Annotated in this window: 46 protein-coding genes (1 of these 46 running past the window's edge); 14 read left to right on the forward strand and 32 right to left on the reverse strand. The window is 60.5% G+C overall.

What is annotated here, in order from left to right:
• Window positions 1–483: 483 nt before the first annotated feature.
• The 8 genes from FJ404_04515 to FJ404_04550 form a co-directional block, all read right to left on the reverse strand.
• On the reverse strand, window positions 484–1,179 hold the full coding sequence (locus tag FJ404_04515) for a DUF374 domain-containing protein (GenBank protein MBM3822150.1): 696 nt from the start codon (window positions 1,177–1,179) through the stop codon (window positions 484–486).
• Between the two features lies 1 nt (window position 1,180).
• Window positions 1,181–1,786, reverse strand: coding sequence for a Holliday junction branch migration protein RuvA (gene ruvA, locus FJ404_04520; GenBank protein MBM3822151.1), 606 nt, complete (start codon window positions 1,784–1,786; stop codon window positions 1,181–1,183).
• A 12-nt stretch (window positions 1,787–1,798) separates the two neighbouring features.
• The gene (ruvC, locus tag FJ404_04525) at window positions 1,799–2,419 is read right to left on the reverse strand and encodes a crossover junction endodeoxyribonuclease RuvC (GenBank protein ID MBM3822152.1); all 621 of its coding nucleotides are present in this window, start codon (window positions 2,417–2,419) and stop codon (window positions 1,799–1,801) included.
• 173 nt (window positions 2,420–2,592) lie between these two features.
• Entirely contained in the window at window positions 2,593–3,357 is a 765-nt protein-coding gene (locus FJ404_04530) for a glucose 1-dehydrogenase (protein ID MBM3822153.1), read from the reverse strand.
• A 47-nt stretch (window positions 3,358–3,404) separates the two neighbouring features.
• On the reverse strand, window positions 3,405–5,489 hold the full coding sequence (locus FJ404_04535) for a prepilin peptidase (GenBank protein ID MBM3822154.1): 2,085 nt from the start codon (window positions 5,487–5,489) through the stop codon (window positions 3,405–3,407).
• Window positions 5,408–7,564, reverse strand: coding sequence for a hypothetical protein (locus FJ404_04540; GenBank protein MBM3822155.1), 2,157 nt, complete (start codon window positions 7,562–7,564; stop codon window positions 5,408–5,410). The genes FJ404_04535 and FJ404_04540 overlap by 82 nt, the downstream gene beginning before the upstream one ends.
• Window positions 7,565–7,580: 16 nt before the next feature.
• Window positions 7,581–9,485: an HlyD family efflux transporter periplasmic adaptor subunit gene (locus FJ404_04545; protein ID MBM3822156.1), complete on the reverse strand. Its 1,905-nt coding sequence runs from the start codon at window positions 9,483–9,485 to the stop codon at window positions 7,581–7,583.
• Window positions 9,486–9,487: 2 nt separating this feature from the next.
• Window positions 9,488–10,276: an efflux RND transporter periplasmic adaptor subunit gene (locus FJ404_04550; GenBank protein ID MBM3822157.1), complete on the reverse strand. Its 789-nt coding sequence runs from the start codon at window positions 10,274–10,276 to the stop codon at window positions 9,488–9,490.
• A gap of 93 nt (window positions 10,277–10,369) precedes the next feature.
• Here FJ404_04550 and FJ404_04555 point away from each other — a divergent pair, with 93 nt between their 5' ends.
• Window positions 10,370–10,729, forward strand: coding sequence for a hypothetical protein (locus tag FJ404_04555; GenBank protein MBM3822158.1), 360 nt, complete (start codon window positions 10,370–10,372; stop codon window positions 10,727–10,729).
• Window positions 10,730–10,786: 57 nt separating this feature from the next.
• A complete protein-coding gene (locus FJ404_04560) occupies window positions 10,787–13,675 on the forward strand; it encodes a hypothetical protein (protein ID MBM3822159.1) in 2,889 nt (962 codons plus the stop codon).
• A 25-nt stretch (window positions 13,676–13,700) separates the two neighbouring features.
• Here FJ404_04560 and FJ404_04565 read toward each other — a convergent pair whose 3' ends face one another.
• Window positions 13,701–15,218, reverse strand: a complete 1,518-nt coding sequence (locus tag FJ404_04565; GenBank protein ID MBM3822160.1) for an MBL fold metallo-hydrolase — start codon at window positions 15,216–15,218, stop codon at window positions 13,701–13,703.
• Here FJ404_04565 and FJ404_04570 point away from each other — a divergent pair.
• The gene (locus FJ404_04570) at window positions 14,787–17,405 is read left to right on the forward strand and encodes a hypothetical protein (GenBank protein ID MBM3822161.1); all 2,619 of its coding nucleotides are present in this window, start codon (window positions 14,787–14,789) and stop codon (window positions 17,403–17,405) included. The two genes, FJ404_04565 and FJ404_04570, sit on opposite strands and share 432 nt — an antisense overlap.
• Before the next feature lie 42 nt (window positions 17,406–17,447).
• Here FJ404_04570 and FJ404_04575 read toward each other — a convergent pair whose 3' ends face one another.
• The 12 genes from FJ404_04575 to aceE form a co-directional block, all read right to left on the reverse strand.
• A complete protein-coding gene (locus FJ404_04575) occupies window positions 17,448–17,840 on the reverse strand; it encodes a hypothetical protein (GenBank protein ID MBM3822162.1) in 393 nt (130 codons plus the stop codon).
• Window positions 17,841–17,902: 62 nt separating this feature from the next.
• Window positions 17,903–18,823: a LamG domain-containing protein gene (locus FJ404_04580; protein MBM3822163.1), complete on the reverse strand. Its 921-nt coding sequence runs from the start codon at window positions 18,821–18,823 to the stop codon at window positions 17,903–17,905.
• A gap of 204 nt (window positions 18,824–19,027) precedes the next feature.
• Window positions 19,028–19,618: a signal peptidase I gene (gene lepB, locus FJ404_04585; GenBank protein ID MBM3822164.1), complete on the reverse strand. Its 591-nt coding sequence runs from the start codon at window positions 19,616–19,618 to the stop codon at window positions 19,028–19,030.
• Window positions 19,597–20,784, reverse strand: a complete 1,188-nt coding sequence (gene lepB, locus FJ404_04590) for a signal peptidase I (protein MBM3822165.1) — start codon at window positions 20,782–20,784, stop codon at window positions 19,597–19,599. Before lepB (FJ404_04590) ends, lepB (FJ404_04585) begins: the two co-directional genes overlap by 22 nt.
• Window positions 20,785–20,807: 23 nt before the next feature.
• Entirely contained in the window at window positions 20,808–22,598 is a 1,791-nt protein-coding gene (gene lepA, locus FJ404_04595) for an elongation factor 4 (protein MBM3822166.1), read from the reverse strand.
• Between the two features lie 51 nt (window positions 22,599–22,649).
• Window positions 22,650–24,062, reverse strand: coding sequence for a phosphoglucomutase/phosphomannomutase family protein (locus FJ404_04600; protein ID MBM3822167.1), 1,413 nt, complete (start codon window positions 24,060–24,062; stop codon window positions 22,650–22,652).
• Between the two features lie 21 nt (window positions 24,063–24,083).
• A complete protein-coding gene (gene rpe, locus FJ404_04605; GenBank protein MBM3822168.1) occupies window positions 24,084–24,767 on the reverse strand; it encodes a ribulose-phosphate 3-epimerase in 684 nt (227 codons plus the stop codon).
• A 112-nt stretch (window positions 24,768–24,879) separates the two neighbouring features.
• Window positions 24,880–26,862, reverse strand: coding sequence for an ATP-dependent zinc metalloprotease FtsH (gene hflB / locus FJ404_04610; GenBank protein ID MBM3822169.1), 1,983 nt, complete (start codon window positions 26,860–26,862; stop codon window positions 24,880–24,882).
• Between the two features lie 81 nt (window positions 26,863–26,943).
• Window positions 26,944–28,365, reverse strand: coding sequence for a tRNA lysidine(34) synthetase TilS (tilS, locus tag FJ404_04615; GenBank protein MBM3822170.1), 1,422 nt, complete (start codon window positions 28,363–28,365; stop codon window positions 26,944–26,946).
• A gap of 171 nt (window positions 28,366–28,536) precedes the next feature.
• Window positions 28,537–29,955: a dihydrolipoyl dehydrogenase gene (gene lpdA, locus FJ404_04620; GenBank protein MBM3822171.1), complete on the reverse strand. Its 1,419-nt coding sequence runs from the start codon at window positions 29,953–29,955 to the stop codon at window positions 28,537–28,539.
• 38 nt (window positions 29,956–29,993) lie between these two features.
• Window positions 29,994–31,286 (reverse strand): branched-chain alpha-keto acid dehydrogenase subunit E2, encoded by a 1,293-nt coding sequence (locus FJ404_04625; GenBank protein ID MBM3822172.1) that lies wholly within the window; start codon window positions 31,284–31,286, stop codon window positions 29,994–29,996.
• Window positions 31,287–31,325: 39 nt separating this feature from the next.
• On the reverse strand, window positions 31,326–34,037 hold the full coding sequence (gene aceE / locus FJ404_04630; GenBank protein ID MBM3822173.1) for a pyruvate dehydrogenase (acetyl-transferring), homodimeric type: 2,712 nt from the start codon (window positions 34,035–34,037) through the stop codon (window positions 31,326–31,328).
• On the opposite strand from aceE, the gene FJ404_04635 reads away from it, so the two are divergent.
• The 3 genes from FJ404_04635 to FJ404_04645 all read left to right on the forward strand — a co-directional run bounded on the left by FJ404_04635 (window position 33,874) and on the right by FJ404_04645 (window position 38,509).
• Window positions 33,874–34,842, forward strand: coding sequence for a lipoate--protein ligase family protein (locus FJ404_04635; GenBank protein ID MBM3822174.1), 969 nt, complete (start codon window positions 33,874–33,876; stop codon window positions 34,840–34,842). The two genes, aceE and FJ404_04635, sit on opposite strands and share 164 nt — an antisense overlap.
• Before the next feature lie 388 nt (window positions 34,843–35,230).
• Window positions 35,231–37,000: an insulinase family protein gene (locus FJ404_04640; GenBank protein ID MBM3822175.1), complete on the forward strand. Its 1,770-nt coding sequence runs from the start codon at window positions 35,231–35,233 to the stop codon at window positions 36,998–37,000.
• A gap of 12 nt (window positions 37,001–37,012) precedes the next feature.
• Entirely contained in the window at window positions 37,013–38,509 is a 1,497-nt protein-coding gene (locus FJ404_04645) for an insulinase family protein (GenBank protein MBM3822176.1), read from the forward strand.
• 293 nt (window positions 38,510–38,802) lie between these two features.
• Here the strand turns inward: FJ404_04645 and FJ404_04650 are convergent, their stop codons facing one another.
• Entirely contained in the window at window positions 38,803–39,495 is a 693-nt protein-coding gene (locus FJ404_04650) for a hypothetical protein (protein ID MBM3822177.1), read from the reverse strand.
• Window positions 39,496–39,682: 187 nt separating this feature from the next.
• Between FJ404_04650 and FJ404_04655 the strand changes: the two genes are divergently transcribed.
• Entirely contained in the window at window positions 39,683–40,081 is a 399-nt protein-coding gene (locus FJ404_04655; GenBank protein ID MBM3822178.1) for a hypothetical protein, read from the forward strand.
• Here the strand turns inward: FJ404_04655 and FJ404_04660 are convergent.
• The 3 genes from FJ404_04660 to rimO all read right to left on the reverse strand — a co-directional run bounded on the left by FJ404_04660 (window position 40,053) and on the right by rimO (window position 42,893).
• Window positions 40,053–40,586: a phosphatidylglycerophosphatase A gene (locus FJ404_04660; GenBank protein ID MBM3822179.1), complete on the reverse strand. Its 534-nt coding sequence runs from the start codon at window positions 40,584–40,586 to the stop codon at window positions 40,053–40,055. The two genes, FJ404_04655 and FJ404_04660, sit on opposite strands and share 29 nt — an antisense overlap.
• 67 nt (window positions 40,587–40,653) lie before the next feature.
• Window positions 40,654–41,244, reverse strand: a complete 591-nt coding sequence (pgsA, locus tag FJ404_04665; GenBank protein MBM3822180.1) for a CDP-diacylglycerol--glycerol-3-phosphate 3-phosphatidyltransferase — start codon at window positions 41,242–41,244, stop codon at window positions 40,654–40,656.
• Window positions 41,241–42,893, reverse strand: a complete 1,653-nt coding sequence (rimO, locus tag FJ404_04670) for a 30S ribosomal protein S12 methylthiotransferase RimO (GenBank protein ID MBM3822181.1) — start codon at window positions 42,891–42,893, stop codon at window positions 41,241–41,243. The genes pgsA and rimO overlap by 4 nt, the downstream gene beginning before the upstream one ends.
• A gap of 111 nt (window positions 42,894–43,004) precedes the next feature.
• On the opposite strand from rimO, the gene FJ404_04675 reads away from it, so the two are divergent.
• From FJ404_04675 to trmB, 3 genes are read left to right on the forward strand one after another with little or no spacing between them, the layout of a single operon-like run.
• Window positions 43,005–43,226, forward strand: a complete 222-nt coding sequence (locus FJ404_04675) for a hypothetical protein (protein ID MBM3822182.1) — start codon at window positions 43,005–43,007, stop codon at window positions 43,224–43,226.
• Window positions 43,223–44,437, forward strand: coding sequence for a hypothetical protein (locus FJ404_04680; GenBank protein ID MBM3822183.1), 1,215 nt, complete (start codon window positions 43,223–43,225; stop codon window positions 44,435–44,437). Before FJ404_04675 ends, FJ404_04680 begins: the two co-directional genes overlap by 4 nt.
• Window positions 44,434–45,039, forward strand: a complete 606-nt coding sequence (gene trmB / locus FJ404_04685) for a tRNA (guanosine(46)-N7)-methyltransferase TrmB (protein MBM3822184.1) — start codon at window positions 44,434–44,436, stop codon at window positions 45,037–45,039. Before FJ404_04680 ends, trmB begins: the two co-directional genes overlap by 4 nt.
• A gap of 243 nt (window positions 45,040–45,282) precedes the next feature.
• Here the strand turns inward: trmB and katG are convergent, their stop codons facing one another.
• Entirely contained in the window at window positions 45,283–47,484 is a 2,202-nt protein-coding gene (katG, locus tag FJ404_04690) for a catalase/peroxidase HPI (protein MBM3822185.1), read from the reverse strand.
• 149 nt (window positions 47,485–47,633) lie between these two features.
• On the opposite strand from katG, the gene FJ404_04695 reads away from it, so the two are divergent.
• Both FJ404_04695 and FJ404_04700 read left to right on the forward strand, forming a co-directional pair.
• A complete protein-coding gene (locus tag FJ404_04695) occupies window positions 47,634–49,313 on the forward strand; it encodes a hypothetical protein (protein MBM3822186.1) in 1,680 nt (559 codons plus the stop codon).
• A gap of 25 nt (window positions 49,314–49,338) precedes the next feature.
• Entirely contained in the window at window positions 49,339–50,262 is a 924-nt protein-coding gene (locus FJ404_04700) for an RNA pseudouridine synthase (GenBank protein ID MBM3822187.1), read from the forward strand.
• Here the strand turns inward: FJ404_04700 and FJ404_04705 are convergent.
• From FJ404_04705 to FJ404_04725, 5 genes are all read right to left on the reverse strand, one after another.
• A complete protein-coding gene (locus FJ404_04705) occupies window positions 50,197–50,970 on the reverse strand; it encodes a hypothetical protein (GenBank protein ID MBM3822188.1) in 774 nt (257 codons plus the stop codon). The two genes, FJ404_04700 and FJ404_04705, sit on opposite strands and share 66 nt — an antisense overlap.
• Window positions 50,882–51,736, reverse strand: a complete 855-nt coding sequence (gene pssA, locus FJ404_04710; GenBank protein MBM3822189.1) for a CDP-diacylglycerol--serine O-phosphatidyltransferase — start codon at window positions 51,734–51,736, stop codon at window positions 50,882–50,884. Before pssA ends, FJ404_04705 begins: the two co-directional genes overlap by 89 nt.
• Window positions 51,737–51,753: 17 nt before the next feature.
• Window positions 51,754–52,431 (reverse strand): phosphatidylserine decarboxylase family protein, encoded by a 678-nt coding sequence (locus tag FJ404_04715; GenBank protein MBM3822190.1) that lies wholly within the window; start codon window positions 52,429–52,431, stop codon window positions 51,754–51,756.
• A gap of 143 nt (window positions 52,432–52,574) precedes the next feature.
• A complete protein-coding gene (locus FJ404_04720) occupies window positions 52,575–54,032 on the reverse strand; it encodes an adenosylhomocysteinase (protein ID MBM3822191.1) in 1,458 nt (485 codons plus the stop codon).
• A 41-nt stretch (window positions 54,033–54,073) separates the two neighbouring features.
• Window positions 54,074–55,261, reverse strand: a complete 1,188-nt coding sequence (locus FJ404_04725) for a methionine adenosyltransferase (protein MBM3822192.1) — start codon at window positions 55,259–55,261, stop codon at window positions 54,074–54,076.
• A gap of 99 nt (window positions 55,262–55,360) precedes the next feature.
• On the opposite strand from FJ404_04725, the gene FJ404_04730 reads away from it, so the two are divergent.
• Window positions 55,361–56,302: a metalloregulator ArsR/SmtB family transcription factor gene (locus FJ404_04730; protein MBM3822193.1), complete on the forward strand. Its 942-nt coding sequence runs from the start codon at window positions 55,361–55,363 to the stop codon at window positions 56,300–56,302.
• 47 nt (window positions 56,303–56,349) lie between these two features.
• Here the strand turns inward: FJ404_04730 and FJ404_04735 are convergent, their stop codons facing one another.
• Window positions 56,350–56,832: a MogA/MoaB family molybdenum cofactor biosynthesis protein gene (locus FJ404_04735; protein MBM3822194.1), complete on the reverse strand. Its 483-nt coding sequence runs from the start codon at window positions 56,830–56,832 to the stop codon at window positions 56,350–56,352.
• Between the two features lie 205 nt (window positions 56,833–57,037).
• Here FJ404_04735 and FJ404_04740 point away from each other — a divergent pair, with 205 nt between their 5' ends.
• Window positions 57,038–57,671, forward strand: partial view of a prepilin-type N-terminal cleavage/methylation domain-containing protein gene (locus FJ404_04740; GenBank protein MBM3822195.1) — the 5' portion only. The gene runs 74 nt beyond the window's last position; the window shows 634 of its 708 coding nt (coding positions 1–634); the start codon lies at window positions 57,038–57,040; the stop codon falls past the right edge of the window.

Raw genomic sequence — 57,671 nt, forward strand, 5'->3', positions numbered from 1 at the left:
CGATCTCGAAACCGTGAGACACTTGCTGGCCCGCGACCCTTCGCTGGCACGCTGTCAACACGCTTATCGCAAACCGCTTTACTTCGCCGTGCGGGAAAACCAGCTCGAAGTCGCCGCCTGCCTCCTCGACCTGGATCCCGACCCCGTCGGACTCGCCGTCAACGACAGCCTGTAAGACATTGCGCGGGATCGCGGCTACGCCGAGATGGAACATCTGTTGGAGACCAAGCTCGCGGAGCGGCGAACGATGAGCGGCGAATAAATATTCTTTGCCTGACGAGACTCAAACGCGCTCCTACCGCAGCCAGGCCGGCAGGTGATCTTCGCACCTTGGTCGAGATTCGGCCTGACTTTCGAACGATCGATATCGGGCCTCGTCGAGGATCGGCTTGTGGGTTCGAACGAATGCGTCAAAATCGCTGCCGCATCACCCTGGCATGGCTGTCCCGATGCGATCCGGCAACCTCACGCTGAGGTCCAACTCTAATCCCGCGTGATTCGATTCAGCTTCTCTTCCAATTCCACCCTCTTTTCCTCGCGCGCAGCTTCGGTCGCGTCCCGTGCCACCCGCACCGGTTCCTCCACCCTGATGGTACAGTTGGAAAAAGGCAGGGGTATCTGAAAGCGATCCCAGCTTCTTAAACATATTTTCCAGCCAAGCTCGTAGGAGACAGGCAGGATGGGCAGCCCCGTGATCTGGCCCAAGGCTACCGCGCCAGTTTGCGCCCGATAGCGCGGACCCCGCGGGCCATCAGGCGTCAGCGCCAGGTCGAGTCCCGCCTCCGCGCTGGACTTCAATTCCAACATGGCCTGGGGTCCTCTTCGGCTCGAGGAGCCTCGCGCTGAAACCACGCCGAACCATTCCAAAAGCCGCGCCATCATCGCTCCGTCTTTGCTGGCGCTCACCATGGCGGCAAGCTGGCGCCCCCTGCGCCGAGGAATGAACAATCGCCGGTACAACTCCATGCACAAGGCCAGCCGATTGTGCCAAACGCAAAAAATCAACGTCTCTCCCCCGTGTCGATCCAGAATCCCTGAAGGATCATCAATCCTCACCCTCAACGTCATCCCGACCAATCGAATCAAGACGAAGATCGCAAAGGCCGCCGCGCGCTTCCTCATCGTCAAACGATGCGGCGCCCCGGTCTCCGCCCTTCGCGTCCTCGAGGAAGCCTCCATGTCACGCGCTCTTCTTCAAACACGCGCGGACCAACTGCTCCACGGTCGCGGAGGACCCGAGCATGGCGAGGGCCGCCTTCACAGCCTCGTGCGCCTCAGCCTGCTTCAATCCCAATGCCACCAGCGCCGACACCGCATCGGACGTCTTCTGCGCTTCCGGCCCGGCGGATCGCGCCTCACTCGAAGCTTCCCAAGCCCCGGCCTCGCCAATCTTATCCCTCAATTCCACAACCATCCGCTCGGCGGTCTTTTTGCCCACGCCGGAAATTTGCGAAAGAGACTTCACGTCGCCTTTGGCCACCGCGCCCCGAAACGCCACCACATTCATGCCGCTCAGAATATTCAGAGCGATTTTCGGCCCAATGCCGCTCACGGTGTGGATCAAGAGGCGGAAAAGATGTCGCTCCGACTCCGTCATGAACCCATAGAGCTGATGCGCGTCCTCCCGAATCGAGAGATGCGTGAGGATGCGCACCGGCTGACCCGGAGCGGGCAACCGGTCAAAGGAGGACAACGGGATCAGCAGCTCGTAGCCCACGCCCGCGACGTCCACCGTCACCTGCGTGGGGATGGAATCAACCAAAGTGCCCTTGAGAAACGTGATCATGCCTGCTTCCGACTACAAGTTCTTGGGGGGCGCCAATCCGTGCCGCCGCTGCTCTTGCGCGAAGACCAGCGCCAGGGCCAGCGCGTCCGCCGCATCACTCTCGGGTGGCTCGGCCAATGCCAGCATGCGTTGCACCATCCGCGCCACGGCGGGCTTGCCGGCTGCCCCGTAACCCACGATCGCCTGCTTCAATCGGCGCGGGGCGATCTCAAAAATCTCCAGGCCGGCGCAAGCCGCTGCCGCGAGAGACGCGCCGCGAGCCTCGCCCATGATCAAGGTGGTCTGATGATTCTGCGCGAAATACAACCCTTCCACCACACACACGGTCGGATGATGCGCTCTTATCGCGCTGCTGATCTCCTCGTGAATCTTCGCTAGACAGCGCGATCGCTTCCAGCCGCGGTCACACCGTACCACCCCATGAGCCATCCATGTGCATCCCTGCCTGGCCACCCGCACGACCCCAAAGCCTGTGCCACGCAAGGAAGGATCCAATCCCAACAACACCGCTCCGCTCACCGTGCTCGCCACCATCGCGACCGATCCATCATTCCCCGCCTTCGCCCGACCCGGCGGGCACCGGCCCGAAACCCGTGCCTGCATCTCGGCAAATTGCTTCAAGGATACACCCATGAGAGATCAAAATGTGGCAGCCGTACCCCGGAATGTCGAGAGCGCCGCCGCGCTCGATGAATCCTCCGGGGCATCCGCAAGTCGTCGGGGCGCGCCGTTCACGGCGCTGCCGCGCGCATCACTGACAACCTGTCGATGCACTGCGAATCCTCCGGCGCAAACCGCCAACCACCTCAACCCGCGCTCCAGCCCCCATCGATTTGCAGAGCCGATCCGGTCACAAATGCGGCCTCGTCACTCGCGAGATACAAAGCCGCCGCTGCAATTTCATCCGGCCTGCCCATGCGGCCCATCGGCTGGGATGAAGTCATCTCCTCGTACGCCTTCCGGGGGTCCGGATACTCTTTGAGCCTGGCGGTCACGAACGGCGTTTCCACCCGCCCGGGACAAATGCAATTGACCCGCACTCCCTCCCGCGCGTGATCCAGCGCCAGGCACTTGGTCAGCCCTACCACCGCAAACTTCGTGGTGCAATAGGCCAGCCGGTCTCGAATTCCCACCAAGCCTCCAATCGAAGCCAGATTCACGATCGAACCGCTGCCCCGCTCGATCATGCCCGGCAAGAATACTTTGGTCACGTTGAAGATCCCCCTGACATTCACGGCGTAAAGCCGGTCCAAATCCGCCCCTGTCGTCCCCGCCATCGTGCCCACATGCCCCACCCCGGCATTGTTCACCAGAATATCCAGTCGTCCGGATCGCGCCCGCACCGCTGCCGCCGCGGCTTCACAAGAGTTTTCCGAAACCACATCCAGGGGCCAAAACTCGGCGCGCCCACCGGACGCGGTCAACGTTTCGCAGATCGACCTGCCGGAAGCCTCATCTCGATCCGTCACCCACACGCAGGCACCCTCTTTGGCAAAACGTTCGGCGATCGCCGCGCCAATGCCCGATCCCGCGCCCGTGACGAGCGCGATTTTGTTCAGGAGTCTTGTCATATGAAATGAGTCCAGTTCTTTCAACGCGAGCCCGGATCAAGCCGGTCTCATCGCTCCGTCGGCGCCGACGCCCCGACCGGCGGCCCGGCAAATGAAAGCGAATCATCCAGCCACTGATCGGTTCGCAAAATTTGTTTCCGCTGCCGGAAGGCGAATTGGACAGCGCGGGCCTGAGCCCTTCTCACCGCCCATCCCGCGATCTGCGCCGCGCGCGGCCAGCCCGAACGCAAAGCTTGCCGGACCCATCCCACCACGGTTTCTGGCAAGTGGCGAGTCAACAACTCATCCTCCGCACTGACGTAGGCTTGCGCGCTGCCGGGATCACCCTGGCGCCCCGCCCGCCCAAACAATTGCCGGTCCACCCGCCCAGATTCGTGCCGTTCCGTGGCGATCACGTGCAAGCCCCCCTCTTGCGCAACGCCCGGTCCCAATTTGATGTCCGTGCCCCGGCCCGCCATGTTCGTCGCAATCGTCACCCGCCCAAGCTGCCCGGCTTCGCTGACGATCGCCGCCTCCTCCTGATGCCGGACGGCGTTGAGCAGGCCATAGGGTATATGCAGGGCCGAAAGACGCTCCGCCAACCGCTCACTCGCAGCCACGTTCCGCGTGCCAATCAGGATGGGTCGCCCGCTCGATGAAAGCTTCCGAATGTCCCCCACAATGGCATCCCACTTGGAACACGAGTCCGCAAAATAGCGATCCGGATGCTGAACCCGCACGCAGGGCCGGTTGGACGGAATTCGCAACACGGGCAGCCGATAAACATGCCATAGCTCCGAAGCGGATTCCGAGGCCGTTCCGGTCATGCCTCCCAATCGGTGAAACAGCCGGAAAAACCGCTGGAAACTCATCCTGGCGATCGTTTCAGAAGGATCCGTCAAGCCTAGCCCCTCCTTCGCTTCCACCGCCTGATGCAATCCTTGCCGCCAGGATCTTCCGGGCATCGGACGCCCGGTAAATTCATCAACGATGATCAAACGTCCGTCAGCCACCACGTACTGCTTGTCTCGGAGAAAGAATTCGCGGGCGGACAACGCCTGCCGCACCCACTCTTCGCGGCGATGCATGCCGCGCCAAAAGCCGTTCAAGCTGAAACTGCGGGCCGAAATCTTCTCCCGGCCCGCCTCCGTGAGTTCAATCTCGCGATAGCGCGGATCCACTCGATAGTCCTCACCAAGCTCCATGGATTCCGCCATGTCCCGCGCCGTTTCCACCGCGTCGCGGAGGTCCGCGTTTTCCCGTGGCGCCGAGATGATCAACGGAGTCACGGCCTCGTCGATCAACAAGCTGTCCGCTTCGTCCACCAAGGCCGTGTGCAGTCCGCGCAGGACCAGTCCGTCGTCTCCCTTGCCGCCCGTCTTCATCCGCCGGATTAACGTTCGCTCCGGAGCATCCACCGTTCCCACCCGCATGCGATCGCGGAGGAAATCGGCGAGCAATTCCTTGCTCGTGGTGTAGGTCACATCGCACGCATGGCCAACCCGCCGTTCCTGGGCCCCAAGATCCGCCGTGACCACTCCGGAACTCACGCCGCAAAACGCGTGCAGCGGTCGCAGCCAATCCCGGTCGCGCCGGACCAAGTAGTCATTGACCGTGACCACATGACATGGACGACCCGCCCAGCCCGCCAGGACCGCGGCGATGCCCGCGGTCAGTGTCTTCCCTTCGCCGGTGGCCATTTCCGCGAGACAACCCTGATGCAATGCAAACACGCCCAGAATCTGAACCGGGAACGGATGCAGACCGAGTTGCCGCCTCGAGGCTTCACGCAGGGCAGCCACGGCTCGAGGGAGCGCATTTTCGGATGGACGACCGCCACGCCGGACCGCGCTGGCCAAATCGCGCAATTGCTCCTGGAGTTTCTCGTCACCCATGGCCGCAAACTCCGGTTCCATCGCCAGCACACGCTCCGTGGAATTCCACAAATCACGCAGCACTTGTTCCCGCCGGGCATGGCGCCCGAGCGCCGCATGCACCACCGCGTCCAACCCCTGGTGCAGTCTCCCGGGCCGGCGATAACCCAGCCGCCGATAAACTTGCGAAGGGGTGTTCAAAGCTGATACCGGCGCTGCAGCAACTGCCGAAACCAACGGCTGAATCTCGGCAGCAAGGGCTCGGGTTTGAGAGCGAATCGTACTTTTCCAGAACGCCCGTGGAGCAACACCGCGTGCGCCGCCGCTTCCACCGGGGCTCTCACCTCGAAGAACGGCTCCACCGTCTTCAGTCCGCTGGGATCATCCGGTGCAATTGGAACGTCTCCACCGCCCGCCCAGCCCAAGGCCTGCGAGGGCAATCGCTGCTTCTCCGCCGGCACGATCCTCAACGCGCCAAGCTTCATGTTCAACCCCGCTTGACCGTGCATCCTCAATTCAGCGCCTCGCATGGACTCCGCGAACAACCGGTCTGCGTCGTCCTGCGCCACCGTCGAAACAAAATCATAACTCTGATCATCCAATACCAAACCGCAAACTGTCCCCCGTGCCAGCCATCGGCCCGCCCATTCCTGTAGGTGCGGCGCCACCCATACACCTTCATGAGCCGCGGTCACCACAAGCGACCGCCGGTCCCGCTCCAGCCGATCGAGCCGCTGTTGGGCGGAAATAAGGCGGCTTTGCAAGGGCTTGACATCCGCCGATTGCAACACGCCGGCCTGGGCTAGGCGCGCCTCCATCTCTTCCACGCTCGACTTCGCCGCGGCAATAGCCGCGTCCAGTTCAACGTTGCGCAAGAGTAGCAACGGCTGCCCCGCCCGAACCCTGGCTCCCGAGGTCTCGAAAATGCGCTCCACCTGTCCTCCAGCCAGCACTCTCGCTTCCGACCATCGTCGAGCTTCAATCACGCCCGGTGCCCTGAAATGATGCGGGAAAGGAATCAAACCCAGCGCGACGGCCAGCAATGCCACACCACACCCGGTCACCGCCCAGGCGCGCCCGCGAGTCCTCTCCAGTCTCGGATCCAACAACAGATATCGAACGAGCATGAAGGCAGGACGAATGATCCACGCGAAGATGCAAAAACCCGCCATCAACACGCCCAGCAGCAAAAAGCGGTCGGCCACGAAAAGGATAATCCCCGCAAAAACAATGGCCCGATAAACCGCGCTCGTCGATCCATACACCGTCAGCCACGCCGCCTCCCTTCGGTCCAGCGCCGGACTCGTCGAGTTCCGCACCTGGAACAAATACCGTTCCGCCAGATGACGCCAATGCTTCAAAGAACGCTCGTGCAGGTTCGGAATCTCCAGCCAATCCGAGAGCATATAGTAACCATCGAAACGCAGGAGCGGATTCAAATTGAACACCAGCGTGGAGACCGAGGCCACGAACACGATGTTGTAGGCGAGGCTGTGGACAAACCCCTGGCCCGTGGAGGCCCACACCGCCATGGCGATCGCCGCCACGAAAAGCTCCACGATCATCCCTGCCGCCCCCACCAACATGCGCTGCCAGCGGCTCCGAAATCCCCAGCTCGAGGTCGCGTCCACGTAGGGAGTCGGCATGAAAATCATGAACAGCACCCCCATCACATGGACCTCGCCTCCAAACTTGCGGCACAGATACGCGTGACCAAATTCATGAGCGATCTTGACTCCCGCCATCGCAAGATACAGCCATGGCAGATTCGAGGGAGACAGCACGCCCTCCGTCTGATCCATGAGCCCGGTCCAATGATCCGCCGCCAGCTTCAACCCCCATCCCACAACTCCCACCCAAAGCATCGCGCCCAACCAACCCAAAAGTCTCCCCACCACGGGCAGTGTTCGGACGAGGAACGCGTCCGGATCCAGCAAGGGAATCCTCAAATACATGAGGTTCAACCACTGCGATCTCGCCCGCCGCTGCTGCACCTTTTGATAACGCGAGAAGAGCTGCGCGGTGTCCGCCGCGAGATCGTACTGCAACAAGTTGCTCAAATAAAGCTGCGCCAGCAACTGAATGACCGACTCCTGGCCCGGAGCTTCGTCCGGAAATCGATCCAGGCATTCCTTCCACGCTTGCTCCACGGTCCGACCCGGCCGAAGTCGCGCGACGAACTCGTAGGCCACCGGGGTCAGCCTGAAAAACTGGTTGCTGAAGCGATCCTCCAACACCACCCACCGCTCGCCCCGGTAAAACTGCCGCCGCACCCTCACGCCCGGGCGCAAGGCGATGGATTGCCCGGCGATCCGATACCATGATTCGCTAAACGTCAGCGTGGTGTCCGTCATGATCGGCTTTCCTCCCTCACCACCAGAAAAAGAGGCGCAAGAAATCGGCGGTCCGATGCGTCAGGATCCACCACAGGGTCCGCTTTTCCACGTTGATCTTGCACACCCCGCTCATGCCCGGACGCCACCATGGCTCGATTCTGCCGGCGAGCTCGCATCGCACCACGAAGACGTTCTTGCCCTCCTTCGGGAGCGCTGCCGGCTCGATGCGCTGAATGCGAATCGGGAACTTCAATTTCGGCTGCGTGACAAATGCAATCTCCCCGGTGGACTTCTCGAGAATCTCATGCACGTCGTTCTCCTCGATTTCCGCCTCCACATAGATCGGATTCAATTTGGCCAACCGGAAAAGCGGATCGCCCAGCTTCACGGGCGACCCCAGCCTTTGCCGCAAGTCTCCCTCCACCACGATGCTGTCAAAAGGAGCGCGCAGCTCGGCTTGACGCAGCCGGAATCGAAGGATTTCCAATCGCTTCTGCGCCTGCTCGGCGAGCGCCTGGTTGATTCGCATGTCGGCCAGGCCAACCACCCGCCCGGCTGCTCGAAGACGCTCCGCGTCCGCCCGCGCCTTTTCCGCTTCCCGCAGATACCGGTTGACCTCAGCCACCGCGTTCGCTTCCTCCAACTCGAGATCCGAAGTGTCGAGTTTCAACAAAACCGCGTTGCTCGATACGACATCGCCGGGTCGCGTGGTCGATTGCGAGATGTATCCGTCAAAGGGCGAAGTCAGAAACGCTACATCTCCACTCCGCAGGATAAAACTCCCTTCCGCCCTGTAGTTAAAAATCGGCAGGAAAAGCACGACCAACCCCGCGGCGCCCGCCAGCACACCGAGCTTGGCCCAGGTCTTCTCCGGACCGAGCAAGCCTGCCAACGCTTCCCTCCCCGCCGCCGCCCAGCGCGAGCCAAACCACCGGTCCACCCTCTTCAATTCCATCAATCGTGCCGACGTTTGATCCGCCGCCAGCCTCAACTGTTCCAGCTCCGCTTCCGTAAAGGCCCCTTCTGCGCGCTCGCATGTCAGCACCGCCACGGGTTTCCCTCCCCCGCGAAGCGGAACCGAACAGAGATTCGAAGCCGATTGATCGCGAGAATACTGGGCGTGCTCACGCGCCACCAATTTCGAACTCTCCGGCGCCGGCCACACAATTTCGTCATCCTGATCGAGCGACTCCTCCATCAACACCTCGATGGCCTTCACCGCCGCCATGTGCTTGTCGAATCGATCCACCCGGCTGATGGCTTGCAGCCTGACGTAGCCCCCGTCAAGCCAGCCCAGGGTCACTCGTTCGCAGCGGAACCGCGTAGCCAAAGCGTTGCACAAGGACAGCGCCGCCGACAAAAAACGCTTTTCTTGATTGACCTGAACCAGCGTGTCTAGGACCGAGGCAAACCTTTCAGCCTCCTGCCGCGAAGCCTCGATTTCCCGCTGTTGCCGGTACGCAGCCGGCACATCCGCTACCAGCCGCAAACGCGCCAATGACTCCCGGGCCTGCTCAACAGCGGTCTGCTCGACCAGGCAGGCCACCACACAGTGCTCCCGAGCCCCAGCCGGAAGCGGAACCAAGGCGGCCACCGAAAAATCTGTGGCCAATTCCAAGGACCCGGACAGAGGTAGAAGCGCCTGCCCTTGTGTCACCGTTTCCTCCAGCGTTTTGCCCATCGAGCGCAAAAACAATTGCACCGCCGGACTGGCGTGGCCCTGCCCGGATGCCGACCATTCAGCCAGCTTCTTCAGCCGGTCCGGCTGCGCCGCGTCGCGCAACAATAAATAACCCCGCGTGGCCCCGGTGATCTTGGCCGCGGCGGACAGATAACCGGCCCAAAACTCCCCGGCGGGCCCGGTCAATTGCCTCATCCGTACCATTTCCCTCAGGCCATCCTCCAAGGCCTGAGCCCATCCCTCGCGCACGGTAAGCATGACTATTCCTGAAACCTCATTTTTCCGGCGACCCCCGGACGCACCGTCCCGGACGGATTGGCAAAGAGCACTTTCACTTTCATCAACCCGCTGGCTGGATCAGCAATCGGAGAAACGAACACAACTTTCCCACGCGTTTTGTGCGGCTCGCCCCCTTCGCCAATCTCCAACTCGACCTCCTGCTCCACTCGCAAGGCACGGCCGAAACGCGCCTCCACATTGCAAACGAAATAGCATTGGCGCGTGTCCACCAGCCGAATCACAGCCTGCTGCGCCTGGCAGGCTTCGCCCGGCTGCAGGAAAACCTCGGCGATGGTCCCTTCGAAAGGAGCCCGGACCACACGCCGTCGCAATTGTTCCTCCGCCAGCTCGTGTTCCACTTTAGCCACTTCGTATTCCAGCAAACGACGCTCAACATCGACCTTTGGCGTGGAGCTGTCGGGTTTCTCGAACAACGCCTTGGTGACCTCGTACTCCGCCTTGCTCTGGGCATGCACCGCCTTGCGCCGCATCACCTCCAATTCTTCCAGCCGTCGATCGAGTTCCACCAACACGTCGCCCTGCCGCACTTTGTCTCCTTCCTTCACCTTCCGCAGGGCCAGCACCCCGGGCACCGGACTGCTCAAAGTCGCGTCCAAAATCGATTCGGTAATGCCCGTGGCGGAGTGGGCCGCCGCCCATGCCGACCCCGCGGCGATCACCACCAACAACAGGACGACACGCCACCAGACGGCCTCGCGTCGAGTCACCGCAGCACGGCCAGAGCTCACCGCAAAATCAAGTCTGTTCATGATTCACTCCAAGCGCAAAGTCCTCAATATTGACGATTCTCCATGAAAAAGCGAGCTTTCCCGAAAACCCGCATATTTCACCGGTGCATCCCGATGTTGCCGGTGATGCAGGTAAGGCGCGTCCGTCCCGGCGCCCCGCCGGAGCATGATGTTTTGCATCGAGTGGGCGGCGGGCTGGGACAGGCCCGCCCTACCAACAACATCGGGATACACGGATATTTCACAACGGTGTATCCAGAGGTTTTTGGTGACCACGTTGTCATGGTCACGCAGACAGCCCTGTCTGCTTTAGCGCAGGCTGCCCAGCCGGCGGGGCGACGAAGGGAACCCGGCGCGTGGAGAACACGGAAGGGCCTCGTTCTTCACCCGCCGGGCCGACGGGCCGTCGGCGATACGGCAGGCTGGCAGCCTGCGCCAGACGACAGACAACCTCTGGATGCACCGAACGACTGAGAAGTCTCCACCGCAAGCTTGCCCTCTCTTCCGGTTTGCCATCATGCTTGAATCTCGATGGACCACCGATCGAGACGCACTGATTTTGCCATCCCCTGGATGCTGCTTCTCCTCTTGTCCTCCACCCCCCTTGAGGCCGAAGACATCAGCCTGATCCGTATCGGAGAGCCATGGCGCTTCATCGAGGCTACCCAGCGCACGGAGGACTGGATCCAACCCGGATTTGATGACGTGTCCTGGACCGAAGGCCGGTCTGGATTCAGCCTGGGCTATGGGTCCTACGACGAAGCCACCACCCTGCCTTTTACCCTCGGTCTGACTTACCGTTTCCGAAAACGTTTCCAGGTCGAGAACCTGGCGTCCATTCAGTGGCTCATCCTCCGCCTTGATTATCGGGATGGGCTGGTCGCTTATTTGAACGGGAAGGAATTCCTCAGACGGGGCCTTCAAGGAGTGTCAGGCACCCCGGTCGCGCCGGAAACCGCGGCGCTTTCCAGGATCCGGGCGGGCGCCGAAGACATCGATATTTCCGAGTTCAAGAAACTGCTGGTCGCGGGCGAGAATATTCTAGCCATTCAGGTGCATGGCTGGACCTCGGGGGCTTACGGTCTTGCCCTCGCCCCTGAACTTCTCGCCAACTTCAACCGGGGCCCCTTCCTCCAAAGCGCCACGGAAAGCTCCATCAAAGTGGTGTGGAGGACACCCAAACCCACGGAAGGTTTCGTCGTTCATGGCCCCACCTCGGCCGGTCCCTGGACCACGAACCATTCCGCCATGGCCACAGAACACGCCGTCCTGGTCCCGGGTCTGAACCCCGGCGAACTCCGCCATTACCGCATCGAATCCCGCAGTTCCGATGGTGCCCACGCCGTGTCCGCCTTGTCCACGTTCAAGACCGCCAAAGCCTCCGGAGATTTTCGGCTCGCGGTCATCGGGGACAGCGGCGTCGGGTCGCTGGCGCAATTGCGGGTCGCCGACCTGCTGCGCGCGGGTCAACCGGACATCGTCCTCCACACCGGAGACATCATTTACCCCGACTTCCATTTCACGAGAGCCGATCTCCGCTGTTTGAGCGTGTATGGCCGCCACATGCGCACCACGCCCTACTATTTTGCCATCGGCAATCACGATCTCTACTCGGGGCCCCAGCATTTCCGCGACACGTTTCATTTCCCCACCAACTCGGTGTTCGGCAATGAGGACTTTTATTCTTTCGACCACGCGGATCTCCATGTGGCCGTGGTTCTGGTCCCCTATTTCAGCCAATACGCGCCCACTCCCGGCGACCCTCAACACCGCTGGCTGGAGCAGGACCTGGCGGCGTCGAAGAAGCCATGGAAGATCATCATCATGCATCATCCAATGATGACGTCCAGCGCCCATCGATTTGACGACTACAATTTCAACCGGGTGCCGGATCGCGATGAAACGCGGGATTACATTCTCCCCCTCGCCACTCGCTACGGAGTCCAACTTGTGTTCAGCGGGCACGATCATGTCTTTGAACGATTCAATCCGACTCGAGGGGTCCACGCCTTCGTCACGGGGGGAGGCGGGGTTTACCTCTATGGATTGACCAGCCCTGACGCCGCCAGCGCCCAGCTCTACATCACGCATCACGCCATCTTTGTCACCGCCACCAACCAGGTCATGCGAGTGCGCGGCATCGACTCGTTCCAACGCGAATTCGACTACTCGATCATCGGGCGCGAGGCTCCCGCTCCGCAAACCTTCCTCGCCACCCGGGAAACCATCGGCATGGAAACCGGCCCCGCCAATGACGACGATGGCAATATCCGCGGCCAGAGTTTTGGTTTCCGGGGATCCGCCATCCCGGCCAAGGCCGGCCAGGAGTCTAATCTCGGCGAACTCCGAGTCAGCCATGACGGCTCCCATCTTTTCCTCGGCCTCTCCAGCGTCATGCTCTATCCGCACCAGGAAATCTGCTTGTTCCTGCAACACTCCCGAGTTCCCGGCGTCCCTTCGCTCGCGGGACTGGGCAACGGCAAACCCGACCCCTTTTCCGAAGGCGCCGATGCTTTGGATTTTCTCGAGGAACTCCGGTTCGAAGATTTCGCTCCGTCGCTCGCGCTGGTGCTGGGCGACGAGTTCGCGGACTCCACGCTGAAGGAGTTTCAACGCCCCGACATGAATTTGCCCGGCGGCCAGGGCGCTTTTCTCCTCAAAGCCGGCTTTCCGTCGGTTTCCGAAGTGAGCATTCAACAATTCAATCGTTCACCTCAGTCAGGCACGGTCACGTACGAGCGCAATGCGGACTTCATCAAGGTCGCCATCCCTCTCACCCTGTTCGGCGGCATCCATTTCGGTGACGAGGTGAAGGTTGCCGCGGTGGTGGCATCGGAACCCCCCGAGGCGTTGACTCGTCCCCCGGCGCGAGTATTGGACACGGGATTCCACGGTCATTCCCTCCGGACGAACGCCACCGGCCAAATGCTGATCAAACCGCTGACGGTCGCTCTGGCCCCGGATCGCGACGATCCTGACGACGATGGTTTGCGCAACGAGGATGAGTTATTGCACGACACGAATCCCAACGTGGCCGATAGTGACGGCGACGGCTTGCCGGATGGATGGGAAGTCCGTTACGGGAGCAACCCTCTCGTTGCAGACGCTCATCTCGATCCCGACCTGGATTCGATGTCCAACTGGGCCGAATTCCGCGCCGGCACCGACCCTCGTTCAGGTGCCTCCAGATTGACCTTGTCCGCCACCCTGCTCCCCACAGGCTTGGAGCTTCGATGGACAGGCGCGCCCGGACGCTCCTACATTCTCCAGGAAGCGTTGACTCCGGCGGGTCCTTACACCGATCTCCTGTTTTCCGGATTCCCACGACTCTCTCAAGGCGGCGAGGAAATCGTCCGGATCATCGTCCCGCAAGGATTTGGACGGACGATTCGATTCCTTCGTCTGCGTATGACGCCGTAGGAACAATGCCCCTGTTGCACGGTTCTTAAGGCCGGCGAGAGCGTCCGGAGGCCACGGTCCGCGAGTCGAACAACGGTCCCCGGGCTTGGAACGGCTTGCCTCCGAGTTCGACATAGACTTTCTCCACCTGGGCCGAAAAGAAGCTTCCCACGTAACGTTCGATGCGGGGATTCGATTTCAGACGAGCCTTGATCGCATCGACCGAGCTCTTGACCTCGTCGGCGGACTTCCCGGCGTCCACCAGTTGTTTCACCTCGGCCCGAAGTTGGACGAAATACCGGTGCTGATCCTCCAAGACTTCAGGTCCGCCCACCGGGCCATGCCCCGGGCAGATCGTCTTGGCTCCCAATTTCATGGCCGCTTCCAGGGTCTGGATCCACTGTCCGATATCGCCGTCGCCAGTGAAGTTGTACGGGCCATTCACGCAGGCATCACCCGTGAAGAGAATTTTTTCCTTGGGCAGCCAGGCAAATCCGTCGCCGCGCGTGTGCGCCATGCCGAGGTGCAATAATTCGACCCTCTTCTTGCCATCGTCGAAGATCATTTCTTTTCGAAAGAGCAGCGTCGGCGGCTTGAGCTTGGACGCGGCCACATCGGCGCGTCCCTTGGCCGCCTCTTCCCAGCGGCCGGGCGCTCCGCCGTAGTAACCGGTTTCGTACTTTTTCATCTCCTCCACCACGCCCTCATGCGCGACGGGAATGGCGCCAGCCTCCACCCACACTTGATTGCCGTAGGCGTGGTCCCCGTGGTGATGGGTGTCGAAGGCAAATCGAATGGGTTTGTCGGAGGTTTCCTTGATCTTGGGAATGACGGCTTTGGCGCCGGAAGGAAAATTGCCGTCCACGACCAGCACGTAATCGTCGAAAACGATCCATCCGTTGTTGCAGTGCCCAAACCGGCCCAGGTCGCCCTCGTGAAAATAGATGCCGGGCTGGACTTGCTCCACCTTTCCCACTTCCGCCACCGCCAGGGCGGCGCTGACGAAGGCCGCCAGCATCAGACCGACCGGACGGCGGAATGCGTCGATTTGGGCACTCACAGAGAAGGCTGGAGATCGTGAAGAATAGTTCATGGCAAATGAAGGTTGGGATCGCTGAACGGGGAAACTACCATGAGGGGATCGAGCCGGACAAGGGTCCAAAACTCCCTGGTCCGCGGACCGGGGAATTCCCAATTCATCTCGCCGCTTCAGCTTCGCATTCAAAGGTTCTCTCCCATTGACTTCAGCAAGAGGTTCCTCCCGCAAGCAATCAAACCCAAGTCCGCCCGCGCTTCGACGCAACAACACAACGATGGTGTCGTTCCTCCGACAGAATGGACGCCGAGCGTGGATTATGCTGAGGACTTGAAAGCACGTTGTCACGCTCGGGAGCCGCGCAAGGCCGGATCCCCGGCGGTGCCGCTCTGGCGAAGCCTTTGGATCGCCCGCCTTGATCAGCCCGTGCATGGCGCTTCCCTCGCTTTTCTTCGGATCGCGTTCGGATGCTTGATGTTTTTGGAAACACGTTCCCTTCAGGCGCCTTCTCCCATCACGAACCAGCATATTCCATTGGAAACCTATTTCTCCGGGTTCGATCTGAAATTTTCGCTTCCTTACGCATGGTTTTCCTGGGTGCCGATGCTTCCTCCTCAGGGTTTCGAGGTGCTCTGCGGCGTGCTTTCCATCTGCTCGCTGTCCGTGGCCCTGGGATTTGTTTTCCGCCTCTCCAGTTTGGGGCTCTTCCTGAGCTGGGGTTACTTGTTCGTGGTCGAATCAACACGCACTTACTGGCAAAGCCACTATTACCTCGAACTTCTCATCGCGGGGTTGCTCGTCCTCACCCCTGCCGCCAAGGCCGCCAGTGTGGACGGCTGGCTCCGGCGTCGTTCGAAACCAGACCGTCGAGTGCCGGGATGGACCGTGATCCTTCTCCGAGGTCAGCTGTTCTTGGCCTACCTTTTCGGGGGCATCTCCAAGCTGAACGCGGACTGGCTTTTGGACGCCACTCCGGTGCGCTGGTTCCTCACGCGGGACCATGTCACTGCGCCACTGATCCCTTACCTGTCGTCCACGCAACTCGCTTTCGTCAAAGAGTTCCTCCATCAGCCTGGTCTCGCCTTTGGCATCAGCTACGCCGGGTGCCTCTTCGATTTGACTGCGGGCGCGCTGCTGCTGATTCCGCGCACCCGATGGTTCGGCCTGGGTTGCATGACCGTGTTTCATTTTACCAACCGGTTCGTGATATTTGACGATATTGACTGGTTCCCATTGCTCGGCCTTCTTTCCGCCACCATTTTTCTCGAGCCGGACTGGCCCCTCCGTTTTTGGGGATGGTTGCGTCACCCGCGCTGGCGCTCGCCAGATTGGAGCTGGTTTTGGCCCGGCTTGGGCCTCGTTCCGGGCGTCGGGGCCCTGTTGGGTTGGAAGATGAGGAGCGCCCCACCACCTGCACCATCCTCCTCCATGACCCCTTGGCCCGTCCACTGGGGAGCCCGATTCACCTTGATTTGGCTCCTCCTCCAAGGGGTCCTACCGATGCGGCACTTCTTGATCGCGGGCGATGCTCGCCTGACGGCGGAGGGGCTGCCCTTCAGCTGGCGTCTCAAAGCGGATGTTTATCAAACCGCCACCTGCGAGATCTCCATTCATGATCCACAGCTCTTGACTTCACCAGCCAGCTCCAACCACTTCTCATGGGGAAACTATCAGGGGGCTCCACTGCTTTTTCGAAAAGTCGATGCGGGAAGACTGCCCTGGACCACTCTCCCTGAAATGGTCGTGCTTCTGGAGCCCATCGTAGGCTATCGAATTCTCTATAATCCCTTCGGCGCTCCAGAAAAGATCAGCGATGAAAGCCAGGCAAGGTCGCGCGCTTCCAAGCTCTGGAGGGAACTTTACGGGCGCGAGCCGGAAAGGATCCAAACGGCCGTGGCTCCCAAGGACGCCTTCTACCACCTCTGGAACCGGCTCAGTCGAAGGGACCAAAGCGAAGTGTCCGCCGCCTTTGCGGGATCCACCCGGACTCCCGCCTCCGCCGCCATTCAAAGCGTCTTGGGCTATCTCCAATCTCAACCCGATGGCGGATGGGGAGGAGAATCCGGTCTGGACGCCCATCACGGACCGCCGGAGGAGCTCTTCTCTTTCCTGCGCACTTTCCCGCCCTTCCTCCTTGATGGTTCCGAACAACCTCATGGCCCATTCCTTTTGCTGGAAGACTCCGAGGTCTTGGACTTGGATGCGCGGGGAGCAGGAAGAATCCGCGAGCATCATTGGAACCGGGGATTTCTGCACACCTCCCCTGCCCCCCTCCATCCTCCTTCATCGATCCCGATCACCGTATTGACGATGGACTCGGGATTAGGGGTGCGCGGTTTCATGCCACAGACGTTCGTCATGAACCGCCTCCGGCAACCCTCGATGCCCCCGCGTGTGGTCTGGAATCATGTCCGGGACGCGACCAAGTCGAAGCTTCTTCATATCGGTTACAACCCATTCCTCCTGCGTCGCTACGCGTTGCGAGTGGCCGCGTGGTGGGAAGCGCGCTACGGACGCCGCCCCAAAGTGCTTGCCGCTACTGCGGTTTCCTTGAATCGCCGCCCCTTCCAACCCGTGGTCGATCCTGGAGTGGACCTGGCCTCCACCCAAGTCCACCCCTGGAAACACAATGCGTGGATTTTAGATCTGGAGACACCGCGCATCCCGCGAGAGGCCCTGTCGCAAACTTGGACCCGAGACGCCCGTCGTCCTTAGGGAGGGGCTCGCTGGATTCGGTATTTAGTCCGGGCCATCCGGCTATTCACGAGCGGAGACGTAGGCCTTGCGAGCCGCGAACTCCAGATCGACACGGGGCCAATCGTCCCGAAAGAGAGTGAAGGTCACCCATTCCGGACCACATTCCGGAATGGCTTCCGCCCCGGATGCCAAGGCGCGGACTTTCATGCGGTCGTCCAACCGAAACGCGACCGCGTTCATGCCGTACGCGAACGAGAATATCGTGCCACCGGTGGAGGCGATTTCACAGCCATGGGATGTTGGACGTGACCCGTGCCTCTGAACATCGCCCAACAGCTTCAAAGCCTCACCGAAAGCTTGCGTGATGTCCGAATGGGCGCTGAGGTTCGCCGAAAATGCCAGCACCCGGGAATTCCGGTGAGTGCGAAGCGCTTCTGGAACTTCTCGGCTCATGCCGCCACGTGAGTTGCGAATCCGGTCGAGACCTGATTCTCCATCACTAACCTCACCTGCCCTTAGCGCCGAATCAATCCCCCCACCCCGGAGGGCAAGCGATGCAGGATGGAAACCTCCTGTTCGCTCAATGCACGATTGAACACGGAGAGTTCGTCATACATGCCAATGTAGGAAAGCCCGATCATCATGTGGGCCGCCTCCAGATCCCAATGATAGGTCTGGACTCGCGGCGAAAGCATCGCGGCCGGCTTCCCGTCCAGGTACAGCCGCGCCAAGCCATCGCCTTCGCCCGTATTAAATCCTTCCCACGTAAACACGACGTGGGTCCATCGGTCCCCCGCGAAGGGCGGCTGCAACACCGTGGTCAACGGCTTCTCTTCAAACGGAATATCATCCCATTTTCGATTGCCTGGATTCCACACCTTGAAATCGGCGTAGGCGCCGAGCCGGAACGGGATCGAGTTGGTCTTCTTTTCGAACTCGACGAAAAACGAGGCATCATTCCAGTCCTTCGGCGTGATTTGAATCGGATCGCAATATCCCTGAGCCAGTTCCCGAGCGGGATCCACCTTGAGCCACAAGGAGACCGTCCCCGCCCATGGCCCGGTCGAGTACGCCACGTTGTCCTTGGCTTTGAAGAACACCGCCTCCGGAATCTTTTTCGTAAACCGCAGGGCATGACCAAACCGGCCCTGGTCTTTCACCATCTCGACCGTCCCCTGGGCCGGCAATCCGGGCACAGGCACGCGCGGACGTTTGGTGGACACCGCATGATAGAGCTGGCCGTCACCCCGTGCCCAATCCGCGTTCAATCCATGATCAAAGGAAGCATGAAAAGTCAGCGCGCTCCGCAGCTCCGAGGACTTCCCGCCACCGACCGTGCCACAACCCGTCAAGCCCAACACAAACAGCGCAACGAGTCCTGGCAGTGCAATTCTGGAAACCGAACACCCGATCAGAGTTGAATGGGGAGTGAACATGATGCCTCAACCCTCAGACAAAGCCCGGCAGAAGTCGAGCCTGGCTGACGAGCGCTCCCGATCACCGGTGCATCCCGATGTTGCCGGGGATGCAGGTAGGGCGCGTCCGTCCCGGCGCGCCGCCGGAGCATGATGTTTTGCATCCAGTGGGCGGCGGGCTGGGACAGGCCGGCCCTACCAACAACATCGGGATACACGGCCCGATCACCGAATCCTCCAAACTCGCACCAAACCTTCCACCCGTTCGAGCGGCGTCGGCCCCCAAGCGCGCCCGTCGTGACTCGACAGGGTGTTGTCCCCGAGCAAAAGCACCTCTCGATCTCCCAACACGACGAAGCTTTGGCCGTTGGGAAATCTTCGAGCCATGGCAGGGTCGCTCCCTGCGGCCCGCAGCGCTTCCGCATGAGCATATCCCCCGGAAACCAGACCCCATCGAAAATCGTTCGAGCTTGCCCCCGGACTGTCTGAACGGGATCGAATCGCCAGCCGGCCATCGTCTTCAATGGACACTCGCTCACCCGGTAACCCCGCCAATCGTTTGAGGTAAATACGCCCCGCATCGAGTCCCGGGATCCCGGGCGATCCTCGAAATGCGACGATGTCGCCTCGCCCCGGGCGCCTCCAATGAAACGTCCACTGATCGATCCATACCCAGTCTCCTGGCTCCAGCGCGGGCGCCATCGATGCCGAGGAAATGGTCGCGGGATAAATGAAGAAGGCCCTTACCGCGAGGCCGGAAACCACCGCCGCAAACGCCGCCGCCAAGATGCCGTTCAGTCCACGTGCCACCCGAATCGGTCACTTAAGGGCCAGAACACGAAGCCCGACTTGCCAATCACGTATTCCCTCGGAAAGTCACCCCAGGCCCGGGAATCATGACTGTTCATGGTGTTGTCGCCCATGGTTAAATAATGCCCCGGACGCACCACGAACTCCGCCTTCCCATCGGGGAAGAGTGGCGCAATGCCCCCTTTTCCGTTCTGCCTTGCCACGGTGTCGTTGACATGCCCCGACCAAACGTCCGTCTTTGGCCGGCTGGATGGGGAAAAGGCATACAAGTTTTCGAAATACCGCGTCGAGGAGTCGAGACGCTTGCCGTCGATGACCAGGTGGCGGTCGTCTCCCACTTGCACCTTTTCGCCCCCCATCGCCACCAGTCGCTTGATGTAATGGGTATGCCTGATCAGACCTTCTTTGGTCCGGGATTCGAACACAACCGTTTCGCCCCGCCGAGGCTGGCGAAAATTGTAGGTCAGAGTGTTCACAAATAAATGATCCCCGCTCGTCATCCTGAATCGAACCATGTCCTGACCGGATTTGAAAGCCTGACCGGGATACAGTCCGGCGTACTCGTAGAATTTCTCCGGAGGAAACCAAACATGATAGGGCTTGTCCCCCACCACAAAGGTCAGCCGTTTGATGAAGGGAAAAATCGTTTTCGCATCGCGCATGTCCCGGACCTGACCATCGGCCTCCGCGACCACACGGTAGTACTTTCGCCCATACAACCACGACTCGGCCCATTTTTTGAGCCCGGTGGGATTCTTGATTTCGGGGCGGTGCAGCAGGTTTTCCGTGGTAATGCCCCAGAGCGTGGGCTGGGCGGAGCCCGAGGGAATCGCCATGGGCTGAAAGAAAAACGCCCGGCAGGCCAGCACGACGGAAGCCACCACCAGCAGCATCTCGATGTGTTCCCGCAGGCTGGGGCTCGGATACGGCTTCAAACGGCGGTTGGCGACTTCCTCCAGCACCGTGACCGCCGCCATGATCGGCTCACGCCCGGAGGCCGTCATGATCTGGGCGCGAAACACACGCCTGGCCTCGTCCAATTCCGCCAGAGCGTCCGGAGCCAGGAGGTCGCGCTGAGCCTGGCGCACCTTGCGAACCTGGCTTCCAAACTCCACCGCCTGGCGAAAAGTCCGGCTCGTGAACCATTTGAAAATCCATCGCATCGTTTCCATAAGGCAGTCCGGGGATTCCGGGCTCAGGACTTGAGGACCTGGATGAAGGCTTCCTGCGGAATGTTCACGCTGCCGATGGATTTCATCCTCTTCTTGCCCTCCTTCTGCTTCTCGAGCAGCTTGCGCTTCCGCGAAATGTCACCGCCGTAGCATTTCGCCGTCACGTCTTTTCGCAGGGCGCTCACGGTTTCGCGCGCGATGAACTTCCCCCCAATCGCAGCTTGAATGGCAACTTGGTACTGCTGCCGCGGAATCACTTCCTTCAACTTCGTCGCCAGCATGCGCCCGCGGTATTCGGCCTTGTCCCGGTGCACAATGCACGAAAACGCATCCACCGTTTCCCCATTGACCAGCATGTCCAGTTTGACCATGTCCGAAGCCTTCAACGGCCCCAGTTCGTAATCCATCGAGCCAAACCCGCGCGTGATGCTCTTGATGCGGTCATGGAAATCAATGAGGATTTCGTTGAGCGGCAGGTCGCAGGTGAGCATCACCCGGCGCGAGTCCAGGGTTTCGGTATGCACCACCGTACCCCGCTTCTCCGAAATCAAAGCCATGATGTCGCCGATCGATTCATTGGGACAAATGACGAAGGCTTGGACCGTGGGTTCCCGGATCTCGGCGATGTAATTCGGCTCCGGAAGATACGCCGGATTATCGATATGTTTCACCTCCCCGTTGGACATCACAACCTCGTAAACCACGCTGGGATACGTCGCGATAATGTCCATGTCGTATTCGCGCCGGAGCCGTTCCTGCACGATTTCAAGGTGCAGGAGCCCGAGGAAACCGCACCGGAACCCGAATCCCAGCGCCACGGAACTCTCGGATTGGTAGACAAACGCGGAGTCGTTGAGCTGGAGCTTGGCCAAATTGGATTTCAAGTGCTCGTAATCGGCGGTGTTGATCGGATAAATTCCACTGAACACCATCGGATTGATTTCCTGAAAGCCCGGCAGGGCCGGTGAAGGAAGTCGCGAATCGGTCAGGGTGTCGCCCATTTTCACGTCCTTGGGCGTCTTGATGTTCGCCGTGATGTAACCGGTCTCGCCGGTTTCCAGCTTCTCGCGAACGTAGGGCTTCGGATTGAAGCTTCCCACCTCCTTGATCTCAACCGTCTTCCCGGAATGCAGCATCTTCACCTGCAATCCGGCCCGAAGCTCGCCATTGAACACACGCACGTGCGTGACCACGCCCTTGTAAGTGTCAAAGTAAGAATCAAACAACAGCGCCTGCATCGAACGTTCGTTGGTGGACTTGGGCGGCGGCACCCGCGCCACAATCGCTTCCAGGATATCCTCGATCCCGATGCCTTCCTTGGCGCTGGCCAGAATCGCGGTGTCCGCCGGAATCGCCAGAATGTCCTCCAGTTGCGATTTCGTCAGTTCCACATTGGCGTGCGGCAAATCAATCTTGTTGATGACCGGGATGATCTCCAGCTTCTGCTTCATGGCCAGATGAACGTTGGCCACGGTCTGCGCCTCCACACCCTGCGCCGCGTCGATGATCAACAGCGCGCCCTCGCACGCGCTCAAGCTTCGCGACACCTCGTAGGAAAAATCCACATGACCCGGAGTGTCGATCAGGTTCAGCTCATAAGTTTCGCCGTTCTTCGCCTGATAAAGCATCGTGACCGGATGCGCTTTGATCGTAATCCCGCGCTCCCGCTCCAAATCCATCGAGTCCAGTAGCTGGTCCTGCATCTCGCGCGTGGCCACGGTGCCCGTCCGGTGAAGGAGGCGGTCCGAAAGGGTCGTCTTCCCATGGTCAATATGGGCGATGATGCTGAAATTCCGAATATGTGCCGTGTCCATGCTATGTCGACTACCGCAAAAACAACCGCGTGACCATAATGGCCGAAACGCTCATGAAAAGCAGATTCTCCGGGCCATCCGCTTCCCCGTCTCCACCATCCGGGCCGCTCCCGCCTCCGTCGCCGCCTCCGCATAAATCCGCAAGACCGGTTCCGTCCCCGATCCCCGAACCATCAGCCACGAACCATCCCTCGCGGTGTACTTCACCCCGTCAAAACTCTGCACCTTTTCCACCGGCGAATTCAGCAGTTTCGCGGGCGGATGGTTCCGGCAAGCTTCCATCAACTCCGCCCGGCGCTCGACCGGAAAATGCGTGTCCAAGCGGGCGTAGCGATGCGGACCGTATTTCCTTTCCAGGCCCGCGAGCAGTTTTTCCAAAGGTCGCCTCTCCACCGCCAGCATTTCCAACAGCATCAGACCGGCCAGAATGCCGTCCCGCTCCGGGATATGTCCCGGAAAACCAATCCCTCCGCTCTCCTCCGCCCCGAGAAGCACGCCCCCCTTCAACATCTCCGCCGCGATGTACTTGAAACCCACTCCGGTTTCAACCAGGGGCAAGCCGGCGTCGGCGCACATCTTGTCGATCATGGACGTGGTCGTCAGCGCCTTCACCACCCGGCCCTGGAGTCCGCGATGGACCGATAAATGCCGCAAGAGCAGGGCGATAATCGCGTGCGTGGTGAGCGCCCCGCCCCGCCCCGTCATCCCGCCCACCCGATCGGCGTCGCCGTCCGTCACCAGGCACAGGTCGTGCGGATGCTTGCGAAGAAAGGCGCTGGAGCGGGAGTAATTCGCCGGAACCGGCTCCGGATTAATGCCGCCAAAGAAGGGATCATGGGTTGCATTCAGCGTGGTCACACGGCAACTCGTGCCCTTCAACAATCGGTCGAAACATCCCGCCCCCACGCCAAACAGCGCCTCGTGCGCGAAGCGAAGACCGGATCCCGCGACGAGCTTGAAGTCCACCAATTGCTTTAGACGCCGCAAGTGCGCGGTCGTAAAATCGTGGATCTCGATCGCATCCTCCCGGGCTTCCCCTGCGGGGACTTCCAGCTCCAAGCACGCCTCGATCCGCTGGCAAAGCGCCGGGTCCGCGGAGCCCCCGAAATGGGCCTTCACTTTGAATCCGTTGAACCGGGGGGGATTGTGGCTCGCGGTCAGCATCACTCCTCCAACCGCCTCGTGTTCGACCACGGCCAGAGACAACGCCGGAGTCGGAAGCGGCGCCGGGGACATCAGCACTTCGAAGCCCCGGGCCGTCATGACTTCCGCCGTCGTCCTCGCGAAGCGATCACTTAAGAATCGGCGGTCGAATCCGACCACCACCCTCTTTCTCCGTCCCGCCGTGGGCTCCTTCAACCAAACCCTCGCCGTGGCGTCCGCCACCCGCGCCACGTTGTCGAACGTGAAGCCCTCGGCAATCACGGCCCGCCATCCGTCCGTTCCAAATCGAATGTTCTCCATGCGAATGAGGTTCCAGGATCGTCAGGACTTTCGCGCGGCGGCCTCGGCGCGATGCACCGCCTTGCGCAGCTTTCTCACCCCCGTCGCGAAACTTCGCTGTCCAAACAAGCTCGTGCCCGCGACAAAGGTGTCCGCCCCCGCGGCCGCGCATTCTGCCGCGGTGCTCTCGTTGATGCCGCCATCGACCTCGATGCGGAAGTTCAGTTGCTTGTCCTCCCGCAGCCGCCGAGCCTGTTGGATTTTCGGCAGACACTCCGCAATGAACGGCTGCCCGCCAAAGCCGGGGTTCACGGTCATGATCAAGATCAAATCGACCCGCTTGAGGTGCGGCAGAGCAGCTTGCAAGGGCGTGGCCGGATTTAAGGCCAGGCCGGCCTTTACGCCATAGGACTTGATTTTGTAAAGCAGAGGCGCCACCCGCTCGTCCAGTTCGGCATGAATCGTCATCAACTCCGCCCCGGCCTTCACGAACGGCTCCAGCAGAATCTCCGGTTTCGAGCACATCAAATGCACATCGAAAAACATCCGGACTACCGGCCGCAGCCGTCTCACCACATCGGGACCGAATGAAATGTTCGGCACGAAATGGCCGTCCATGATGTCCAGATGAAGCCACTCCGCCCCGGACCGGGAAGCGCGTCCAGCTTCCTGGAATAGTTTCCCGAAATTCGCAGCCAGCAGGGAGGGCGCAATGATGGGTGTCATGGAATGCTCGGCATGTCGGGAGGCCCCTTGAGGCAAGGCGGGCTGTAACCATCACCCGCGGATCCGCCTGGATAGTCCTTCGGATCCGCTCCCGGATCGCAACACCATCCGCTCACGCGGGTGCGGGTGCGGGACTCCCATCCAGGCCGGGCTCGATTTTGGGCGGCACCGGCTTGGCGGCCTCGACCGTCGACGGTGGGGGTTGAGGTGGCAAGGTGGGAGGCGTGAACTGGCCGGTCTTGACGATCTCGCGCACCTGCTCTCCATCCAGGGTCTCGTATTCCAGAAGTGAATTCGCGATCAGTTCCAGCTTATCGTGATGGGTCGCGATCAGATCTCGCGCCCGTTGATAGCCTTCGTCGATCAAACGCTTGACCTCGGCATCGATCTCCTGCGCGGTCTTTTCGCTGTAATCTTTGCTGCGGATCATTTCCCGCCCCAGGAACACGTACTCTTGATTGTCACCGTACTGGACCATGCCCAGAGAATTGCTCATGCCCCAGTGACAAACCATCGCCCGTGCCAGATGGGTCGCCTGCTGAATGTCTCCCGAAGCCCCGGTCGAGATGTCTCCCGACACAATTTCCTCCGCGATGCGCCCGGCCATGGTCACTGCAATCATGTCCTGCATCTCCTTGCGGCGGCGGTTCAAGACGTCCTCTTTGGGCAGCGACATCGTGGCGCCCAACGCCTGACCGCGGGGAATGATGGTGACCTTGTGCAACGGGTGCGTGTGCTCGAGCAAGACGCTCACCAGAGCGTGACCCGCCTCGTGCCAGGCGGTGAACTTCTTCTCCACGTCGGTCATGGCAAGGCTGCGGCGCTCGCGTCCCCAGCGGACCTTGTCCCTCGCCTCCTCCAGTTCCTTCATGCCGATGGATTTTTTATTCGTCCGGGCCGCAAGCAACGCGGCTTCGTTCAGCAGATTCGCCAACTCCGCGCCCGAATAGCCCGGGGTGCCCCTCGCGATCACGGCCAAGTCCACATGGCTGTCGAGCTTTACGTTCCGCGCATGCACTTTGAGAATGGCCTCGCGCCCCCTCACATCCGGCAGACTCACGGTGATTTGGCGGTCAAACCGGCCCGGACGCAGCAAGGCGGGATCCAGCACGTCAGGTCGATTGGTGGCGGCAATGATGATGATGCCCTCCTGAGTGTCGAACCCGTCCATTTCCACCAGCAAAGCGTTGAGCGTCTGCTCGCGCTCGTCATTGCCCCCGCCCAAACCATGGCCGCGGCTCCGCCCCACCGCATCAATCTCGTCGATAAAAATCAAACACGGCGTGTGCTTGCGCGCCTGCTCGAACATGTCCCTGACCCGGCTCGCTCCCACCCCGACAAACATCTCCACGAAATCGCTGCCGCTGATGCTGAAGAACGAGGCGTCCGCCTCCCCCGCGATGGCTTTCGCCAGCAAGGTCTTCCCCGTTCCGGGTGCGCCCACCATCAAGATGCCTTTCGGAATACGGCCCCCCAGTTTCTGAAACTTCTTCGGATCCTTGAGAAATTCGACGAGCTCGGAAACCTCGTCTTTGGCCTCCTCAATGCCCGCCACGTCCTTGAAGGTCGCGCGATTCTTCTCTTTGCTGAGCATCCGCGCCTTGCTCTTGCCGAAACTCAACGCGCCCTTCCCCGCCATCTTGATCTGCCGGACGAAAAAGAAATACACGAGTAGCGCCAGGAAAATGAACGGCAGAATCGCGTAGACGAAATTGATGAGCAGCGTGTTGGGCTCGCGCGTTTCGAAGCCCTTCAACATCAGCTTCTCTTGAAGATCCGGCTTGATAAACGCTTTCAGCGTAAACCGCTTCAACTGGCCGTTTTCCCAATATTCCCCCTCGACCAGGCGGAGGTCGGACGACTGCGGATTGAAGATGATCGTGCCGCCCTTCACCATGTTGGACTCCACCAACTGGGTGAACTTAAGGTAACTGATGCGGCCGGTGGAATCCTCGGTGCGGTCTTTGTAAAAGACCAGGAGCATGATCGCCCCGAAAATGGCGACCCAAATCAGCCACGCTCGAGGAGGAAGCTTCGGATCCCCGTTGCTCTTGTCACCGCGACCAGAGTCGCCCTTTCGATTTTCATCAGACATTTCTCGTCCTATTAAACGACGTAACGTATCACGGAAATACCGGACCCGCAAGGAACAATCCAGAATCCAAGCGCCTTGAATTCAAGGCGTTTCAAAGACGTCCCCCACGGTCCTCGAACCCTTCCAGACCAAAAGCCTGCGCGTGCCGGGACGAATCTTCACCCGGTCGCTGATGCCGGCTCCTTCCGCCCAAACCACCTCACCCCCCAAGCCAACCAGCACCGCCGCACCCTCCCTCTGCCATCGCGGAAACTTCCGATCCACCCAAATATCGTGCAGTTTCTTCCTTCCCTTCATCCCCAAGGGACACATGCAATCTCCCATCCTCCAATTCCGGAGGATCCATCCCTCGCCGCATCGGTCCAAGTCCATCCGCTCTTCCCCTGGAATAAACGGCAGCTTCAGCAACGCCTCCGCCTCCTCTCCCTCCAAGGTGTGCCATGTGAACTGGAAAGCGCCTGCGCTCCCCCGTCCTTTTCCCTTCCCCAGCGTCAGGCTCCTCGAATACTCGCGAAGGGCGGGCAGGAACTGCAGACGGCCCCGGGGCGTGCGGATCACATGACCCTCGCCCCTCAGGCTCCGGCGCACCCGGGCTCTCGTCCGCAAGAACTCCACGTCTTCCAGGGTCGGATTCATCTGCAGTCGTTCGAACTCCAAAACCATGACCTGACGCTGCAAAGCCGGGGGCAAATCCTCAAAAATAGCGTCAGGCTCGCGCAACCACTCCCTCGCTCGCTGCCGAACGAATTCCGATTCGTCTCCCATCACTCTCAAAACCCGACCCGCGCGTGCAGCCAGTGATCCAGGCTCCGCCTTCGCCCACACCGGCAGAACTTCTGATCGAATCCGATTCCTCGGAATGGTCACATGCGCGTTGCTCGAATCCTCCACCCACAACAGTCTCCGCGACTTCGCCCATGCCTCCAATTCCGCCCGCGACAATCCCAGAAAGGGTCGCGCCAATACCACGGCGGAATCTTCGGCACTCGGCCCCCACTCCCTCATCCCCGATGCGCCCCAGCCCGCGGTGCCGCGGGCCAGCCTCATCAGATGCAACTCGAGTTGATCGTCCGCGTGATGGGCTAGCAACACATGCTTCGCTTGCACGGACCTCGCCACTCGAGCCAGGAACCGATGCCGTTCTTTCCGCGCCCACATTTCCACGGAAACGCCGCCGGAAGCCCTTCGGTCGAATGGGGCCGGACCTCCGAGATGGAACCGAATTCCCAATCGCGCGGCCTCCTTCCGGCAGAAGCCCTCGTCTCGATCGGACTCATCGCCCCGCAGACGGTGATTGAAATGCGCCAAGTGTAACTTCGACGGGTCGCCGCCCTCCCTCCTCCACGCTTCCACCATCGCGTTCGCCAACACGACCGAGTCCATCCCGCCCGACACGGCCACCACCTGCGGCTCTTCCAGGCTGGCAGACAACCCCTTCCAGCAGTCCAGCATGGCCTGGACCACGGGGTCGTTGCTTGGGCTGCGACGAGAGTCTCGTTTCACGAGCGATGCTCCAGATGTTTCAACGCCGCTAAACCTTCACCCGGCGGGCCGCGTGAAAGCACGCGGCTCCCGTCGAAAAAGGGAGTGCCAGAACGGGCCCGGTCACCCGACCCGGCGAGGGCGTCAAGAAGGAATCACTCCGACAGCGAAAGCAAGGTCGTTCGGATCCGGTCAGGCCGCGGTTTTCTTCGAAATGGTGTGGGTGGCGTGGCCTAAAAAGGCTTCAGCGGCTTCCATCAGGGTCTCGGACAACGTCGGATGCGCATGCACCGTCATCGCCAGATCGCGCACGGTGGCTTGCATCTCCACCGCCAGCACCGCTTCTCCGATCAATTCGCCGGCGCCATGCCCGACGATGCCCACACCCAAGATGCGCTCCGTCCCCGGTTCGACGATCAACTTCGTCAATCCGTCCACCCGGTCGAAAGTCAATGCCCTCCCGGAAGCGCCCCACGGGAACTTGGTCACTTGCACGGCAATGCCTTTGGTCTTCGCCTCGGCCTCAGTCAGGCCACACCACGCCACCTCGGGGTCCGTGAACACGACCGCCGGGATAATCGCGTTGGCGCTCGTCAACGATTCTCCAGTGATCGATTCGACCGCAGTCCGCGCTTCGCGAGAGGCCTTGTGCGCCAGCAATACTCCGCCGGCGATATCGCCAATCGCGTAAATCTTCGGATCCGAGGTCCGCTGGCGCCCATCCACCTTGATGAAACCCTTTTCGTCCCGGGACACCTGGGTATGCTCGAGTCCCAGGTCTTCCGCGTTGGCCACCCGCCCCACCGACACGAGCACTCGGTCAAAGAGTTCCTCCTTCCGCTGTCCATCATGGTCGATCAGGACTTTGATCTGCTTGCCCGCCGTGGACATGTGCTCGACCCGGGCTTTCAAACGCACTTCTCGAAACGCTTTCTTGGCATAAGCCATGACCGGACGCGTCAAGTCGGGATCGGCGCCCATGAGGATGGAATCCAAGGCTTCCACCAAGACCACTTTGCTGCCCAGGCTGGCATAGACGGTGCCGAGTTCCATGCCGATGTAACCGCCCCCGACCACGAGCAGGTTCTCCGGGACGTCATCAACCTCGAAAGTTTCCTTCGAAGTCATGATCCGGCTGTTGCCCAGATCGAACGTCTTGGGCAGGGCCGGCCGGGATCCGACCGCGACGATGGCTTGCTCGAATTGAATAAACTGCTGGCCGGACTCGGTCTCCACCCTCAACGTCGAGGAGTCCTCGAAATAACCGCGTGCCTTGATCACCGTCACGCCCCGCTTCTGGGCCAGCGTGGCGATGCCCCCGCTCAGTTTTTGCAGGATGCCATCTTTCCAAGCTCTGAGCTTGGCCATGTCCAGCGTGGGCGGCGCGAAAACAATGCCGCGGTTCGCCGACTCGCGCGCTTCCGCGATCATGTGGGTGGCGTGCAAATAAGCCTTCGAAGGAATGCATCCGCTGTTTAAGCAGGTGCCGCCCAGCCGGTTCTCCTTCTCCACCAGGATCACCTTTTTGCCCAAATCCGCCGCGTAAAACGCCGCGGCATAGCCCCCGGGCCCGGCCCCGACCACTACGATTTCTGTTTTGATTGGATCCATGAAATTGATGATCTCCTGTCGAATGGACTGGCCGGGGGTCAACGCAAAAGCGCCTCGTCGAATTGGGACAGCGAGGCGCCGAAATCCACCACCCATCGGGCCGCGGAGCCGCCATCAATCAATCGATGGTCGTAGGACAACGCGATCGGCATCAGCGTGCGAATCTCCACCCGGCCCTCCACCGCGACCGGTTTGGCCGCACTTCTCCCCAGTCCGAGAATGGCCGACTCCGGCTTGTTGATGATCGGCGTGAAATGGGTTCCGCCGATCCCGCCCTGGTTCGATACCGTAAAGGTGCCGCCTTTGAGTTCATCCGGCGCAACCTTGCGCTCGCGCGCCTTCCGGGCCAGGGACTCCAACTCCCGCGCGATCTCCAAAACACTCTTGCGCTCCACGTCCCGGAGCACCGGCACGATCAACCCCGCCTCCGTGTCCACCGCGATGCCCAAATGAACGTGATCCTTGAACACAATCTCCTCGGTCGCCTCGTCCAGGCTCGCGTTGAAGATGGGATGTCGCATCAACACGCCGGACAGGGTCTTCAGAATCAGAGGTGTCAGCGTGAGCTTGACGCCGCTGGATTCGAAAGCCTTCGCGTGACGATGGCGCACTTCCATGAGCCGCGTGACGTCAAGATCGTCGAACTGCGTCACATGCGGAATGGTGGAGGCATTCTCGACCATCCGGCGGCTGATCACTTTCCGCAACGAGCTCATGGGCTGCCGGCGGACCGGCCCCCACGCGGAAAAATCAATGGAAACCGGCTTGGCCGCGCCCGGCGAAGCTCCGGCGCTTGAACCCGCCGGCGGCGCTTCTGCCAAAGCCAGGCATTGCTGCATCCAATCGCGCAAGTCGGCAAGGGTGACCCGCCCCCCCGTCCCGCTGCTCCGCACGCGGCGCAAATCAATGCCCAAATCTCCGGCGACCTTCCGCACATAGGGAGAAGCGGACGGCATCGGACCGGAAAGGTTGGCGCCTGAATTCCACATGCCGCCGGTGGTCACCCCGGCTGCGGCCGGCGGTGTGGCGGCTTGTGCGGCCCCATGAGCGGGCTGCACTCCAGCAACAGGCGGTGAAGCCGAAGGCGCGGTGGATCCGTTCCCGCCACTCAACACGGCAATAACCTGGCCATAGGAGAGGCGATCGCCAGGCTTGACCCGCACCGATTCCACCCTGCCGGTCTCGGAACTGGGAATGGGCGCGACGGCCTTCTCGCTCTCGAGTTCGAGGATGGTCTGCCCTTTCGTGACCATGTCACCAGGGTTGATGAGCACGCTCACCACGACTCCCGACTCGGCACCTTCACCTAATTGGGGCAATTTCAAATCCATAACAATGGTTATTCCCTCCGCAGCCGCGAGCCTCTCGCTCTACAAACACTCCGGATGCGCTTTCTCCGGATCCACACCCAGTTCGCGAATCGCCCTCGTCACTTCGGCGCGGGGAACCGTGCCGCGCCGGGCCAGCGCGTCGAGGGTGGCGATCACCACGCTCTCCGCGTCCACTTCGAAGAAACGCCGCAATTTCTCACGGGTCTCGCTCCGTCCAAATCCATCCGTTCCCAGCACGGTCAAACCGCCGGGAACCCAGGACGCGATTTGCTCCGGCACGATCTTCATGAAATCGCTCACAGCGATGAAAGGGCCCTTCTCCGCCGCCAGCAATTCCTCGACGTAACTCCGCCTGGGCGCGGACTCGGGATGCAGGCGATTCCACCGCTGAACCTCGAGAGCCTCGTTCCGCAAGGATTTGTAATTGGTGGCGCTCCAGACGTCCGCGCTCACCCCGAACCGATCCGCCAGGATTTCCTGTGCCTTCAACGCGCTCCGCAAGATGGGGCCTGAACCAAGAATGTGCGCCTTGTGGGCGGCGCCCTTGGGACCCGCCTTGAACTTGTAGAGCCCCTTCAGAATCCCTCGCTCGCAACCTTCCGGCATGGGCGGCATGAGGTAGTTTTCGTTATAAAGGGTCAGATAGTAGAAGATCTCCTCCCCCTCCGCGTACATTCTCCTCAACCCATCCTGCAGAATCACGGCCACCTCATACGCAAAGGCCGGATCGTAGGTGAGCAGGGTGGGAATGGTGCTGGCCAGCAACAAACTGTGGCCGTCCTCGTGTTGCAACCCTTCGCCGTTGAGGGTCGTCCTTCCCGCCGTGGCCCCCAGCAAGAATCCCTTGGCCCGAATATCCCCCGCCAGCCACATCTGATCCCCGATGCGCTGAAACCCGAACATGGAGTAATAAATGAACAAGGGGATCATGTTCACCCCCATGTTGGCGTAAGCCGTTCCGGCGGCAATGAAGGACGACATGGAACCTGCCTCGGTGATGCCCTCCTCCAAGATCTGACCGTCCCGGGTCTCGTGGTAGTAAAGCAGCGACTTGCTGTCCACCGGCTCGTACAGCTGACCCTTGGGGGAATAAATCCCGATTTCCCGGAACAAGGCGTCCATCCCAAAAGTGCGCGCTTCGTCCGGAATGATCGGAACGATATGGCGGCCGATGTCTTTGTTTCGCAGCAAATGACTCAGCAATCGCACGAAGGCCATGGTCGTCGAAACTTCCATGGTGCCGCTGCCCTTCAAGAACTCCCGGAAATCGGACAAGCCGGGCGTTTTCAGCGCGGGGGCCTTCACCTCGCGTTTCGGCAGGAAACCACCCAAGGCCTTCCTGCGCTCGATCACGTAGGCCGTCTCCGGGGCGTCGGCCGCAGGGCGGTAAAAAGGCGTGTCGACGATCTCCTCGTCGCTGATGGGGATGCCGAATCGGGCCCGGAATTCCCGAAGCTCTTTTTCATTCAGCTTCTTTTGCTGGTGCGAAATGTTGCGGCCTTCACCCGCCTCTCCCAATCCATACCCCTTGACGGTCTTGGCCAGAATGACCGTCGGCTGACCCTTGTGCTCCACGGCCGCCTTGAAGGCCGCATGGACCTTGCGCATGTCGTGACCGCCGCGCAGCAACTTCCGGATCTGGTCATCCGTCAGATGATTCACGAGCTTGAGCAACTCCGGATATTTCCCGAAGAAATGCTTGCGAGTGTAACTGCCCGGCTCGACGGAATACTTCTGGAAATCGCCGTCCACCGCCTCCTCCATCCGCTTCAGAAGCAATCCGGACTTGTCCGCCGCAAAAAGCGCGTCCCAATCGGACCCCCAGATCACTTTGATGACGTTCCATCCCGCCCCGCGGAAAGCGGCTTCCAACTCCTGAATGATCTTGCCATTGCCGCGCACGGGTCCATCCAGACGCTGCAAATTGCAATTCACAATCCAGGTCAGATTGTCCAAATGCTCCCGTGAAGCCAGGGTGAGCGATCCCAGCGTTTCCGGTTCGTCTGATTCGCCGTCCCCGACAAAAGCCCACACCCTCGGCTCGGGACCCTTGAGAAAACCTCGAGCCCGCATGTAACGCAGAAATCGGGCCTGATAGATCGACAGGATCGGCCCCAGCCCCATCGATACGGTGGGAAACTGCCAAAAATCCGGCATCAGGTAGGGGTGAGGATACGAGGACAATCCCCCTCCCTCCGCCAGTTCCTGTCGAAAATGCTGCAAATGCCGCTCGTCGAGGCGGCGCTCCAAGAACGCGCGCGCGTAATTTCCTGGCGTGGCGTGGCCTTGAAAATAAATCATGTCGGCGATGCGCCCATCATCACCGCCCCGGAAAAAATGATTGTAGGCCACCTCGTAAAGCGTCGCCGAGGAAGCGTAGGTGGAAATATGACCGCCCAAACCGCTGTGCTTTCGGTTGGCATTGACCACCATGGCCATCGCGTTCCACCTCATCAAACTCTTGATGCGAACCTCCAAACGCCAGTCGCCCGGATACTCGGGCTGCTCCCCCAGCGGGATGGTGTTCAAATAAGGCGTGCTGACCGGACGCGGCACCGGCACCCCGGCCAAAGTCATCCGCTCGGCAATGCCATGCAGGATGCGGGAGACTTGCTGCGGCTCGTGGTCCTTGAGCATCAAACTGAGCAGCGTCTCCATCGACTCAGCCAAACTTTGTCCGTTGACGCTCGCGAGGCGAGGGCCGCTCGAAGCAGCGGAAGATTCAGGCTTCGGTCTCAAGATTTGTTTCATCGCCCAGGTTCAAAAAGCGGGCTATTTAGGGGGCCAGTCTAGCACCTGTCACCATAAATCCAACCCCTTGCTCGTCCTCAACCTCAACTTATCCACCCCAGAACACAATCTTGCTCTGGACGAAGCGCTCCTCGAAGCGGTCAATTCGGGCGAACTTGAACCCGTCCTCCGATTCTGGGTTCCCGACCAAACATTCGTTGTCCTTGGATATTCCAATGACAAAACCAAGGAAGTTAACGTTACAGCCTGCCTTCATGACCGGGTTCCGGTTCTTCGAAGATGTTCGGGTGGGGGCACGGTCGTGATGTCGCGGGGTTGCTTGAATTATGCCCTCGTGCTTCGTATGGATCCCGGCGGCGAATGGCAGGATTTAGGCCATACCAACCGCAAGATCATGGAGTTCCATCGTGCTGCCGTTGAAAAACTCATCTCCGCCCCGGTTCAAGTGCAGGGCATCACGGATCTCACGTTGGACAATCTCAAGTTTTCTGGGAACGCGCAGCGCCGCCGCGCCGCGGCGCTTTTGTTTCACGGCACTTTCCTTCTTGATACCGACCTTGACCTGATTTCCAGGTATCTCGCCCACCCAAGTTCAGCTCCTGCTTATCGAGTGGATCGGCCTCATCAGGATTTTCTGACCAGGCTTCAGGTCTCCCCCGATCGCCTCTTGCAAGCGCTCTGCCAGTGTTGGTCGGCGCACGATCCCATGCCTGAATCTCGTGTGCCGTGGGTTCGCGTGCGCCAACTGCTCCGAGACCGGTATGAAGTCGCAGGTTGGCACGACCATCGCGAGATTCCTGCCTGAGGTTCGCGCCCCAGTGCGAAGCGGGGCGGGTTTGAAGTTTCAAGACCAAGGCGTGAGCGGCCGGTTCGAATCTCACGCCAAGGGCGCCAAGGTCGCAAACGAGGGAAAGGACCGCTACATATCCATGCCGCCGGTGATTTCCTCCGCAAAGGGGTTAACGACACATTACAAGGACGTCATGTGACGATCCGGCGGACCCTTCCTCGTCCGCGCAGGCCTTCCTTTGCGTCCTTTGCGTCCTTTGCGTGAGACCAACCTGGACCAACCTCACGCCAAGGTCGCAAAGGTCGCAAAGGAGGGGAAGGACGGCATCCATGAATCAATCATTGCGGCTTCGGAAAAGTTGACGGTTCCTCCCAAATGGTGCTCTCTTGCCGCTGTGATCTCCATGGCAAAGCTCCCCTTTCGAGCCGGTTCCCTTCCAACCTCCAGGTCCTTTTCGCTGGCGCTCCTTTTGACCCTCCTCCTGACCGCACCCCACGCCTTCGCTCAGAAGGTGCCCGTGATCGAAAAAACGCTGTCCAACGGCATGCGGCTGCTCATGCTCGAGCGGCGCGACAGCCCCACCATCTCGGGCGGCTGGGTGGTCCATGTGGGCAGCTCCAACGAACGACCCGGCATCACCGGCATTGCTCATCTTTTCGAACACATGATGTTCAAGGGATCCCCCCATATCGGCACCAAGGACGCCGCCAAAGACCGGGAAATCATGGAGGAACAGGAGCGCGTACGATCGTTGATGCGCGAGGAGGAAGCGAAAATGCGCACCGCCTACCGGCGCGGCGAGATCGATGATCTGCTCAAACCCGAAAATCAAACCGCCCGTTACAAGGAACTCGCAACCGAGTTCAAAAAACTCCTGGATGCCCAGCGCGAACTCCTCGTTAAAAACGAATTTGACCGCATTTACACCACCGCCGGCGCTTCGGGGATGAACGCCTCCACCTCCGCCGATGTCACCGTCTATTTTATCACCGTTCCCGCCAACAAAATGGAACTGTGGATGTGGATGGAGTCGGAGCGCCTCCTGCGCCCCGTCTTCCGCGAATTCTACGCCGAACGCGATGTCGTCTATGAAGAACGCCGCATGCGCACCGAATCCACCCCGCTCGGCAAATTTCAAGAGGCGCTCGAATCCATGTTTTGGGAATCTCATCCCTACCAGTGGCCGGTCATCGGGTGGCCCTCGGACATCGCCTCGATCTCGAAGGAGGAGGCTGACGCTTTTTTCGCCACCTACTACGCTCCGCAAAACATCACCCTGGTGCTGGTCGGCGATTTTGATTCCGCCCCGGCCGAAACTCTCGCCGAACGCTATTTTGGTCGGATTCCCCGCGGCAAAACGAAACCGCCGGAAGTCGTCACCCTGGAGGTCAAACAGCAAGCGGAAAAGCGGATGTACGCCGAGGCCGAGGCGAATCCCCAGGTCGATATGCTCTGGAAGACGGTTCCCTTCGGCCACCGCGACAGCTACGTGCTCGGAGTGCTTTCGCAACTGATGTCCACCCGCACCGGCCGGCTCTACAAAGGACTGGTCTTGGGTTCGAAGGTCGCCACGGACACCTACGCCTACCAGGATTCCCGCAAGTGGGCCGGCTTGTTCAACGTGGGGGGGGAAGCAAGCGAAGGCCGCAAACCCGAAGAAGTCGAAGCCGCGATCGAGGCGGAGCTCGATAAACTTCGCCACGAGAGAGTGCCCGACGAGGAATTGCAGAAGGTGAAGAATAACTTCGCCGCCGGGGAATATCGCAAGCTGGCCTCCAACTCCTCGATCCTCATGCAGTTGCTTTTCTACGATGGACTCGGCAATTGGCGTGAGATCAATGAGGCCGGCCCCCGCTACCAAGCCGTGACTTCGGAGGACATCCAAAACGCGGTGCGAAAATATTTCACGAAGGAGAATCGCACCGTCGCCGTCTATACACGCAAGCCGGGAGCCGCTCCTTCGGGTGATGAATCGAGCTTGACGCCGGAACAGCTGCCCATCCTCCGCCAGATGACGTCCGCCCTGCAGCAGGAGAAGGACTCCGGCAAGCTCCAACAACGGCTCAAGGAAATCGAAGAACGCATGGGGAAAACCGATCCCAAAAATCAACCGTTGCTGAAACTTTACCGGAAGCGCATCGAGCAGCGCCTGGCCGAATTGCAAAAACCTTAAGCCGCGATCGACATGAAAGCCCTTCTTTCCCTTGGCCTTGCTCTGGCAGCGGCACTCCAGCCCTGGACCCTGCGCGCGGCGGATCCGATTCCCAACCGACCCGAAAAGCTGGCCTTCCCCCCGCTTCGCTTCGAGCCCCCCAATCCCGCGGATTATCGAGTCGCCTTGTCATCCGGCCTGATCGCGTATCTTGTCCCGAATCGCGAGCTTCCTCTGGTCCAAATCACCGTGCTGGTTCGCACTGGCAAGTATGTAGAGCCTGAGGGCAAGGAGGGTCTTTCCTCGTTGGCCGGCTATCTCCTGTCGCGGGGCGGGGCCGGATCGCGCGACGCGCAGCAACTCGACGAACGTCTCGACTTCCTTGCCGCCCAACTCTCCACCAGTGTCGCCGAAACCCAAGGCAGTGCCAGTCTGAACCTCCTCACCAAAGATCTCGACGAGGGTCTTTCCATCCTGCGCGATGTGCTGGCCTCGCCCCGATTTCAAGAGGACCGCCTCACACTCCGCCGCGAACAACTGCTGCAAGAAATGCGGCAGCGCAACGACGATTCGTCCAGCATCGAAGCCCGCGAACGGCTGTTCCTCGCCTACGGGGACGCCTTCTGGGCCTCCAAACAAAGCACCTCCAACGCGGTAACCTCCATCACGCGGGCTGATTTGGAAACCTTTCATCGCCGTTGGTTTCATCCGGCCAACTTCGTGGTCGCGGCCAGCGGCGATTTCGACCGGCAGGACATGAGTGCCCGTCTGGAAAAACTCTTTGCCCAATGGCCGTTCCAAGGCGACAAAGCCCTGCCCGTTCCGGGCGACGGCCGCATGTCGCCACCAGGAGCTTATCTCGTCGATAAAGACGTCAACCAAGGCCGCGTGCTCATCTTTTTGCCCGGGATTACGCGCGAGAATCCTGACTTCTTTCCGGTCACCGTGATGAATGACATCCTGGGCGGAGGCGGGTTTACTTCGCGCATCATGAATCGGGTCCGCTCCGATGAAGGCCTCGCCTATTCTGCCTTCTCCTCTTTCACGGGAGGCGTCTATTATCCGCTTCAATTCATCGCCGGGTTCCAATCCAAGTCGCGCACGGTGACCTATGCGGCCTCCATCGTCCTGGATGAGATGTCCAAAATGGCGCGGGAATTGGTGGGGGAAGACGAGTTGGAAACCTCCCGGCGATCCTTCATCGACACATTCCCTCGGAGCTTCGCCAACAAAGCACAGGTCGCCTCCATCTTCGCCCAGGACGAATTCACCGGTCGCTACCAGAAAGAACCCGATTACTGGAAACAATATCGGAATCGCATCGCCAAGGTGACGACGGACGATGTCCGGCGAGTGGCGGGCCGATATCTCGACACGAATCAGGTCCGAATTCTGATCGTGGGCCAGCGCGAAGAGATTCTGAAGGGACATCCCGACCATGCCGTCCGGCTGGATCAACTGGCGGGGGGCAAAGTGAACCATGTTCCCCTGCGGGATCCCTTGACGATGAAACCTGTCGCCGCTCCCTAGGAAACGCGCAACAGTGAATTCCGATTTTCCTGCGCCGGGATCTTGACCAGGAGCGAGGCGCACTGAGGGAGCATGCCCTGGACATGGGCCTGTGACCGAAGTGCAACGATGCTCCAGGTCAAAAGAACCAGGGAGAGAACCGGAAGTCATGGTTGCCCGGTTCCTTAGCCCTCTGCGACCCCTACCAGGCTCGACGACGCTGTCGTGCCCAGGATTCGGGGTTGGCGCTCGTGCCTCACGCTACCCCCGGCTCATGGCGGACACCCCTCCGGGATGACCCGGGGTCGAGCAGATCAGTCCTTCTTGCGCTTGCGCTCGCGCTGGATTTCTCCGGCCAGGAAAAGGATCAGTCTTTGCAGCCGGTTTTCGACGTCGATGGTTTCGAGGATGACCTGACGTTCGATCGGGTGCGGGAGCAAGGCGCAGGAAACGAGATCCACCAGTTGATCCGGATCATTCATCGCCGCCAATTGGCCCACGGCTTCGCGCAGCGAACGTGTCGCCAGTTGATCCGTCTTGCCCACCTCCGACTTAAGATCTCCAACGTGCTTGACCAGTTGAATGGGAAGCTGGAATCCCAATTTGAGGCGTTCTGAAACCAGATCAAGGACCTGATCGGTCAGCATCTGAGCCCGTGATCCGTCGGCCGGCACGGGTTGGAGTGGGAAAACTTGTTGCAAACGATAGGGCTTGTAACGCAGCACCTTGCCCAATTCCACCCGGCTGAGTCCCTGAAGAATCAGATTGGACGTTCCGTCCTTGTGCTGCACGGAAGCCCGGATCAGGCCGATCCCCGCCACGCGGGAAGGGGTTTCCCGCTTCCCGCCATACTTGCGCAACGCAACACAAAACATGCGGTGGGAAGCCAGAACATCCTCCAGCATGGCCCGATAGCGAGGCTCAAAAATGTAGAGCGGAAGCATTGCTTGGGGAAACAAGATGGCGTTGGGCAACGTCATCACGGGCACTGCTTCAGGCAATTCCATAGCCGCAATTTAGGTGAGGTCAGTCCCTTTTCAAGCCCTCACTTTGGCGATGTTGGAGTGATAAATCATCGCCTGCGCCTGTTGCTCGGACTCAGACCGAGCGACAACTGGCGTGGTGTCCCTGGCCAGTTCGGACGGATCTTTTGACAGACTCGCCGTTCACGGCGAAAGTGGGGAAAGAATGAAGATGGAACTCATCGCCTTGTGCGACGCGGCCACGGTCTCGGGCGGCAAGCTCAATGTGCTCGGCGCCTTCGATACGATTCAGAGCAGTACCTTCCCCGTGGTGCATCCCCAATGCGCCCTCGCGTTGCGCCTCCGCTTCAGCCGCCTTGAAGAGGGCAGACATCGCATCGGCATCTGCATCACCGATGCCGATGGACGCCCCATTCTTCCCCCCATCGACGGCGCATTGGATGTCGAACTTACGGGGGACGAGGAGTCGGCAGCCATGAATTTCGTCATCAACATCCATCAACTGAAGTTTGAGAACGCCGGGGCCTTCTCCATCAACCTGAGCATCAACGACCGGCACGAAGCCTCTCTTCCCCTTTTCCTTAAAGAGAAATCCAGCCGGGAATCTTGAGCGCCACGGCGGCGAAGGCCGCTGCCAGAACATCGTCCATCACCACGCCCCATCCCTTGGGCAACGCCTGGGACCAGCGAATCGGCCAAGGCTTCCAAATGTCGAATAGCCTGAACAGGGCGAACGCAGAGAGAGTCGTCACCACTCCATTGGAGGTCACCCACCACCCGGATTGAAAGCGGTCCAGACCGGTTCCTTCCCAGAGGAGTCCGGCAAAACAGATCGGCACCGCCACGACTTCATCCAGGACGACGGAACCGGGATCCTTTTGTCCCATCAACTCTTCGGCGCGTCCACAGACCCACACCGCCGCCGCGACACTGCCCAGGATCACACCCCCAAACCAGCCCACGGAGGGCAGTTGAAGCAAGGCCACCGCCCACGCCATCCCCACCACCGTTCCCATCGTGCCGGGCGCCACCGGGGAACGCCCGGCCCCGAAGCCCTGCGCCAGCCACAACACCCAGCGATCCACTCCGCGCCTCGTCCCCTCTTCGGGTTTCATTCTTTCCCTGCTAGTTCATCGCCTTGAGGCATGAAGAACGGGCTTCCCTCCAGGGCCCCACTCGGGGCTAGAGGTCATCCAAATAAATCCCGCGATTGAGCCACAGGTAAAGCACGCCCGAGACGAAGGTCAGCACCACCGCCACCCACTTCGAGAGTTCGGTAAACCACTCGACCCAGGGTCCACCCCACAAAGAAAACCCGAAAACCGCGGCTCCGACGGCTCCCCACTCTTGATAACTCGAGAGCACGAGCACGGAGATGATGGCCACGATTTGACTGATGGTCTTGTGCTTTCCGAAGCCTTCCGCCGCGAGCACCACGTGTTTCGAGGCCGCCAACAGCCGCAACCCGGTGATCGCGAGCTCCCGAGCCACGATCACCACCACCATCCAGGCGGGCATATAACCACGCTCGACGAAGGCAATGAAAGCAGAGCAAGTCAGGATCTTGTCCGCCAGTGGATCCATCAAAATGCCAAAGTTGGTGATCAACCCGCGCGACCGCGCCAGACGTCCATCGAAGTAATCCGTCATCCCCGCGGCGCAAAAAAACACGAGGGCGACGGTTTGATGCCGCGGAAAATCCGCAAACATCGCTCCGAGGAACCCCGCGGTAAGCACGAAGCGCGAAAGGGTGAGTTTGTTCGGCAGGTTCATGCGCCCGCGCCATCGGCCATTTCCGCAAACAAATCATAGTCCGAATGCCCTGTGACCTTGACCTGGGCGAAGTTCCCGGGCTTCTGCCCTCCTTTCACATACACTCGACCGTCGATGTCCGGCGCGTCGCTCCCGGAACGCGCCACCGTCCAGGCACCCCGCCCCGCGCTGCGCGCTCCCTCCGCCCGAATCAGCCCGTGTTCCCAGGATCGAATCCCCGCGCCTTCAAGTTCGCCCGGCTTCGCCGGACCTTCCAACAACACCCGCACGATCTTGCCCACCTGCGCCCCGGACAGCTCTCGGGAAATCTTTCGCTGCTCCGCCATCAAGGCGTCGCGCCGGCGATGCTTGATCGCTTCCGTCACGTGCCCCTTCATCCCCCCGGCCCGGGTGCCCTCTTCCTTCGAATACGCAAAAACTCCCAGACGCTCAAAACGAATGCGCCGCACAAACTCCAGGAGCGATTCGAAATAAGCCTCCGTCTCACCCGGAAATCCCACGATAAACGTCGTGCGCAACGCAATGCCCGGAATTCCGGACCGGATGCGCGCAATCAAATCCTCGATATAAGCCCGGCTCGTCTCGCGCCGCATGCGCTCCAACATCGCGTCGTGGATGTGCTGCAAGGGCATGTCCACATACCGAGCCACCTTGCCGCACTCGGACAGGGTTGAAATCAGTTCATCGGTCCAATGCGCCGGATGCGTGTAAAGCAGCCGAACCCAAAAGTCCCCGCGCAGCGCCTGGAGTTCACGCAACAAACTGCACAGCGTCGTGGCACCCTCGGGCAACTCCAACGACGCTTTGCGAAAACGATCCGGCGCCGCGATGGATCCCTCCCTCCGCGGACGCAAATCAAGGCCGTAATACGTGGAGTCCTGGGAAATCAGGTTCAGCTCCTTCACCCCCTCCCGAATCAATTGCCGGGCCTCGGCGACAACGTCCGCCTGGGAACGGCTGCGGTGGCTGCCCCGCATCCTCGGGATGATGCAAAAACTGCAGGGATGATTGCAGCCTTCCGCAATCTTGACATACGCGAAATGCGAAGGCGTCAAACGGAACCGCGGCGTTTGATAATCCGGAACGTAAGTCGGACGCACCGTCACATCCACGGACGGCGGCGCCGGGGCGGTTACCACGGTGCGCGTCTTGCCAAACTTTTCGGTCCCTCTCAGCGAGGCAGCGCCCTCATGCGCGTCTTCGCGGGGAACCTCCAACTCGGCACGGGACAAAGCCCGGGAAAGCGCTTGCTTGCGAGCCCGGCGCGGATCACTTGACGGAGGCGGTTTCTTCAACCGTCGCGCTCGATTCTCCATCGCTTCCCGCACCACCCTTCCCACTTGGGCAACCTGATCAATCCCCATGAACGCGTCCACTTCGGGAAGCAATTGAGGCAGCTCCTCGCGGAAACGTTGCGGCAAACATCCCGACACGACCAGTCCCTGACCGCGGTGCGAAGCCTCGCGCACCGCCGACGATTCAAGAATCGCGTCCACGCTTTCCTCCTGCGCGGTGTCGATAAAAGAGCACGTGTTGACGATGACCACATCCGCCGTTTCCGCGTGATTGGTGATCTCCATGCCTTCCTTCAGCAAAGAGCCGAGCATGATCTCGGCATCCACCAAGTTTTTGGCGCAGCCAAGCGAAATGAGACCCACTTTGACCGAAGGTTGTTTCAGCACAGGTCAGGCAGGGTACGCGGGGGAGCCGAAGGACTTCAATCACACAGTGTAGCCCCAAGACCCCAGCGGTGCATCCCGATGTTGCCGGTGATGGAGGTAGGGCGCGTCCGTCCCGGCGCGCCGCCGGAGCATGATGTTTTGCATCCAGTGGGCGGCGGGCTGGGACAGGCCCGCCCTACCAACAACATCGGGATACACGGAGACCCCAGAGCACGGGTTTGGAAATCCCGGGTAACACTCTCCCCGCCGTGCGAACTCGCTTGGCATTTGCAAAAGCGTGCCCGTAGGCTCGCCCAATGAACTCCAGCCATCCTCGGTCGGTGAGCGCTTCCTGGCGGAAGCCCTTCGAAGAGACCGAACTCCGCGCCTGGGCCGCGGGCCTGCGCGAACAACTCGGTCCCCACCGCCCCTCGCTCGGCCTCGTGTTCATGACCCCGGGCTACTTCGACCAAGCGCGTGACATCCTCGAAATCCTTCGCCTTCACGCCCAAATTCCCGTCCTCGCCGGCTGTTCGGGCGCTTCCCTGATCGTCAATGAGGACGAACTCGAGGATCAGGACGCCCTCGTGCTCGGACTTTACTCGCTCCCCGGTGCGGAGTTGCGCACGACTCGCTTCACTCAAGAAGACGTCGAAGCGAGCGCTGAACCCGACTCCTGGCCGCGGCACACCGGCGTGTCCCCGGCGGAAACGAACGGCTGGCTGGCCTTCGCCGACCCGTTCCACATGGATGCCGAGGCATGGCTGCGCGGATGGAACAGCACCTACGCTCCCAAGGCCATCTTGGGCGGACTGGCCAGTGGCAACTTCTCAGACCAGCGGACCCAGGTTTATCTCAACGGGGATGTCTTCGAAGAGGGTGGGGTCGGCGTGTCCTTCGGTGGGGCCATCGGAATCCACGGCGTCATCAGCCAGGGCTGCACCCCGATCGGAGAAACCTGGACCATCACCGACACCGACCGCCATATCATCAAAACCATTGCCAATCGCCCCGCCTATCAGGTGTTGGTGGACACGTTCCAATCGCTGTCGAATGCCGAACAAGCCAAAGTCCGGGGCAATCTATTCGTCGGATTGGTCATCAACGAATACTCCGAGGAATTCCAACGCGGCGATTTCCTGATTCGCAATCTGATCGGGACCGACCCCGCGTCCGGTTCCATCGCGGTCGGCGCTTACCCGCGACGCGGCCAAACGCTTCAATTTCAAAAACGCGACGCGAACGCCGCCACGGAGGATCTCGGACTCCTGCTCGACCGCGCGGGACAAGACCTCGAAGGTCAGCCGATCTACGGCGCCTGCCTTTGTTCGTGCAACGGGCGAGGCACCAAACTTTTTGGTTCCTCCAGCCACGATGCCGCCATGATCCAGAAAAAACTGGGGCCCCTGGGAGTCTCGGGATTTTTCTGCAACGGCGAAATCGGCCCCGTCGGCAACCGTAATTTTCTGCACGGCTATACCGCCTCCATCGCGCTCTTCGTTTCCCGCCCCACCCTGCCCGCTTCGCCTTGATCGTCCACGAACTGGAATCCATTGTCCGTCGCATCAACCCCGCCGCTCTCTTCCCTCAACGGCCCGGATCCATCGAGGTGGAGCTAGGGTCGGGAGACGGCTCGTTCCTGATCGAATACGCGCGAGCCCACCCGGAAAAAAACTTCCTCGGAATCGAGCGGCTGCTGGGGCGGGTGCAAAAGACCGCTCGCAAGTCGGCTCGAGCCGGGCTGGACAACGTCCGGCTCATCCGGCTTGAAGCGGGATATTTTTTGGAATGGATGCTTCCTCTCGAGTCCATCGACACCCTGCACGTGTACTTTCCGGATCCATGGCCCAAGAGGAAACACCGCAAGTACCGGCTTATCAACGAGCGATTTCCCGCCCTGGCGGACCGTGTGCTCCTCGACCGAGGCTGCCTTCACCTGCGCACCGATCACGCCGACTACTTTGAGCAAATGACGCAGGTCATGCGCGAAGCCCCCTGCTTCGAACCGATCGCTCCGCCCCTCGACCTCACCCGATGGGTCACCGATTTCGAAGCGGGTTTCATGGCGCAAGGATTGCCCATTTACAGGGCCTCCTATCGCAAGCTCAAACTTCAAAATCAAACGGCCGCCTGACCCGGTGCATCCAGAGGTCTTCGGTGACCGGGTTGTCGTGGTCACGCAGACAGTCCTGTCTGCTGTGGCGCAGGCTGCCCGACCTACGGAGCGACGAAGGAAACCCGGCGCGTGGAGAGCATGGAAGGGCCTGGAGGCCTGAAACCCGCACACCCCGGGTATGGGCACCTGCGACCATGGGATGATCCATGGGATCGAAGAGAATGCTCCCCGGCTTAAAATCGCGGACGGTTGATGGAGTCTCTAGCCCGAGGACTTTTCGAAGCGGTCGAGATTCATGACCTTGGTCCACGCTGCCACAAAATCCTTCACGAATTTCTCGCCGGCATCGGCGCTGGCATAAACTTCCGCCAAGGCCCGAAGTTCGGAGTTGGATCCGAAGACCAGATCAACCCGCGTGCCAGTCCAACGAAGCTCTCCCGTCTTCCGGTCGCGACCTTCGAACACGTCAGGATCCCCGGCGGAAGGCCTCCACTCCGTGCGCATATCGAGGAGATGGACGAAATAATCGTGGCTCAAGGTTCCGGGACGCCGCGTGAGGACTCCGTGCTTCGACTGCCCGAAGTTCGTGTCCAACACCCGCATGCCCCCGATCAATGCCGTCATCTCGGGCGCGGTCAGGGAAAGCAATTGAGCCCGGTCCACCAGGAGTTCCTCCTCCCTGAGGGTGTATTTCCCTTTGAGATAATTCCGGAATCCATCCGCGATCGGCTCCAGCACGGCGAAGGATTCAACATCGGTCTGTTCCTGGGATGCATCCGTGCGTCCGGGCGAAAACGGCACGATCACGGTATGCCCCGCATGCTTGGCGGCAAGCTCAATGCCAGCGGCTCCCCCCAGCACGATCAAGTCTGCCATCGAAACCTGTTTTCCGGCCTTCTGAGCGCCCTTGAACTCCTGCTGGATGGCCCCGAGGGCCTGAAGCACTTTGGCCAGACGGGGCGGTTCGTTGACTTCCCAATCCTTCTGCGGTGCCAGGCGGAGCCTCCCCCCGTTGGCGCCTCCGCGCTTGTCCGAACTGCGGAAGGTGGACGCGGATGCCCACGCGACCGAGACGAGCTCCGCCACCGACAATCCCGCCGCCAGAATCTTGCTCTTCAGCCACGCCACGTCATCGGCGTCGATCAAGGGGTGTTTGGCCTTGGGGATCGGGTCCTGCCAGAGCAGATCCACCTGGGGCACTTCGGGTCCGAGGTATAACGAGCGTGGTCCCATGTCGCGGTGCGTCAACTTGAACCACGCTCGGGCAAAGGCGTCGGCAAATTGATCCGGATGCTCCAGGAATCGCCGGGAGATTTTCTCATACGCCGGATCGAATCGCAGCGCCAGATCGGTGGTGAGCATGGAGGGCGTGACGCGCTTGGAGGCGTCATGGGCATGAGGCACGGTATCCGCGCCCGCGCCCCCTTTCGGTCTCCACTGCTTCGCTCCCGCGGGACTCTTGGTGAGTTCCCATTCGTAGCCGAACAGGTTCTCAAAGTAATTGTTGCTCCAACGTGTGGGAGTGGTGGTCCAGGTCACCTCCAAACCACTGGTGATGGTGTCGCTCCCTTTCCCGGTTCCGAAACTGTTCTTCCAGCCCAAGCCTTGTTCCTCCAGCCCGGCCGCTTCGGGTTCGCGGCCGACATGGGAGGCAGGAGCCGCCCCATGGGTCTTGCCAAACGTATGCCCGCCAGCGATGAGGGCGACGGTTTCTTCGTCATTCATCGCCATCCGGCCAAAAGTCTCGCGAATGTCGCGCGCGGCGGCGATCGGATCCGGATTCCCGTTCGGCCCCTCGGGGTTGACATAGATGAGTCCCATTTGGACTGCGCCCAGTGGTTTCTCGAGGTCGCGGTCCCCGGAGTAGCGCTTGTCCCCCAGCCAGGTCGTCTCGCCTCCCCAATAAACGTCGAGATCGGGCTCCCAGACATCCGCCCGGCCCCCGCCAAAGCCAAAAGTTTTGAACCCCATGGTTTCCAGGGCGACGTTGCCGGCCAGAATCATCAGGTCGGCCCAGGAAATCCGGCGGCCATATTTCTGCTTGATGGGCCAGAGCAATCGCCTCGCTTTGTCGAGGCTGACGTTGTCTGGCCAACTGTTGAGCGGTGCAAAACGCTGCTGACCGCGCCCTCCCCCGCCCCGCCCATCGCCGGTCCGGTAGGTTCCGGCACTGTGCCACGTCATGCGAACGAACAACGGACCGTAATGTCCAAAATCCGCCGGCCACCAATCCTGGGAATCGGTCATCAAGGCCGCGAGATCCTTCTTCAATCCGGCGTAGTCCAGCTTCCCGAACTCCACCGCGTAGTCGAAATCTTCCCCCATGGGATCCGATTGGGAAGAATGCTGCCGCAAGATATTCAGCTTCAGTTGGTGCGGCCACCAGTCGCGATTGGAGGTTCCCCCTCCGGTTGGATGTTGCGGACTTTTGCCTGTAAAGGGGCACTTGCTGGATTCATTCATAGTCGTGCCAAGGGGTGTATGACAAAATCCAAAGGAGGGCCAGAACGGAATCAAGCCACCGGATCACAGAATCAGGCGACAGGAAATTCCGTTGACCCGTATCCGAAGCGGCGAGTAGCTTCCTCCCCTTAATTTTCTAGAAGAAAAGTATGTTTTCAAGCATTCGGCGTCATCAGAGGTGGCTGTGGATCGTGGTCAGCTTCTTCGTCATTATCAGCTTCGTGGTTTACTTCAGCCCGAATGTGGGGTTCGGAGGGCCCGACTCTCAGGGAGGCGAAATTGCCCTCGGTACCATCGACGGCAAGACCATCCAGCGCGGGGATTACGTCCAAGCGCTCAATGAAGCCCGCTTGCGTTATCGCATGTACAATGGCGAATGGCCCAATGATTCGGCGCGCACCCGCCAGATGGGATTTGATCTGGAATCGGAAACGCAATCCCGCCTGGTCATGCTGGCCCGCGCCCGGGAACTCGGGATTTCAGCCGACGATGACGCCGTGGCGGAATGGATCACCACCAGCTTCCAGGACAAAGACAATCCAGGCTCGAAGGTGGAGCGATATAACCAGTTCGTGGCCACCGTGCTCAAGCCGGCGGGTTATTCCTCGTCTGATTTCGAGCAGTTCGTCCGCCATGAACTCGCCGTTCAGCATTTGGTATTCCTTGGCGGTTTGAGCGGGCGCCTCGTCACGCCTCAGCAAGCCGAGTCGAAGTACCGCGAAATGAACGAAGAGATTGAAACCGAGGCGGTCTTTTTCTCCGCCTCAAATCACATCGCCTCGGTCAACATCACGCCCACTGCCCTCGAACAGCATTTCACCAACAACATGGCAGCCTATCGCATCCCGGAGCGTTTGATCGTGCATTACGTCCAATTCGACGCCTCCAATCACGTGGCCGCCGCGGAAGCCCAAATGGCTGCCAGCACCAATCTCGCCGCCAGCATCGACCAACTCTATGCTCAACGCGGCCCATCCGCTTATCCCGATCCCCAGGGCAACCCCCTGCCCGCCGCCGAGGCCAAAAACCGCATTCGCGAGGAGTTCCGCTCCGAACTTTCCATGCGGGAAGCCCGCCGCGCTGCCGCCGCATTTGCGGAAGAACTTTTTTCCGCTCAACCCGCTGAGGCCGCTCAACTGTCCCGCCTTGCAGCCGCCAAAGGCATCCCGCATCAACTGACGGCGCCGTTTGACCGAAGCGGCCCGATGGAAACCTCTGATCCCTTCGTCATCGCCCGCGCGGCCTTCAACCTCACCCCCGAGGAACCGTTCTCCAATCCCCTGGTGGGCCAGGAAAAGGTCTATGTTCTGGCCTTGGAGAAAAAGATTCCAAGCGAGCTCCCTTCCTTCGATCAGGTCAAAGCCCGAGTCACCGAGGATTACAAGAACCGCCAGGCCCTCGACGCGGCCCGCGTCACCGGCACCGGTTATCAAACCACCCTCAGCAACGCATTGGCCCACGGCAAGAGCTTCTCCTCCGCCGTCGCCGGCCCCTATGTCGCCTATATGAAGCTCCCCGCGTTCTCCCGCAATACCCGTTCCCTTCCCGACGTGGAACGTAAAGCCAGCCTTTCGCAATTGAAGGACGTTGGCTTCGCGCTTGCACCCGGAAAATCGAGCGCCTTCACCCAAACTCGGGAGGGAGGTTTCATCCTGCACCTCGTCGCTCGCAAGCCCGTGGACGAGGCCAAAATGAAAACTGAACTCGCCGAGTTCACCCGCAATCTTCAACGCACGCACCAATACGACGCCTTCAACGAGTGGTTCCGCAAGGAACGGGAAAAGCTGGTGCTCCCTGCCTCCTCGCAGCAACGCGCCGCGACCCAGTAACCACCCGCCGCTCACCCCTGCTGCCATGGCGCGCCGCGGCCAGGCGATGTCCACCGCGACCCCATCTCCCATCAAACTCTCCTCACCCGCCACCGGTGAGTTTTGGGAAATTCCCGTCCTTTACGAGGACAACGACCTCCTGGCCCTCGATAAACCCGCCAACCTTCTCGTTTCGCCGGACCGCTACGATCCTCAGCGGCCCAACCTGATGGGTTTGCTTCACCGCGACATCGCCCGCGGAGCTCCGTGGGCCAAACAACGATCCCTCGCCTATCTTTCCAACGTCCACCGGCTCGACTTCGAAACCACCGGCGTGTTGCTTCTGACTCGCTCCAAAAGCACCCTGATCCATTTGGCCAACCAGTTTGGCAACCAGACGCCCATCAAGGAGTACCTCGCTCTGATCCAGGGTCCTCCCGCGGAGTCCTCCTTCGTGGTGGACCAAAAAATCGCGCCCTTCCCTGGACGTCCAGGCCATATGCGCGTTGATCCGAAACACGGCAAAAGGTCTCGCACGGAGTTTTTCACCCTGGAGAGCTTTCGAGGTTACACGTGGATGAAGGGCCTGCCCCGCACCGGCCGAACCCATCAACTGCGCGTTCATCTGGCTTTTCTCCGCCATCCCATCGTCGGGGATCGCATGTACGGGGGCCGTCCCCTGCTGCTCTCCAAACTCAAGCCCGGCTATCGGCTCAAGTCGGATCGAACCGAGCGTCCCTTGCTCCAACGCGTTTCCCTCCACGCCAGTCGATTGACGGTGATACACCCGGTCACCTCGGAAACGATCACCATCGCATCTCCGCTGCCCAAGGATTTAAGAGTGGCGTTGAAGTACTTGCGTCAATTTGCCGCCCTTTCCACCCCGCCGAACCGCCCTCAAAGGTCAGCCCTGCCGGGCGATGGCCTTGATCAAACGGACGGCGATGAATCCGGCACCGATCAACAATAACGCGCCCGAAGCCCGGGAAATCTTCAAGAGCGTGCTCGCCGAGAACTGCCCGCGCTTTCTCGCAACCCCGTAACTCAAGAGCGTGAACCAGCAAACGGTTCCGCACCCGACGCCCCCGACAAAGGCCGATTTGCTCAAGAGGTTGTTGTCCACCCACTGATTGGACAGAAATGCGGCGGTGAGCGTGATCCAGAAAAACAAAACCGCCGGATTCCCGAGCACCCGCACGAAACCCACCATGAACGCGGTGTGAGGATGCAGCTTTTCCTCGATCATCCGCTCGCTTTTCGACGCCGGCGCAATCGCCTGAACCCGGAGATACTTGAATCCCATAACGGCCAGGAGAAGGAAACTCGCCAGTTCCATGGAAGCGCGCATCAGCCGCGAATCGAACAAGCTCCCGAACCCGGCCACACTTGCTCCGCAATAAATCATCTCCATCAAGCAAGCGCCCAACCCGATCAGCCATCCCTTGAGAAAGCCGTGCTTCGCTCCCTCATTCAGGATCGTAACGTTAATCGGCCCCACCGGAACGGACCCCAAGAAGCCGCTCACTGCCCCTGTCGCGATCGAAATGGCAAGTTGAACCAGTGGTTCCATCCCCCCTTGTGAACCGCCCCTAACCCGGCGGATCGGCTCCTTCCTCCTCTTCCTCCTCTTCAATACCCCGAATGATCTGGCGCGACATTCGCGGCCGCACCAGGCCATAAATGAGATAACTCGTGAACAAGACGGGCAGGATCACCGGCAGCACCAGATTGCGCAGGATCATCAACGAACCGATGAAAAGTATCGCCGTCACCGTCTTGGCGAAGGGACGCCGCGCGCGCAAATCGAGCTTCTTGAAAGACGGGTATTTCACCTCGCTGACCATCATGAAGGATAAAAAAAGCAGCAGGCAGGGCAGCACGTACCGCCAAGCCCCGGTGCGATACCCCCGTTCATCCCACCACATCATGAATAAAGTCAGCGAGGCGACCAAGCCGGCCGCGGCGGGAATCGGGAACCCCATGAACTCGCTCCCGCCTCCTCCCCCCGGCATGTTGGCCAGGCAATTGAACCTCGCCAACCGGAGCGCGCCGCAGATCAAGTAAATGGACGCAATGAACCAACCGACCTCCTGCTGGTTCAAAAACACATCCTTAAGCACAATGCGGTGCACCAAAAACGCCGGCGCAACTCCAAAGGAAACCAGATCGGCCAGGGAGTCCAATTCACGGCCAAAAGGACTCTCGTTGCCACCCATTCTGGCCACACGCCCGTCCAATAAATCAAAAATGCAGGCCAACAGAATGAAAAACAGGGCGACACGAATCGTATGATTGAAATCGGGGGATCCCTCGTTCGCCTCCACAATGCGCGTCAGGGCAATGAAGCCGCAAAACAGGTTCCCCGAGGTCAACAGGTTCGGCAGAAAATAAATGCGTAGCCTCGGCGGTTGGCCGGGCTCGCCTTGACTGATCTCGGGTGTCATTCCCTGCTCCTTTGACCTCAGGCCCGCTCAGCCACGATCGTTTCGCCCCCCCTGACTTTCTGCCCGAGCACCGCCGTGACGCGGCAAGCCAGCGGTAGATACAAGTCCACGCGTGATCCAAATTGAATCAAACTGATGCGCTCACCGCGTCCCGTGGCATCCCCGGGCCGGACCCATGGGAGAATGCGCCGCGCGATCAACCCCGCAATGAGCCGCAACGCGACCTTTTCCCCGGCGGCTTCACTGGACTCTATGCCCACCAGGACGTTCTCGTTGTGCAAAGCCGACTCGGCCTTCAAGGCATTCAAGTATTGTCCCGGCGTGTGGCGCACGAGCGAAACCTTGCCCGCCACCGGAGCTTGCTGCACATGCACGTCGACCACCGACAAAAAGATCGAGATCCGGCGGCAGCGCCCGCCCAAAAAGACAGGCTCCTCCGTCTCATCAATCACATCCACCGTGCCGTGGGCGGGGCTCACAATGGCTTTGGGATCGGACGGCACCACGGCTTCCGGATCACGAAAAAAGTTGATCACGAAAACCACGAAGAAAACCCACAGGCCCGCGAGCAACCCGAGCAGAACCCCCCCTCCCTTCAGGACATAATTCAACGCCCCGGCCGCCAGCAGAAAGACCAGGACGCTCGCAAGGATCATCCGACTGCCCGCCTTCGCCGCCTTGCCGCGATGCTTCATGCGCGGATTTTGGTCAGACTTGCCGAAGTTGGAAAGCGCGGATTCAACCGGATCTCTGGAGCGGTCATCCGACGATGGATGCGCCCGGGTTCATCAGGGGTGCGCACCATGACCGCGAATGGGATGGAAAGCGGACGGTCGTTTCAATACCGGTAGTGCTCGGGCTTGTAAGGACCCTCCATGGCGACCCCCAAATACTCCGCTTGTTTCCTGGAGAGCTTGGTCAATTTCACCCCGATCTTCTCGAGGTGCAGCCGGGCCACTTCCTCATCCAGCTTCTTGGGCAACCGGTAAACGCCCACCTTGTAGGCGTCCTTGTTCTTCCATAGATCCAGTTGCGCGAGCACCTGGTTCGAGAAGGAGTTGGACATCACGAAACTCGGATGGCCAGTGGCGCATCCCAGGTTCACCAGCCTGCCCTCAGCCAGAATGAAAATGCTGCGGCCTCCGGAAAACGTGTACTTGTCGTACTGGGGCTTGATGGTGGTCTTGACCACACCCTTCGCGCCGTTCAACCGGTCCATCTGAATCTCGTTGTCGAAATGACCAATGTTGCAGACGATCGCCTGATCCTTCATTTGCTGCATGTGATCAAGGGTGATCACATCGCGGTTGCCCGTCGCCGTCACATAGATGTCGGCCTTGCCCAGGGTGTCCTCAAGGGTCGTGACTTCGAAACCCTCCATGGCGGCCTGCAACGCGTTGATCGGATCAATCTCGGTCACGATGACGCGCGCGCCAAACCCTCGCAGGGAATGCGCGCTGCCCTTGCCCACGTCGCCGTAGCCGCAGACGACCGCCACCTTGCCAGCCACCATGACATCCGTCGCTCGCTTGATCCCGTCCGCCAGGGATTCGCGGCACCCGTACAAGTTGTCGAATTTGGACTTGGTGACCGAATCGTTGACGTTGATGGCAGGCACCAGGAGTTGACCTGCCTCCAGCATCTGGTAAAGCCGATGAACACCGGTGGTGGTTTCCTCAGACACCCCGCGCCACCCTTTCACCACCTCGTGCCAAAAACCCGGGCGTTCCTTCGCCACGCGCTTAAGCAAATTCTTGATCACCTGCTCCTCGTGCGAAGCGCTCGCGCTCTGCACCCAGCCGTCCCCTGCCTCAAGCTGATAGCCTTTGTGGATCAGGAGCGTCACGTCGCCTCCATCGTCGACCACCAGTTGCGGACCCCGGTTCCCCGGGTGGGAAATGGCGTCGAGGGTGCAGTCCCAGTATTCCTCCAGTGTCTCGCCCTTCCACGCAAACACGGGCACCCCCGCCTTTGCGATGGCCGCAGCCGCGTGGTCCTGCGTGGAGAAAATATTGCAACTGGCCCAGCGGACGGATGCGCCAAGGGCCACCAGCGTCTCGATCAACACGGCCGTCTCAATGGTCATGTGCAGCGATCCCGTGAGGCGGACACCGGCCAGCGGTTTGGCAGCGGCGTATTTCTCGCGAATGGACATCAGGCCGGGCATTTCGCGCTCGGAGACCTCGATGGTCTTCCGGCCCCAATCGGCCAGGGACAGGTCTTTGACTTTGAAGTCAGCTGGTTGAGCCGACTTGGCGGAAGCTTTGCGGGAAGGGGAGAGTTTGATGGCAGGCATAGCGGAGAGGAATGTTAAAGATTTCGGTGGAATTCAAACAACTAGCGCACCGCCTTTTGCAGCGCCTTGACTTTATCGGTGCGCTCCCAGGTGATGCTGGCCAAATCGTCGATCTTCCCGAAGTGGCCGTAGTTCGTGGTCTTCGAGTAAATGGGACGGAGCAGATGGAGCTGCCGGACCAAGTCGGCGGGCTTGAAACTAAACACTTGGAGGGCGGCCTCCGTGATCACTTCATCCGTCAAACCTTCGCGCGCCGTGCCGAAGGTGTTGACGTAGACACTGACCGGGTCGGGATATCCGATGGCATAGGCGAACTGGATCTCGGCGCGGCGCGCCAATCCGGCCGCCACGATGTTCTTGGCCACGTACCGCCCCATGTAGGCGGCGCTGCGATCCACTTTGCTCGGGTCCTTGCCCGAAAACGCCCCGCCACCGTGCCGTCCGAATCCGCCATAGCTATCGACAATGATCTTGCGCCCCGTCAAACCCGTGTCGCCCTGGGGACCGCCGGTCACAAAGCGTCCCGTCGGATTAATCAGGAACAGCGTGTCTTTGCGCAGCATCTCCTGGGGCAGCACCTTTTTGATCACCTCTTCGATGCAGAACTCCTCGATCACACGGTGTTTGACGCTGGCCGCGTGCTGCGTGGAAATGACCACGTTGGAAATGGAAACGGGCTGATCGTCTTCATACACCACCGAGACCTGGGATTTGGCGTCCGGACGCAGCCAAGGCGCGCGTTTTCCCTCCTTCCGGATCCGCGTCAACTCGCGCCCCAAGCGATGCGCAAACATGATCGGAGCCGGCATCAGCTCCGGGGTCTCGTCACTCGCATAACCGAACATCAACCCCTGGTCCCCAGCCCCCTGCTCGGCCTTTTTCTTGCCCTGGGCGGCGCGCGCGTCAACGCCTTGAGCGATGTCCGGCGATTGCTGGGTGACGATGACGTTCACGAACACCTTGTCGGCGTGGAAAACGTCGTCCTGGTTCACGTAGCCGATGCCGCGGATGGCCTCGCGCGTGATCTGGACATAATCCAAACGCGCCTGGGTTGTAATTTCGCCCCCAACGACCACGATGTTGGACTTGGCGTACGTTTCGCAGGCCACGCGGCTGAATTTGTCCTGGGCTAGGCAAGCGTCCAGCACGGCATCGGAGATAGTGTCACAGACCTTGTCGGGATGGCCTTCACCAACCGATTCCGAGGAAAAAATGTACTTTTTGCTCATCAGAAATGGGGGCCACACCATGCGGCCAACGTCATATTGACGTATCTGGATATGAAGATATATAGTGTTCGTCGGCAGTCAACCCACAAATTCACCGGCATGGCCCAAGACAGTCCATCGTTGAAAACCCTGCGCGCCCTGGCTGACCCAACCCGCGTTCGTATTCTCGCGTTGCTCGAGAACAACGAACTCTCGGTCAACGAACTCCAGGACATCACCGCGCTGGGCCAGTCCCGCATCTCCACCCATCTCGGCCTGATGCAGGAGGCCGGCCTGCTCGACTCCCGCCGCGAGGGCAAGCGGACTTTTTACCGGCTGCAATCTTCTCCCTCCGAAGCCAGGGCCCCGAGTCTGGCGCTGGCCAAAGCCGCCGCGCGGGAACAGCCGGAATTCGAATCCGATCGGGCCAATCTCCGCCGCATCGTCACCCGACGCGCCCATCAGGAACGCGTTTTTTTCAATCAGATCGCCGGCCGTTTCGATCGAAGCTATGGACCCGGACGTTCCTGGCAGGCGTTCGGACAACTGCTGTTGCGCCTCCTTCCGCCTCTGGTCGTGGCGGATCTCGGGTCCGGGGAAGGACTCCTCAGCGAACTGCTCGCCCGCAATTGCAAGAAGGTCATCGCGGTGGACAACTCGGAGAAGATGGTGGCGTTCGGCACTCGCAAGGCCAGGAAGAACGGCCTCAAGAATCTGGAGTTTCGCCTCGGCGACCTTGAACGCCCCCCCTTGGAACCCGCGAGCGTCGATGTGGTGATCCTGAGCCAGGCGCTGCATCATTCGGAGAACCCCGCCGCCGCGCTCCTCGCCGCGCGCCGTCTGCTGGTTCGCGGCGGCCAGATCCTCATCTTGGATCTGCGCCAGCATCACTTCGAAAAGGCCCGCGAATGGTATGGTGATCACTGGCTCGGATTTACGGAAGGCGACCTCCATCTTTGGCTGGAACGGGCGGGCTTCAGGAACATCGAAGTCGAAATCGTCGCCCGCGAGGAAGCTCCCCCCCATTTCGAGACGCTGCTCGGATCAGCCTTCGCGCCTTGACCGCCAGCCCCCTACCCCCTCCCGCCCGCGGGCGCACCAACCGCGCCTCAACAACTCGTGGGAACCTCCCGCAACACCGCCAGGCAATGCGGAATGGCTCCCGCCACAAATCCCAGGCACTCCGCCGCGCCGGAGGGTTTCCCGGGCAGGCAGAGCACCAGGCTATTCTCCACCACCACGGCGAGGCTTCGCGAGAGGATCGCATTCGGGGTGATCTTCATCGATTCCATCCGCATGATTTCGCCAAACCCAGGCAGTTCCCGCGTCGCGATCTCACGCACAGCTTCCGGAGTCACGTCTCTCGCTGCCACCCCGGTGCCTCCCGTGGTCAATACCAACTGGCATCCTCGATGGATCAGTTCGCGAACGGCCCGCTGAATGTCCGCTTTTTCATCCGGCACCAACAATTCTAATTCCACACGCCACCCACGGCTTTCCGCAGCCTGGCGGACAGCAGGTCCCCCCAGGTCGTCATAGAGTCCGCGCGACGCCCGATCGGAAATGGTGATGACACCGGCTCGAATCAACATGCCATTGAGGCTAGCGTGACCCCTTGAAAACTTCCACTCCCCAATCGAATTCTATTGGTCTTCATTCAGCCTGATCGGCAACATGACTGGATTTCCGGTCATGCGACGCCACCGAAAGTCCTCGATTCCGCGGCATGCGGTCCACCCGCATCCTCCCCCGTCCGCTCGCCGCCCATGCGGTCAGGGCGGCCATGGATTCGCGAATCTGCTCCGTCCCCCTGGAAGGGCCGGAGCCTTCACACTGCTCGAACTGCTGGTGGTCATCGGCGTCATCGCGTTGCTGGCGTCGCTCCTCGCACCCGCCCTGGCCCGCGCCGGACACCGAGCCCGCCAAACCCAGTGCCTCGGCAATTTCCGCCAGATCGGCATCGCTTTCACACTCTACCTGGCGGACCATGCGGAGATTTTCCCCGATCGCCGTGATCTGAAGGTCCGGCTGGGTTTCAAACCTTGGACCGATTGGCCGCCTTCCGACCCTCGCGGCGGCTGGGCCGGCGCGGTCCTGGCTCCGCTCCTGACTCCCAAATCGTGGCAATGCGCGGGACGGATTCAATCCATCTGGCCGACGTTGGCCGCGGCGAACCAGTTGTCTCATCCCGAAGACTCCCTCTCCTCCGTCCACTACTGGCTCTGGAGGTTCGACCGGACGGAGGACCCGATTCCAGCCGACAATTTTTGGGCCAAGACCGTCGAGGCAGCCGCGCAGCAATTCATCGATGCCCGTTCGGGATCCGTGGATGCGCCTTCGGGTCCCTCGGAAGTCGAACTCACGGTGGACGCCTATTTTCCCGGGACGGTGGCTGCGATCCCTCCTGCCTGGCGCGGATTGTCGCCCCACC

It is taken from the genome of Verrucomicrobiota bacterium (assembly GCA_016871495.1).
In the GTDB taxonomy this organism is placed as follows: Bacteria; Verrucomicrobiota; Verrucomicrobiia; order Limisphaerales; family VHDF01; genus VHDF01.

What these genes read in the sequence shown, in the direction of transcription:
- ruvA (MBM3822151.1), bottom strand. Translation starts at nt 1,786, where the DNA reads ATGATCACGTTTCTCAAGGGCACTTTGGTTGATTCCATCCCCACGCAG.
- FJ404_04680 (MBM3822183.1), top strand. Translation starts at nt 43,223, where the DNA reads ATGAACTCCAGCCATCCTCGGTCGGTGAGCGCTTCCTGGCGGAAGCCC.
- lepA (MBM3822166.1), bottom strand. Translation starts at nt 22,598, where the DNA reads ATGGACACGGCACATATTCGGAATTTCAGCATCATCGCCCATATTGAC.
- FJ404_04540 (MBM3822155.1), bottom strand. Translation starts at nt 7,564, where the DNA reads ATGACGGACACCACGCTGACGTTTAGCGAATCATGGTATCGGATCGCC.
- FJ404_04565 (MBM3822160.1), bottom strand. Translation starts at nt 15,218, where the DNA reads ATGCTGGTTCGTGATGGGAGAAGGCGCCTGAAGGGAACGTGTTTCCAA.
- FJ404_04640 (MBM3822175.1), top strand. Translation starts at nt 35,231, where the DNA reads ATGGCAAAGCTCCCCTTTCGAGCCGGTTCCCTTCCAACCTCCAGGTCC.
- FJ404_04655 (MBM3822178.1), top strand. Translation starts at nt 39,683, where the DNA reads ATGGAACTCATCGCCTTGTGCGACGCGGCCACGGTCTCGGGCGGCAAG.
- FJ404_04695 (MBM3822186.1), top strand. Translation starts at nt 47,634, where the DNA reads ATGTTTTCAAGCATTCGGCGTCATCAGAGGTGGCTGTGGATCGTGGTC.
- pssA (MBM3822189.1), bottom strand. Translation starts at nt 51,736, where the DNA reads ATGACACCCGAGATCAGTCAAGGCGAGCCCGGCCAACCGCCGAGGCTA.
- FJ404_04550 (MBM3822157.1), bottom strand. Translation starts at nt 10,276, where the DNA reads ATGAACAGACTTGATTTTGCGGTGAGCTCTGGCCGTGCTGCGGTGACT.
- lepB (MBM3822165.1), bottom strand. Translation starts at nt 20,784, where the DNA reads ATGGAAACGATGCGATGGATTTTCAAATGGTTCACGAGCCGGACTTTT.
- FJ404_04635 (MBM3822174.1), top strand. Translation starts at nt 33,874, where the DNA reads ATGCCATGCAGGATGCGGGAGACTTGCTGCGGCTCGTGGTCCTTGAGC.
- FJ404_04555 (MBM3822158.1), top strand. Translation starts at nt 10,370, where the DNA reads ATGTTGCCGGTGATGCAGGTAAGGCGCGTCCGTCCCGGCGCCCCGCCG.
- lpdA (MBM3822171.1), bottom strand. Translation starts at nt 29,955, where the DNA reads ATGGATCCAATCAAAACAGAAATCGTAGTGGTCGGGGCCGGGCCCGGG.
- FJ404_04575 (MBM3822162.1), bottom strand. Translation starts at nt 17,840, where the DNA reads ATGAGCCGAGAAGTTCCAGAAGCGCTTCGCACTCACCGGAATTCCCGG.
- FJ404_04625 (MBM3822172.1), bottom strand. Translation starts at nt 31,286, where the DNA reads ATGGATTTGAAATTGCCCCAATTAGGTGAAGGTGCCGAGTCGGGAGTC.
- FJ404_04570 (MBM3822161.1), top strand. Translation starts at nt 14,787, where the DNA reads ATGAGGGGATCGAGCCGGACAAGGGTCCAAAACTCCCTGGTCCGCGGA.
- FJ404_04705 (MBM3822188.1), bottom strand. Translation starts at nt 50,970, where the DNA reads ATGGCCTGGTGCGGCCGCGAATGTCGCGCCAGATCATTCGGGGTATTG.
- aceE (MBM3822173.1), bottom strand. Translation starts at nt 34,037, where the DNA reads ATGAAACAAATCTTGAGACCGAAGCCTGAATCTTCCGCTGCTTCGAGC.
- katG (MBM3822185.1), bottom strand. Translation starts at nt 47,484, where the DNA reads ATGAATGAATCCAGCAAGTGCCCCTTTACAGGCAAAAGTCCGCAACAT.
- FJ404_04675 (MBM3822182.1), top strand. Translation starts at nt 43,005, where the DNA reads ATGTTGCCGGTGATGGAGGTAGGGCGCGTCCGTCCCGGCGCGCCGCCG.
- hflB (MBM3822169.1), bottom strand. Translation starts at nt 26,862, where the DNA reads ATGTCTGATGAAAATCGAAAGGGCGACTCTGGTCGCGGTGACAAGAGC.
- FJ404_04645 (MBM3822176.1), top strand. Translation starts at nt 37,013, where the DNA reads ATGAAAGCCCTTCTTTCCCTTGGCCTTGCTCTGGCAGCGGCACTCCAG.
- ruvC (MBM3822152.1), bottom strand. Translation starts at nt 2,419, where the DNA reads ATGGGTGTATCCTTGAAGCAATTTGCCGAGATGCAGGCACGGGTTTCG.
- pgsA (MBM3822180.1), bottom strand. Translation starts at nt 41,244, where the DNA reads ATGAACCTGCCGAACAAACTCACCCTTTCGCGCTTCGTGCTTACCGCG.
- FJ404_04730 (MBM3822193.1), top strand. Translation starts at nt 55,361, where the DNA reads ATGGCCCAAGACAGTCCATCGTTGAAAACCCTGCGCGCCCTGGCTGAC.
- FJ404_04700 (MBM3822187.1), top strand. Translation starts at nt 49,339, where the DNA reads ATGGCGCGCCGCGGCCAGGCGATGTCCACCGCGACCCCATCTCCCATC.
- FJ404_04515 (MBM3822150.1), bottom strand. Translation starts at nt 1,179, where the DNA reads ATGGAGGCTTCCTCGAGGACGCGAAGGGCGGAGACCGGGGCGCCGCAT.
- FJ404_04735 (MBM3822194.1), bottom strand. Translation starts at nt 56,832, where the DNA reads ATGTTGATTCGAGCCGGTGTCATCACCATTTCCGATCGGGCGTCGCGC.
- FJ404_04600 (MBM3822167.1), bottom strand. Translation starts at nt 24,062, where the DNA reads ATGGAGAACATTCGATTTGGAACGGACGGATGGCGGGCCGTGATTGCC.
- FJ404_04715 (MBM3822190.1), bottom strand. Translation starts at nt 52,431, where the DNA reads ATGAAGCATCGCGGCAAGGCGGCGAAGGCGGGCAGTCGGATGATCCTT.
- FJ404_04725 (MBM3822192.1), bottom strand. Translation starts at nt 55,261, where the DNA reads ATGAGCAAAAAGTACATTTTTTCCTCGGAATCGGTTGGTGAAGGCCAT.
- FJ404_04545 (MBM3822156.1), bottom strand. Translation starts at nt 9,485, where the DNA reads ATGCTTACCGTGCGCGAGGGATGGGCTCAGGCCTTGGAGGATGGCCTG.
- FJ404_04530 (MBM3822153.1), bottom strand. Translation starts at nt 3,357, where the DNA reads ATGACAAGACTCCTGAACAAAATCGCGCTCGTCACGGGCGCGGGATCG.
- FJ404_04650 (MBM3822177.1), bottom strand. Translation starts at nt 39,495, where the DNA reads ATGGAATTGCCTGAAGCAGTGCCCGTGATGACGTTGCCCAACGCCATC.
- FJ404_04580 (MBM3822163.1), bottom strand. Translation starts at nt 18,823, where the DNA reads ATGTTCACTCCCCATTCAACTCTGATCGGGTGTTCGGTTTCCAGAATT.
- FJ404_04560 (MBM3822159.1), top strand. Translation starts at nt 10,787, where the DNA reads ATGGACCACCGATCGAGACGCACTGATTTTGCCATCCCCTGGATGCTG.
- FJ404_04720 (MBM3822191.1), bottom strand. Translation starts at nt 54,032, where the DNA reads ATGCCTGCCATCAAACTCTCCCCTTCCCGCAAAGCTTCCGCCAAGTCG.
- FJ404_04660 (MBM3822179.1), bottom strand. Translation starts at nt 40,586, where the DNA reads ATGAAACCCGAAGAGGGGACGAGGCGCGGAGTGGATCGCTGGGTGTTG.
- rpe (MBM3822168.1), bottom strand. Translation starts at nt 24,767, where the DNA reads ATGACACCCATCATTGCGCCCTCCCTGCTGGCTGCGAATTTCGGGAAA.